Here is a 57,671-nt window from a genome sequence, read left to right as displayed (position 1 = left end):
AGAAATTGACTCACCTTTTAGAATTCAAAGTGGTATAAGATACGTAATAAATGAATTTTGTGCTAATGGACATACTTTTATGCCAAAGGATGAACTTATAAAGGAAGCAAGTAATGTATTAACTGTAAGTGGAGATATAATAGAAGAAAATATTAAAAATGCAGCTTTAGATAGAAAAATAAAGTTAGAGAAAGTTAATGATAAAGAAGGTGTTTTCACAATACCTAATTATTATTGTGAGCTTGGAATAACTAATAGGATTTTAACTTTAGCTATAAGCAATTTCCAAGATATAAGTGTAGATGTTGAGCACTTAATACTTCAATTTGAAAAGAAAAATAATATAACTTTTGCAGAATCCCAGAAAGATGCTATAATAAGTGCTTTTCAAAATGGAATAGAGATAATAACTGGGGGACCAGGAACAGGAAAGACCACTATAATAAAGTGTATAATTGAAATTTTTGAAACTTGTGGTTTGAAGGTTCTTTTGGGAGCACCTACTGGAAGAGCGGCTAAAAGAATGAGTGAATCTACAGGAAAAGAAGCTACTACAATACATAGAATGCTTGACATGGGAGTCTTTGAAAAAGAAGAAAGTGTTTTTGTAACCAATGCAGAGGAACATTCCTTAGAGGCTGATGTGGTTATAATAGATGAGGCATCAATGATTGATATAACTTTAATGAATGCTTTACTTAAATCTATTAAGGTAGGTACTAGGCTTATAATAGTAGGAGATGTTGATCAGCTTCCATCAGTAGGAGCTGGAAATGTATTAAATGATTTTATAGAGAGTGGATTTACAAAGGTTGTACGTCTAAAGGAAATATTTAGACAAGGAAAAGAGAGTATGATTGTAGTAAATGCACATAAAATAAATAAAGGTGAGATGCCTAAGTTAAATGAAAAAGGTACTGATTTCTTCTTCATAAGAAATGATATTCAAGAGGGAATATTAAATACTATTATAGATTTAATAAATACTAGGTTGCCTAAGTTTAACTCAAATTGGGATAAGTTAAAAAGTATACAGGTTTTAGTTCCTATGAAAAAGGGTGTATTAGGAGTTACAAATTTAAATGAAAGAATTCAAAATGTCTTAAACCCAAAGGCTCCATATAAAAAAGAAAAAGAATTTAGAAGTATGGTATTTAGAGAGGGAGATAAGGTTATGCAGATAAAGAATAACTACTCTCTAAAATGGACCAGAATAGCTGGAAAAGGTGAGCATGAAGGCTTGGGTGTATTTAATGGAGATATGGGATTTATAGAAAGTATAGATTTAGAAGGGAAAAAACTATCTATAATCTTTGATGATGAAAGAAGAGTTATTTATGATTTTATGTATTTAGATGAATTAGATTTAGCTTATGCAATCACAATACATAAAAGTCAAGGAAGTGAATTCCCTGTAGTAATAATACCTGCATATATGGGTGCACCATTACTTATGAATAGAAATTTATTATATACAGGAATAACTAGGGCAAAAGAAATGGTTGTAGTAGTTGGAATACCTAAAGCATTAAAATATATGGTTGATAATACAAGGAGTATGGAACGTTATTCCTCTTTAAATTGGAGAATAAAAGAAGTAATATCTAATGAGGTTTTTGAACAAGATTAAATTAGGGGGATTTAAAAGTGAGCTTATATGGCAATAATTTAAGGGTTGAGAATAGATATAGTCATATATTAAAGAAATGGTATGTAAAAAGCAATGATAGGTTTATAAATTTGATATGTGAGCCCTATCAAAAGTTGAACTTTATTGAAAGTTTAATTGGTGATTGTTTAATAAATAATGAAAAAGTTTTGTATGTAGGTAAGAGTAGAAAAGTTTGTAAGAATGAGCAATTAAATTCTATGAATTTTGATTTTATAAATTTTAATAATATTTTTAATATAAAAAAGAATTTTGATTTAATAATATATGATGATGTAAGCTTATATTCAAATAAGAGTAGTATTGAATGCAACGAGGATTTAATGTACTTAAAACGCCTATCTAAGAAAATAGTAATATGTTCAGTAGATAAGGTATTTAATAATATAAAGCACATAGAAATATTAAATAATCAAAGAAAAACACATTTCTTAGAGCCGAGACTAATAACAACTAGAGTTAATTTAGAAACTTCAATGCCTTATACCTTATATGATTATATTGAATGGTTTATAAGAGAAAAGAGAATCTTGGTTGTATATGTTCCAAATAAATTTAACTTAAATAAAATTTATGAATATTATACTGAGGATTTAAATTTAGAAAATAAGGTTAAAATAGTAAAAGAAGATAAAAAGAATTCCTTTTTAAATATAGTAAATGAAAGTAGATTTAAAAAAGAAGGGATTATTTTTATAACAGATTCATTACATGAATATTTTGATTCTATTCCAGAATGTGATATGGTGATCTATTCTTTTGAAAAAGATATTGTTGATTACAAAAAAATAATATTTGCCTGTGGAGCTTTATGCAAAGATAAATGCACTGGAAGAGAAGTAATATTATTAAGTAATGAAGAGGGAGATAACATAGAAACTGCTAGGAGGTTAGCAAGAGGCTTTAATAAAACTTTATGGAGAGAGTCAGAGATAAGGTAGATTATTTATTTCAATGTTTTTTAGAAGCTATTTATCCAACAGAAGAAAAGTGTTATGTATGCAATAAAGATGGAGAAAAAATAATTTGTGATAAATGCAAAGGTAAAATACAAAAGTTAAATGAAACTCTGATTATTGAAGAATGTGAAATGTTAATCTGTTCTTATTATTCTTTTATAGTTAAGGATTTAATATTAAGACTTAAATATAAAGGAGATTTTCATGCTGGTGAAATATTAGTTATGTTACTAGAAGAAAAAATAAAAGAATCAAATTTAGATGTTGATTTTATAACATATGTTCCCGTAGCTAAGGATTCCCTTAGAAAGAAGGAATTTAACCAATGTGAATATTTATCAAAAGAATTAGGAAAGCGACTAGGGATTAAATCCATAGAAACTTTAAAAAAGAAAAATAAAGTAAAAGAACAAAAGTCATTATCTAAAGAAGAAAGAGAAAAAAATGTGAAAAATGCTTTTTATCTTAAAAGATATAGGAATTTAGAAGGAAAAAGTATTATACTTTTAGATGATGTAATGACTACTGGTTCTACATTAAAGGCCTGTGTAAGAGAACTAAAAAAAATTAAAGATATTAAGATTTTTTTATTGACTATTGCTAAAAGTAATATATAATAGTAATGTAGCTAGGTTTGTGGTTGAAAGTCGATGCCAGTCGCAGGCGAAACGATCCACGTAAGTTAAACAAAGTTTTAATGAGCATGGTGCGGCTTAGAAGTAAGACCTACCAGCCAATAAAGGCTGAGAGGGTTAGTAGTGAGAGGTTAACTCCGGGTAGCGAAAGCTCCAGTAGGCGAGTGTGGGGTCAAAGACCAGGTCAACTAGCTATAAAAAGGGACTATGATTTTCATGGTCCTTTTTTATTTTTTGTCAAGTTACATCTGTTATAAATAAATTAAGTAAAGAGAAGATTTAATTAGACAATTAAGATCTATATTATAAAAAATTAAGTTAATTAAAATAATTAAAACTTGTATAAAATCCTTTAACAGAGTACAATTATAGTATAATATTTAAACCTTTACATTGTTTAAGGTTACTTGTTTTTTTGAAAGGGGCTGACGATATGAAAGTAACAGTACATGCTAAGAATATAGAGTTAACAAATGCTTTAAAGGATTGTGTAGAAAAGAAAATATCCAAGTTAAGCAAGTATTTTGAACCAGGAGTTGAAGCAAAGGCCACTTTAAGCGTAGAGAAAAATAAACAAATCATAGAAGTTATGATTCCTTTTAATGGAATATTATTAAGAGGTGAAGAATCTACAGACGATATGTATAAGTCAATAGACTTAGTTGAAGAAAAAATCGAAAGACAAATAAGAAAACAAAAAACTAGATTATCAAAGAAAAATAGATATGATTCATTAAGATTTGCTCATATAGATCCAATAGAGGATATGAAAGAAGAAAAAGAAGCAAAAATAGTAAAAACTAAAAGATTTGATGTTAAGCCAATGGGAGCTGAAGAAGCCGTTTTACAAATGGAGCTTATAGGACATGACTTCTTTGTATTCCAAGATCCAGAGACAAATCAACTAAATGTAGTTTATAAAAGAAAAGATGGTAATTATGGTTTAATTGAACCAGGATTAGGCGAAGAATAATAGAATAAATATAAAAAAAGATGTAGGTTTTTACCTACATCTTTTTATTTTTATGTAAAAGTTTTATCTAAATTATTACATTTATTGAAAATAGGTTACTATAAATGGTATAATCTAATGAGAATTATTTTAAATAATTTTTTTGGAAAATTTAGAATAATGTATATATGTGTTATAATGAGATAATTATTAGAATATTAAGCATATAAGAAAGTAGAATTGAGGGATATTATAATGGGATTATTTGATAAAATATTTGGAAGTTATAGCGATAGAGAAGTTAAAAGAATAACACCTATTGTAGACAAAATAGATTCGCTTGGGCCTGAAATGGAAAAACTATCTGATGAAGAATTAAAGCAAAAAACATTTGAATTTAAGGATAGATATGCTAAAGGAGAAAGCTTAGATGATATGCTTCCAGAAGCTTTTGCTGTTTGTAGAGAAGCGTCAACAAGAGTTTTAGGAATGAAACACTATAGAGAGCAATTAATTGGGGGTACAGTGTTACACCAAGGAAGAATAGCAGAAATGAAAACTGGTGAAGGTAAAACATTAGTTGCTACTTTACCTGTTTATTTAAATGCTATAGCTGGTAAAGGTGTTCATGTAATTACAGTTAATGATTATCTTGCAACAAGAGATAAAGAGTGGATGGGTCAATTATATGAATTCTTAGGATTAACTACTGGGGTTATAGTTCATGGATTAACTAATGATCAAAGAAGAGAAGCATATAATGCAGATATAACTTATGGAACAAATAATGAGTTTGGATTCGATTATTTAAGAGATAACATGGTTATTTACAAAGAAGAAAGAGTTCAAAGACCATTACACTACTGTATAGTGGATGAGGTTGACTCAATTCTTATAGATGAAGCAAGAACTCCTCTTATAATTTCAGGTGCAGGAAGTAAATCAACAGATCTTTATAAGATAGCTGATTTCTTCGTTAAGAAATTAAGAGAAGAAGAAGATTATACAATAGATGAAAAAGCACATGCTGCAATGCTTACTGATAAAGGGGTTGCAGAGGCAGAAAAGGCTTTTGGAATAGAAAACTACGCAGATGCTAATAACATGGAATTACAACATCATATTACTCAAGCCTTAAAAGCTAACTATGTAATGAAGAGAGATAAAGATTACATGGTTAAAGATGATGAAATAGCTATAGTCGATGAATTTACAGGAAGACTTATGGAAGGTAGAAGATACTCAGATGGTCTTCACCAAGCTATTGAAGCTAAGGAAGGTGTTAAAGTTCAAAGAGAATCTAAGACTTTAGCAACTATAACATTCCAAAACTATTTCAGAATGTACACTAAATTAGCAGGTATGACAGGTACTGCACTTACTGAGGAAACTGAGTTTAGAGAAATATATGGACTAGACGTTGTTGTTATTCCAACTCATAGACCAGTTCAAAGGGAAGACCATTCAGATTTAGTATTTAAAACTGCTAAAGGAAAATATGATGCCATAGTGGAAGAAATAATAGAAACTCATAAGACAGGTCAACCAGTCTTAGTTGGTACAACTAGTATAGAAAAATCAGAATATCTTTCATCTTTATTAAAGAAAAAAGGTGTTCCGCATAAGGTTTTAAATGCTAGATACCATGAGCAAGAAGCTGAAATTGTATCTCATGCAGGTGAGTTAGGTAACATAACAATTGCAACTAACATGGCTGGTAGAGGTACTGATATTAAACTTGGAGAAGGTGTTTTAGAAGTTGGTGGTTTAAAAATCATAGGTACTGAAAGACACGAATCAAGAAGAATAGATAACCAGCTTAGAGGACGTTCTGGTCGTCAAGGAGATAAAGGTCATTCAAGATTCTATATCTCTTTAGAGGATGATTTAATGAGAATATTTGGCTCAGAAAAACTTCAATCTGTTGTTGATAGATTAGGATTAGAAGAAACTGAGGCTATTGAAAGTAAAATGGTTACTAAATCAATAGAAAATGCTCAAAAGAAAGTAGAAGGTAACAACTTTGATATAAGAAAAACATTATTAGGATACGATGATGTTATGAATAAACAAAGAGAAGTTATCTATAAGCAAAGATCACAAGTTTTAGAGGGTGAAAACTTAGAAGACAGCGTTCAAGCTATGATTGAAGATGTTGTAACTAGTGCTGTTCAAGCTCACTTAGGAAATATTGATGAAGATGATTTTGAAAAAGAACTTGGAGATTTAATAAAATACTTAGAAGATATAATGTTACCACATGGTAAATTCACTGTAGAAGAATTAAAAACTTCTTCAAATGAAGAAATTACTAGAAAATTCATTGAATGTGCTAGGGAAATCTACAAGGAAAAAGAAGAGTTCGTTGGCTCAGAGCAAATGAGAGAAATTGAAAGAGTTATAATCTTAAGAGTTGTTGACACTAAGTGGATGGATCACATAGATGATATGGATCACTTAAAACAAGGTATTGGATTAAGAGCTTACAAACAACAAGATCCAACTCAAGCTTACCAAATGGAAGGTAGTGCTATGTTTGATGAAATGATAAATAACATCAAAATAGACACAGTAAGATACTTATTCCATGTAAAAGTTGAAGCTGAAAAACCACAAAGAGAGAGAGTTGCTAAGGAAACAGGAGCAAGTCATGGTGGAGACTCTCAAGAAGTAAAGAAAAAACCAGTTAAAAAAGAGCCTAAAGTAGGTAGAAATGATTTATGTCCATGTGGAAGTGGAAAAAAATATAAATCATGTTGTGGAAGAGAAGTAGTTTAATATAAAAAAAGCCTTTGCATTATTTGCAGAGGCTTTTTTATATAATTTTATTAATAAATAAAATGCTATGAATTGTACATATAATATTGGAATGACTTGAACTTCTACTGATATTCAATTTTTAAAAAAATATTTTTATGAACTTTAAGATTATATTTAGATTTTTACTAAATATGATTTTATTGTTTTAAATAGCTATAAAATGATATACTTTATAATATCAAAATAATTAAAGCTAGGGGTGAAGTTTTTATGATTATGGAACTTGAAAATCAATTATCAAAGTTACATGAACTAAAAAATAATTTAAAGGAAATGGGGGCTTCACTTTGACTTAGCATCTTTAGAGAAGAAAAGTGCAGAATTAGAGCTTAAGATGCAAGAGGCGGGATTTTGGGATGATGTCCAAAAGGCCCAAGAAGTAACCCAAGAAGCAAAAAGAGTAAAAGATAAAATTGATAAGTTTAAAAATTTAAATGAAAGAATAGATGATGTAGAAGTATTAAAAGAGCTTATGGAAGAAAATGACGAGGAAACAGCTAAGGAGATAATAAGCGAAGTTAAGGCTTTAAGTAAAGAGATAGATACATTAAAAATAGAGACAATTCTTTCTGGGGAATATGATAGAAATGATGCCATATTAACACTTCATACAGGTGTTGGTGGAAGCGATGCTAATGATTGGACAGAAATGCTTCTTAGAATGTACACAAGATGGTGTGAAAAGAAGGGATATTCCTTAGAAACTATTGATTATTTACCTGGAGATGAAGCAGGAGTAAAAAGTGTTACGTTAAAAGTTAAAGGTGAATTTGCTTATGGATATTTAAAGGCTGAAAAGGGTATTCACAGATTAGTTAGAATATCACCTTTTAATGCTAATGGTAAAAGGCAAACTTCCTTTGCTTCAGTAGAAGTTTTACCAGAGTTAACATCAGATCAAGATATAGAAATAAATCCTGTAGACTTAAGAATAGACACTTATAGAGCCGGTGGAGCTGGTGGTCAGCATGTAAATAAAACTGAGTCAGCAGTAAGAATTACTCATATTCCAACTGGAATAGTAGTTCAATGCCAAAATGAGAGAAGTCAGTTTTCTAATAGAGATACTGCTATGGGAATGTTAAAGTCTAAACTTATAGAACTTAAAGAGAGAGCTCATAAGGAAAAAATAGAGGATTTAACAGGTGAATTAAAAGATATGGGATGGGGAAGTCAGATAAGAAGTTATGTTTTCCATCCATATTCAATGGTTAAGGATCATAGAACTAATGTTGAGACATCTAATGTTAACGGAGTAATGGATGGAGATATAGATAATTTTATAATTGCCTATTTAAATTCATAAAAAGGTGACTATATAAAAAACTTATAAATAGATTATGAGAATTAATGAATTAAACTAAGAATTTTAAGTAATTACTTTGAAAACATCTTAAAAACTATTAAGCAGCTAGCCTAGTATTTAGTTTTTTAGATTAACTTTTCTATATAGGGGCTTAAATTCTAATTTTAATTTAAATATTCTTTTAATACTATTTATAAGTTATTTTTGTATAAGCACTTTTAAATTTTATCTTTTTTAATTATATAATTTAACTTTTTAACTTTAATATTAAACAAATTAAAGCTGATAATATTAGCAATATAAGAACTTTTGAGTCTAATAAGAATAATCCAGAGGATGAGTAAGCTGAGTCAAATATTTCGCTCCATACCACAGAGAAGCTTCTATCTATGGCTGTAGGACTTATATATTCAATTTTATCTTCTGGAGTGTGAATTCTTGTTACATCACCATCATTTATTGTTATTGCATCAAAACCTTCTTTAATAAAGCTTGCGTGGTCAGAGGAATCTTTATTTTCTATAATATTAGTTATGTTCTTTTCATTACAAATTTCACAAAGCCTATCTAGTAAATCACTGTGGAAACAAGTATCTTCTCCTGCCATAAATGTGAGTGGGATATCTTTATCACTTCCAATCATATCAAAGTTAATAACTGTAGCGTTTTTTAATAAGTCTTTATTTTCTTTAGCAAAATTTTTAGAACCTAGTAATCCGAATTCTTCAGCATTTAGAGAGACTATTATTATATCCCTTGATGGTTGAGGAAGAGAAGCTAGGAAAGAACTTAATTCTAATAAAAATGAAGCACCAGAAGCATTATCTAAAGCACCTCTATAAATTTCACCAGAAAGTCCTTTTCCCATATGATCAAAATGAGCTGTTAAGACTAAAGGGGGTAAAAATGGATTTTTACCTTTTATAATTCCAGTAACATTGTTAACAACTTTCTCTTTAACCTCATAAGGGATAAAACAGTCTATTTTGTAACCTTTATTTAAATATGTCTCTAGTTCTTTTATAAGATTTGGAGCTACTACCACATATAAGTCACAAGGTGTATCCTCAATAAAAGAGCTTCTAAAATTAAAAGAATCTACTGGAGATGAGAGAAATACAACACTGTTATTAGATGAAGAAGTTCCTTTCATTATTGTAGGAAGAACTTTAAATTCATTTGTATTATCAAAAGTTATATGATTTACCCTAAAGTTTATAAAGGCTTCTTTAAAATCTACTCCATATTTATATGAAGATACTAACTTATTATTTTTATCGTAAACTTTTAAATAAGGCTCTCCTTCAACTAAAATAGGGGCTTTTACATTGAAATCTTGAAGATAACTAGAATTAAGTTTTTTTATGTTTGATTTAATAAAAGAATTTTCAATGAATTCTTGAGCTAAGTAATTACCTTCATTTCCGCAAAGTCTTCCTTCTAATTCATCAGAGGTTAAGTATTCTATATTCTTTAAAACACCTTCTCTTTCAAAGGGATCAAGCCTATTTTTATAAACTAGAGAGAGTTGTATAAGCAAAATAAATGTACAAAGAAGTATATTTATTGTGGCTATATATAATTTTTTCATATTATCCTCCATAAATAATTAGGTTATAATTAAAAGTATGAGATTTAAATTATGTTTATTCAAAAAATTACTATTAATATTAAATTAATAGATAAAACATAGGAGGACATTATGGACAATATAAATCATATTTTATCAAAGGAACTTGGTATTTCATTAAAACAGGTAACAAGCGTTATAGAAATGTTAGATGAAGGAAATACAGTACCTTTCATAGCTAGATATAGAAAAGAAAGAACTGGTGGATTAACAGATGAGGTTCTAAGAAAATTTAATGAGAGATTAACATATTTAAGAAATTTAGAAAGTAGAAAAGAAGATGTTTTAAGAATAATAGAGGAGCAAGAAAAATTAACTCCAGAATTAAAACTAAAAATTGAGAAAGCTACTACCCTTACTGAGGTTGAAGATATATATAGACCTTTTAAAGCTAAAAAGAGAACAAGAGCTACTATGGCTGTTGAAAAAGGATTAAAGCCATTAGCAGAGCTTATTCTATCAGGAGAGTTTAATGGTGATATAGTAGAAGAGGCTAATAAATATATTAATGAAGAAAAAGGTGTTAAAAATGAAGAGGAAGCTCTTCAAGGGGCTATGGATATTATAAGTGAAATAATATCTGATAATGCTGATTATAGAAAATGGATTAGAAATTTTGTTCAAAAGGATGGAATAATTCAGGTAAAGGGAAGCAGTGAAGAACAAACACCTTATGAAATGTATTATGATTATAAGGAGCCTGTTAGAACAATTCCATCTCATAGAATATTAGCTATAAATAGAGGAGAAAAAGAAAAAATTCTTTCAGTTAAAGTAACTTGTAATGATGATATAATTATAGATTATTTAAATAAAAAAGTTTTAAAGGGAAATAAAATTACTGATAAGTATTTAGAAGAAAGTATAAAGGACTCCTTTAAAAGACTTATATATCCTTCAATAGAAAGGGAAATAAGAAGTGAATTAACCTCTAAGGGAGAAGAGGGAGCAATTGATATATTTAAGGCTAATTTAAAAGCTCTCTTAATGCAAGCTCCTATTAAGGGAAAAGTTGTAATGGGATTTGACCCTGGATTTAGAACTGGATGTAAGGTAGCAATCTTAGATGAAACAGGAAAATTTGTTGAGAATACAACAGTTTATCCAACAGCCCCTCAAAATAGAATTGATGAAACAATAAGTACACTTAAAAAACTTATTAAAAAACATGGAGTTCAAGTTATTTCTTTAGGAAATGGAACAGCTTCAAGAGAATCAGAAGAAGTAATTGCAAAGATGCTTAAGGAAATAAAAGAGGAAACAGGAAAAGAATTATTTTATGTTATAGTTTCTGAGGCAGGTGCTTCTGTTTATTCAGCATCAGAACTTGCAAATAAGGAATATCCAGACTTAGATGTAACTGTAAGAGGAGCAATTTCTATAGGAAGAAGACTTCAAGATCCATTAGCTGAGCTTGTTAAAATAGATCCTAAGGCTATAGGAGTAGGACAATATCAACATGATGTAACTCAGAAAAAACTTGATGAATCCTTAGCAGGGATAGTTGAGGATTGTGTTAATAATGTAGGAGTAGATTTAAATATAGCAACTCCATCATTATTAAGTTATATTTCAGGGATAAATGCTTCAATAGCTAAAAATATTGTTGATTATAGAGAAGAAAATGGTAAGTTTAAAAGTAGAAAAGAGCTTTTAAAAGTTAAAAGATTAGGACAAAAAGCTTATGAACAATGTGCAGGATTCTTAAGAGTTATGGAAAGCAAAGAAGCTTTAGATAATACTTCAGTTCATCCAGAGTCATATAAAGTAGCTAAGGAACTTATAAAAACTTTAGGATATACAGAAGAAGATTTAAAAAATGGCAAATTAGTAGATATAGATGAGAGAGTAAAAGCAAAAGGAATTTCTAACTTAGCAAAAGAATTAGAAGTTGGAGAACCAACACTTAATGATATTATAAAGGAAATTAAAAAGCCTGGAAGAGATCCAAGAGAGGAATTACCTAAACCAATATTTAAGTCTGGCGTAATAGAAATGAAAGATTTAAAACCAGGTATGATTTTAATGGGGACAGTTAGAAATGTATCTGATTTTGGTGCTTTTGTAGATATTGGAGTTCACCAAGATGGATTAGTTCATAAGAGCCAAATGGCAGATAGCTTTGTTAAACATCCACTTGATATAGTTAAGGTTGGAGATGTTGTAGAAGTTAGAATATTAGATGTTGATTTAAAAAGAAAGAGAATTTCATTATCAATGAAAAAAGAAGGTTAAGTTAGAAAATTAATTAAAATAAGTGAAAATTTTAGTAGATAAAAATATTTAATATATTGAAATTTATATAAAAAAGAGTTAAAATTATAACAAATGAAATAAAAAAAGTCTTCAGGGCGGGGTGTAAGTCCCCACCGGCGGTAAAGCCCGCGAGCTAGTTTTTAGCATGATTCGGTGAAATTCCGAGGCCGACAGTATAGTCTGGATGAAAGAAGATGAGTGTTTAATGATTTAAATTCTGAATTTATATGCCCTGATATAAGTATATGTATCAGGGCTTTTTATTTGAAAAAAATCATTAAAGACTTAATAGCCCCAGAGGAAGTAACTTTTGGGAGGGGACAAAATGAAAACAAAAACCTTAAACACAAACAGATTCATTAAATTATCACTTTTATCTGCGATTGCAGTAATACTTATGTATATTGACTTTCCAGTAATACCTATATTCCCATGGCTTAAGATTGATTTAAGCGATGTGCCTGCACTTATGGGAGCCTTTGCTTTTGGTCCATTAGCAGGGGTAATAATAGAACTTATGAAAAATTTATTAATATTAATAGTAAAGGGAACTGGAACAGGATTTGTAGGTGAGCTTGCTAACTTTTTAGTTGGAGTGGCTTTAGTATGGCCAGCAGCTTTAGTTTATAAGAAAAATAAAACTAAGAAAACTGCTATTTTAGGAATGGTACTAGGAGTTTTATGTATAGAAGTGGTAGGAATATTAGCTAATGTTTATTTATTACTTCCAGCATACGGTATGGCTATGTCAAAAGCAGAGTTAATGCAATATGTAACAGTTGGATTAATTCCATTTAACGGAATAAAATCTATATTGGTTTGTGGAATAACATATGCTTTATATAAAAAGGTTTCTGTATCAATATTTAAGGTTGAACCTATGCTAGATAAACCAAAACAAATGAAAGAAAATTTAGGATAATAGAAAGGGACTATATCAAAATGATATAGTCCCTATTATTTTATATTAGTGTTAAAGATTTAGATAAAAATAAATACTAATAAAAAATATATTCTAAATATCATGTCTCCACATTATTATGGCGTTTTCTTTTGGATTATTGTAGAAGTTTTTTCTTATCCCTTCTTCCTTAAATCCATGCTTTTTGTAAAGGGATTGAGCAGGAATATTAGACTCTCTAACTTCTAATGTAAGAGAATTTATATTATTTTCTTTACATAAAGTAATTAGATTATCTATTAAAAGATTTCCAATTCCTTGTTTTCTATATTCAGGATGAACTGCTACGTTAGTTATATCTCCCTCATGAAAAACAATCCACATTCCAACAAAGCCAATAACCTTGTCTCCATGTAAAGCAACAAGATATTTTGCTAGTTTATTAGAAAGTTCTTTTTCTATAGAATCTATATTCCAAGATTCTGCAAGACTAAGTTTACTTACTTCAAAAACGCCCTTAACATGGGAAGAATTCATAAGTTCTATTTTATATGAATTCATTATTTTAATCTCATTCTTTCTTCATATTCTCTTTCAGCTTGAGATTTTCTTAAGTATATAGGAGCATATGTATTTAAATCATGAGAAACTCCTGACTCTAATAATCTTAAGCCTAATTCTCCAACTGATGCTGCTCTTGGATAAGATGAATGACTAGGTGCAAAAGAGCCATTAGGAAGAGCTTCTTTTAAAGCTTCCTTGTGTTTGCTTATTCCATCTCCCACAAAGATAACATCCTCATTTTTTTCTTTTATTTTTTCAATTAAATCAGTTAAAGAAATGCATTCTTTTTCACTAAGAGATACTAGCTCATCTCCTTCTTTTTTATATAGAGAAGCATAGACATTTCCTCTAAGAGCATCTATAATAGGACAGATTATTCCATTAAATCCTGAAATATTATAAGCTAAAGCATCAAGGGAAGAAACGCAAACAGAAGGTTTTTTACTTCCAAAACTTAATCCTTTAACAGTTGCCATACCAATTCTAAGTCCAGTAAATGAACCAGGACCTTCACTAATAGCAAATCCATCTAAATCTTTAATTTTTAGATTATTATACTTAAGTAAATCATCTATTAAGTCCATTAATAAAACGGAATGTTGTTTTTTATCATTTAAGTTTATTTCTCCTAGAACTCCTTTTTCACTAACAAGTGCACAAGTAGCAGTGCTAGAAGATGAATCAATAGCTAATACTAACATTCTTCTATCTCCTTTATGTAGTTATATCTATCACCATAACCATTAATACTTATTTTTCTAAAATTTTCACCCATATCAGGTAATTTTTCTATTTTTATATGTATATACTCTTCAGGAATAAGTTCTTCTATGTAATTAGCCCATTCAATTAAGCTTACTCCATCACCAAAGATATATTCATCAAAGCCAATTGCTTCAATTTCATCTGGATCATTAACTCTATAAACATCAAAATGATAAAGAGTTAATCTTCCGCTATGATATTCATTAACTATATTAAAAGTTGGACTAGTTATATGCTCGTCAATTCCTAATCCTTCTGCAATTCCTTTACTTATATGAGTTTTGCCAGTTCCTAAGTCTCCAGTTAAACAAAGAATATCTCCTTTATTTACAAGAGAACCAAGTTGTCTTCCAATATGCATAGTTTTATCTACACTATCTACTATAAATTCCATAAAGAACTCCTTTCAAATTAACACTCTTTAATCATTCTATCCAAATTTAAAGAAAAAGAAAAGAGAGAGTAGATTTAATAAGGTATTTAAAGTTTTATTATGTTTCTTAAATAGTTAAAAATTCTCCTAATATTTAATAAAACATATACCTATAAAATTATTATAATATTAACAATAAAAGGAGAAAAGTATCTTTAATTAATACTTTGATAAATTTAATATAATTGGATAACTATGTAATAATATAATAGTATAATAATAGTATATAGTATGTAAATTTAGGAATTGGGGGGATTTGTATGTTAGTAAAAGCTATTATGACAAAGAAAGAAAATCTAGATTTAGTTGATTCTAATACTAAACTTAAAGATGCACTAAAAATCATGGAGGATAATAAGTTTTTATCAATTCCTGTAGTAGATGGAGATAAATTTAGAGGGGCAGTAGCTAAAAGCTCTATCTATAAATATTACTTTAAACATAATTTAAGCAAAGATGAAGTATTAAATAATATTACTGTAGGTGAAATATTAAAAACAGAAGTTCCTATAATAAATAAATCAGAACATATAGAAAAGGCAGTATCCATGCTAGAAAGAATGAGAATTTCTTTTGTGGCTGTAGTAGATGAATTTGATAATTTCAAAGGAATACTAACTCATAAGGCAGTTTTTAGAGAATTTAACAATGCTTTTGGACTTAATAAAGGGGAAAGAATAGTAATAAGATCTTATGATGTCCCAGGACAATTATCAAAAATAACTAAGACAATATCTGAAGAAGGTGGAGATATATTAAGCATAGTTATTGTAGATACAAAGAGTCTAACTGATGTTAAAGAGGTTATAGTTAGGGTTAAAAGTATAGATGTTGAAAATATTAAAAAGAAATTAAAAGAGTCAGGATTCAAATTAGCATAGTAAACCATTATAAACATATAAGTATAGAGCATATATAATATTGATTTTTTAAATTTATATTATATATGCTTTATTTTAATTGATGAAGATAATAGTGAAATGATGAAATAATTAATTTAAATTTAGCTAAATATATTTTTTTATTAGCCAATATTATATTGTTTTATTAGAGTATTAATGTGGATTTTTTATTAAAAATAAAAAATTACATAAAAAACTCTTGCGTTAAGTTTATTTTTAATATATAATAAGTTCTGTGTTCAGGGGTATGGCTCAATTGGTAGAGTAGTGGTCTCCAAAACCATTGGTTGTGGGTTCGAGTCCTACTGCCCCTGCCAATTAACACAATAAATAACATAATATTATAGGGGTATGGCTCAATTGGTAGAGTAGTGGTCTCCAAAACCATTGGTTGTGGGTTCAAGTCCTACTGCCCCTGCCAAAAAATCAGTGAATTAATTCACTGATTTTTTTTTGCTTAATTTTAAATGAAAGATTATATTCTGAAAACATGTAAATTATATATAAATATTGTAAACAATTTCAGAACAATGTATAATGTTAAGGGTAAAGTTTAAAATTTAGGGGGATGAAAAATAGTGAGAAAACTAATTAAACCATTAAGTGTAGCTACAATGATGTTCTTATCATTAAATTTATGTTTTTTTAATGGTAAGCTTGTTAAGGGGGAAGAGATTTCTAATGAAACTAAGGTTACCATCTTAGGAACCTCAGATATACATGGAAGATTTGTTCCTTGGGAATATTCATCAGATACTGAAAATAAATCAGGAAGTTTATCACAAATTTCAACAATTGTTAAAAAGGAGAGAAATGAAAATCCAAATTTAATTCTTGTAGATGCAGGTGATTCAATTCAAGATAACTTTGTTGAAACTTTTAATAAAGGACCTCAACAACCTATGGTTTTAGGTATGAATAAGATGAAATATGATGTTTGGGAAATGGGAAACCATGAATTTAATTTTGGATTAGATGTGCTTAAACATGTAACAAGTCAATTTGAAGGAAAGGTCTTAGCTGGTAATATCTATAATGATGATGGAACAAGATTTATGGATGGATATACCATTATAGAAAGAGATGGTATAAAGATAGGTATTATAGGTATGGATACTCCAATGATAAAAGAGTTTGAAAAACCATATAATATAAAAGGAATTGAATTTAGAGATCCAGTTAAAGAAACAAAAAAGATTATAAAAGAACTAGATGGAAAAGTGGATGCCATGATTGGAGTTATGCATATGGGATTAGATAATGAAAATGCTATTTCTAATACAGGTGTTACAGATATTGCTAATCAATGTCCAGAGCTTACAGCAATTGTAGGAGGACATATGCATAAGTTAGTTAAAAATGAGGTTGTAAATGGAGTTATTATAACTGAGCCAGGAAAGTATGGACAAGCTGTATCAAAAATAGATTTAACATTTAAAAAAGAAAATGGAAAAAATGTACTTAAAAATAAAAATGCAGATACTATCTCAGTAGCTAATGTAGAATCAGATAAAGAAATAGAAGATCTATTAAAACCTTTCCATGAGGAATTGCGTAAGGATGCTAACTCAGTTATTGGAAGACTTGAAGGGGTTAACATGGTAGATGAAGATTACATAAAAGGAATACCTACTATACATATAGAAGATACTCCATTAATTGATTTCTTTCATGAAGTAGGAAAGTATTATAGTAAAGCAGATGTAATAGCTTTATCTATAGATAATGATAAGGCTAAGTTAAATGTAGGAGATATAAAGAAGAAAGATATAGCTTATAACTATAGATATACTGGTGGAGAAATAAGCGTTTATGAAGTAACTGGAAAAGACTTAAAAAAATATATGGAATGGGCAGCTGGCTATTTTAATACATTAAATCCAGGAGATATTACTCCAAGTTTTAATCCTAAAAGAAGAGCGTCAAAGTATAGTACTAATGATATGTTTGGAGGAATAACTTACAAAATTGATTTACGAGAAAAAGAAGGTAATAGGATTAAAGATGTTAAGTATAAAGATGGAAGAGAACTTAAGGATACAGATGTTTTAAAACTAGGAATGAATTCATATAGACTTGGACAATTACAAGGAAAAGGAGGAATCTTTGAAGGAAAAGAATTTAAAAAACTTTGGGATTCTAAGACAGCTTATGGAGAAGAAGAAGGAACAATAAGAAATTTAGCTATAGATTATATTAAAAATGTTAAAAATGGCCTTATAAATGCAAAAAAACAAAATAATTGGTGTCTATTAGGAATAGATCCAAATTCAGAAAACTATAAAAAGGTTAGAGATTTAGTTAATTCAGGAGAATTAAAAATACCTACATCAGAAGACGGAAAATATACTAATATAGCATCAATAAATGAAAAAGATTTACCTTTAGATAATAATACATCTAAAGAAAATGAGGAAAATATAAACTTAGATTCTATTAATAATAAAAATAATAAGGATCAAGTAGTTAATGAAGAAAGTAAAAAAGACGTGCCTAAAGTAGAGGAAAACATAGAAAAACAAAAAAATAATAAAGAAAATAATTCAAATGAAGATAATACTTTAGTTAAAGAAGATAGTAAATCTAAAGAAGAGAATGAAAAAAATAATGAACAAAATAATATTGAGGAAGTTTCTAAAAAAGAAAATAAACTTCCTAACACAGGATCTCCTATAGGTGCAGAAGCTATGTCACAAATAGGTATTTTAGTATTAGGTGCAGGTGTAATATTAAAAAAGAAAAATAAAAAATAGATGTTTTCTGGAATAACATGGTTAATAATCCTTCTATTTCATAGGTTTATAATCTGAATTATGGTTAATATAATAGTGTAAGCAAGAGATAAACAAATTTCAAGCTTACAAATTACCAAAGCCAAAGGAGGAATTAGAAATGTCAAAATCATTAGTTCCAGAAGCAAAAAATGGATTAAGTAAATTCAAAAACGAGGTAGCTAGAGAATTAGGTGTACCATTCTCAGATTACAATGGAGACCTAAGTTCAAGACAATGTGGTTCCGTAGGCGGCGAAATGGTAAAAAGAATGGTAGAAGCTTACGAAAGTCAAATAAAATAACAAACCTTTCGCTAATACTGAATTAAAGAAAAAAGATTCATTAAAAAATAGGAATAATTATAATGATTATTAAATAACCATTATAAAAATCCTATATTATGACTCTAAAAATTTATAACAGGAGAAAGTGTTATGGAGGGTAAACCGCCAAAACATGATGCTTAAACTTCTACCGCAAAAAAGATTACATAGAGGATTTATATCCTCTATGTAGTCTTTTTTTTTGACAATCTCTATGATAAAATTAGAATAAATTGGAATAAGAGAGGTGTCATATTGGTGAAAAAGGTAAAAATATTGCATTGTAGTGATATTCATTTTGATACTCCTTTTAAAGAGTTACCAAAGGAAATTGGTACAATGAGGAGAGCTGAGTTAAGAGAAAGCTTTAGTAAAATAATAAATAGAGGAATTGATGAAAAAGTTGATTTAGTTCTTTTAGCGGGAGACCTTTTTGACAATGATACTATAGAAAAGAGTACTCTTACTTTTATAAAGGATCAAATTGATAAACTTAAAAAACATAATATAAGAGTATTTATTTCAGCAGGAAATCATGACCCATATAATAAAAAATCTTTTTATAATATGGTTAACTTAGGCGAAAATGTTCATATATTTAAGGATGAAATTGAAAGAATAGAAATACCTGAATTAAATACTGTTGTTTATGGAGCATCCTTTAAGGAAAAATATATAAAAGAGTCAAATCTTAAGGATTTTACTCCAAAAGAAGAGGATAAGGATTTAGTAAAAATAATGGTTCTACATGGTGATTTAGGGAATAATGAAACAGGAGAGTATAATCCCTTATTATTTAAGGAAATAGAAGAGAGTAAGATGGATTATATTGCTTTAGGACATATTCATAAATTTTCAGGAATAAAAAGAATCGGTAATACCTATTATGCATATTCAGGATGTCCAGAGGGAAGAGGATTTGATGAAGAAGGAGATAAAGGAATAATATTAGGAGAGGTATCCCTTGGAGTTGTAGACCTAGATTTTATAAAGACTAATAAAAGAGAGTATTTTCTTAAGGAAATTGATATATCAAATTGTAAAACTAAAGAAGAGGTTATAGATAAGATACTTAATACTATTTCAAAAGAATCAAGAGAAAAAAATCTATTTAAAATCATCTTAAAAGGGAATATAGAAGAGTCTTTTAAAATAGATAGTGATTTAATAGAAAACTTAATTAGAGATAAATTCTTTTACTGTAAGATTGTAAATTCTACTAGAATAAAAATAGATATTGATGAAATGAGCAATGAGTATTCAATTAAGGGGATTTTTTGTTCTTTAATAAAGGATGCTTTAGAATCTAATGAAGAGGATGAAGAGATACTAGATATAGCTTTTAGAATTGGTATGGAGAGTATTTTAGATGGAGAAGTGAATTTAAATGATAATTAAGAAAATAAATGTGAAGTCCTTTGGAAAATTAAAAAATAAAGAAATAGAATTAAAAGATGGATTAAACATAATATATGGGGAAAATGAAAGTGGAAAAAGTACATTACAATCTTTCATAAAGGTAATGTTATATGGTGTTTGTAATAAAAGAGGCAAAAAAACTTTATCAGATAGAGCAAAGTACACACCATTAGGGGAAGGAAGTTTTTCAGGAGAGTTACTTGTAGAGGATAATGGTGAAGAAATTTTAATAGATAGAAGTTTTGGTAAAACAAAAAAATATGATGAGGGAAATATATTAAATAATATAACTGGAGAAAAGATAAATAAATACTCATGGCAAGAACCTGGTAAGGATGTATTTAATCTTTCTAGCGATGGATTTAAGAATACTCTATTTATAAGTCAAATGGGGTGTACTGTAGAGAGTTCAAAGCAGGATGATGTATTAAATAAAATTATTAATATCTTAGAATGTGGAGCTGATGAGGTTTCTTATAAAAAAATAAAAAATAATTTAGAGGAAAATAAAAAGTCCTTAACTAATTCAAGAAAAACAGGAAAACTTGATTTATTAAGAATTAAAGAAAGTGAGCTTTTAGAAGAAAGATATAAAAGAGTAAAAATTCATGAGGAAAATATAGAAAATGAGCTTTACTTAAAGGGATTAAAAGAAAAAAGAACTGATTTAATTTTAAAAATAGAAGAATTAGAATTACATAAGAAAAATTTAAAAAAATCAGAATTAAAAAATGAGTATGAAAATATAAATGAGTATTTAAATAAAAAAGAAAAATTAGAAGAGGAATTAAAAGTTTTATTAGAAGAGTTAAAAGATGTACAAGCTATCTGTGATTTGAAAAAGTTAAATAACTTAAGAGATGAGTTTAAAAATTATGAGTTTCTAAAAGAATCACTAAAAGAAAAGGAAGATAAAATAGATAATCTAAAAGAATCTATTTATGAGTATAATGAAAAATTAAAGAGTTATGGAATTTTAAATGAAATATCAAATAATCTAGAAACTAAATTAATAGAGCTTAGGATTGAAGATGATAGATTAAGAGAAAATTACAAGGTTATTCAAAAGGTAAAAGAAGAGCTTTATCAGTTAAATGAAAAGAAAGATGATTTTTTAAGTCATTTAAATGCTTTAAAATTAAATGATAATTTGGTGTTACAAATAGAAAAGGATTTAGATAAATATAATAATGAAAAAATATATCCTTCAATAAATGCAAACTTAAAAGATGAGAAGAATATTATTGAAGAGGAAAGTAAAAGTTTTTCAAGAAAAATTTTTCTCTTTAGAGTTGGGGAAGTAATAAGTATTTTATTATGTGCTTTCTTATTTATATCCTATTTCAAGAGTGAAAATATAATCACCTTAGCACTTTCAATTTTAGGTATGTTATTATTTATATTTTTATTAGCTAAAAGTAGCTTAAATAAAAAAGAAAAAAATAATATAAGTAAAAGAATAAATGAAATAGATGAGCTTATAAATGAGAAAAAGGAAATAGAAGTATTAAAAAGTAAAATTGATGAATATAAACAATTCCTTAAGGTAAAAGATGAGTATTCTATTAAAGAAACTTTAGAGGATTATAGATTTATTAAAAAAGAGTTAGATATTCTCTATGTAGAAATTAAGGAAAAAGAGAAAAGTTTGATTTTATTAAAAGAAGATGAAACTAAGGAAAAAATATTAAGTAATGAAGCTTTTATAGATAAGTTATTAAGAGTTACAGGGGCAGGTTCTATAGATGAAATCTTAGAAATTTCAAGGGAAAAGAAAAGCCAGGAAGATTTATTAATAAGAAAAAAATCAGAGTTTAATGAGGCTAAGGAAGATTTAAATCAATTAAATAATAGAATATTGGAAATAGAAGGAAAAATAAAAGCTTATTTAGAAAATACATCACTACAAAGTATTCCTTTAGATGAAGTATATTCTAGATTAGAAGAAATAGAAGCTAAAATAGAATATAAGGAAGGCTTAAAAAATAAGTTAAATAGTGTAGAAGAAAATTGCAATCTATTACTTAAGGGAAGAGATATTTTAGAAGTTAAAAATGGACTTTCATATGAGGAATCAGAGATTAAAAATGAAGTTTATAACAGTGAAGAAGAAATCTTAAATGAAATAAAATTAAAAAATAATGACTTGTTAAATATTGAAAAAGAAATAAAGGATGTAGAATATTTAATTAGTAGCAAAGAGTTAACCTGTAGAAGTTTATTTTTAATAGATGAAGAGATAGCGGAAGTTAAGGAAAGGATTAAGTCCTTAGAGAAAAAACTTAAGGGGGTTGAGATTGCAACAAACTACATGGAAAAAGCCTTTAAGGAACTTCAAAAAAGTTTTGGACCTGTTATAAATAAAAAGGTAGAGGATATCTTTAAAGATGTAACTAAGGGTGCTTATAAAGATTTAAGAGTATCAGAAGATTATAACTTAGTTGTTAAGGATACAAAAAGCAATAAAATTATGGATGCTTCTTATTTAAGTAGTGGAACATATGACCAAATATATTTAGCATTGAGACTTGGCATAATCGACATAATATTTGAAGATAAAAAAGTTCCAATAATATTAGATGAAAGTTTTACTCAATATGATGATAATAGATTAAAAACTATGTTAGATATAATATATAAGAGAGTTTATAAAAATCAAATAATTTTATTTACATGCCAAAAAAGAGAAATAAATATTCTCAAAGATAAGGAAAAAGTAAATATAATAGAGCTTTAATTTAAAATGAAGGGCTTATATCAAAATAAATTTTATATAACTTACAAACAATTATTAGCTAGACCTAGTAATTCTAGGAATATGTTTATAAGTTTTATTTATAATATATTTTGATTAGTCCTTTTTTATTTTTATGATAGTTTTATTATAAATATTGACAATAATAGAAAAGTAATATAAAGTTTATATTATAATAATGCGAATCATTTGCAAACAGGAGGAAGTATGAGAAAGAAATTAGTATCGATTTTTTTAGGAGTAACAATGGCTGCTTTTTTTGTTGGGTGTCAAAGTACTAAAACAGCAGAAAATAAAAAGGATAACGGTAAGGTTGATGTCACTGTAAGTATTGAACCTTTAAGAGAGTTTACTGAAATAGTTGGTGGAGATAAGGTAAATGTTAAGACTATGGTTCCAAATGGAACAGAGCCACATGATTTTGAACCAAAAACTCAAGATTTATTAGAGTTAAATAAGGCTAAGGTTTTTGTTTATAATGGATTAGGTATGGAACACTGGAAAGAGCAAGTTCTTAATACAATAGAAAATAAAGATGTAAAAGTGGTTGAAGCTTCTAAAGGGGCTGAAGTATTAAAAGAAGGAGATAAGGTAGATCCTCATCTTTGGTTAAGCTTAGATGGAGCTAAAATAGAAGCTCAAAACATAAAAGATGCTTTAGTTGAGGTTGATTCAGATAATAAAAGTTATTACGAAGAAAACTTTAAAAAGTTTGCAGAGAAATTAGATTCTTTAGCAAATGAGTACAAAGAAAAGTTTAATGGATTAGCTAATAAGGATTTTGTTACTGGTCATGCTGCTTTTGGATACTTATGTAGAGAATTTGGATTAAAACAAGTTAGTGTAGAAAACTTATTTGGAGAAGGAGAAATAACTCCTCAAAAAATGCAAGAGATAGTTGAGTTCTGTAAGAAAAATGATATAAAAACAATTTTTATGCCTGAGTTAGCAAGTGAAAAAATTTCTCAAACTTTAGCTAATGAAGTTGGTGGAAAAATTGAAAAAATATATACTCTAGAAAGCAATGAAGATGGTATAAGTTATATAGATGCTATGAAAGAAAATCTTTCAAAAATATATAATGCCTTATCATCACAAAAATAAAAGAGAATACTTAGGATTGTTACTTAATTAGAAGGCAAGACTTAGATTTATTATTCTAATACCTATTAATAATAAAATAGGTGTTTTATAGGAATAATAAATTTAAGTCTTTATTTTTTGTGTATTTTAGGAATTATAAAGAAAGAAATCATTTAAAAGGAGAGATTAAGATGAAGAAAGCTTTTGGAGTTTTACAAAGAATAGGTAAAGCTTTGATGTTACCAGTTGCTTTATTACCAGCGGCAGGTTTATTACTTGGATTTGGATCAATGTTTCAAGATCCTCAGTTTTTAAGCTTAGTGCCAGCATTAAATGCAGGGTGGTTTCAATTAATAGCTACAATAATGTCTGATGCAGGTAATATAATATTTTCAAACTTAGCATTGTTATTCGCAGTTGGGGTAGCTGTAGGATTATCAGAAGGAGACGGTGTTGCAGGTCTTGCAGCAATAGTTGGTTTTTTAATACTTAATGTAACAATGGGAATTGGTGGAGGAATAACTGCCGACATTGTTGCTGGTACTAAAAATGGTATGTATGCCACAGTTCTTGGAATACCAACACTTCAAACTGGAGTATTTGGTGGAATTATTATGGGAGTTATAGCCGCAGCTTTATATAAAAGGTTCTATAAGATAGAATTACCTTCATACTTAGGATTCTTTGCAGGTAAAAGATTTGTTCCAATAGTGACTGCTGTTTCAGCTTTAGTGCTTGGAGGAATAATGGTATTTGTATGGCCTCCAATACAAGGTGCCTTATTGTACTTCTCACAAAATATGATAAGTGCTAATCAAACCCTATCAGCTTTATTATTTGGAATAATAGAAAGAGCATTAATTCCATTTGGATTACATCATATTTGGTATAATCCATTCTGGTTCCAATTTGGAGAATACACAAATAAAGCAGGTCAATTAATAATGGGAGATAATCAAATATTCTTTGCCCAATTAAGAGATGGAGTTCCATTTACAGCAGGTACCTTTATGACTGGTAAGTTCCCATTTATGATGTTTGGATTGCCAGCAGCAGCCTTAGCAATGTATCATGAAGCTAAACCAGGTAAAAAGAAAATAGCTTCAGGTATTTTATTCTCAGCTGCCTTAACTTCCTTCTTAACAGGAATTACTGAGCCTTTAGAGTTTGCATTCTTATTTGTTGCGCCAGTATTATTTGCAATCCACTGTGTATTAGCAGGCTTATCCTTTATGATAATGCAATTATTAAATGTTAAAATAGGTATGACTTTCTCAGGTGGACTTTTAGACTTTATACTATTAGGAGTAATTCCAAATAGAACTAGATGGTGGTTAGTAATACTTGTAGGATTAGGCTTTGCTGTAATTTACTATTTCTTATTTAGATTCTTTATTAGAAAGTTTGATCTTAAGACTCCAGGTAGAGAAGATGATGATATATTTGATGATATGGATAACCAAACTGTAAATGATGACTTAGCTGCTGAAATTTTAATAGCTTTAGGCGGTGCAGGCAATATAAATAAATTAGATGCTTGCATAACTAGATTAAGAGTTACAGTTAATGATTCAAGCAAAGTTAATAAAGAAAGATTAAAAGAGCTTGGAGCAGCTGGTGTAATGCAAGTTGGAGAAAATATTCAAGCTATATTTGGAGGAAAATCAGATATACTTAAAACTCAAATTAGAGAAATTATGAATGGCATGGGAGAAAAGTAGAAAAATCAAATTTAATAAAAAAATAAGTTAATTGTTTGAGATAAAATTTTAGAAATACAAAAATATAAGAAAAATAGGCCATATCAAAATTAATTTTATTATTAGGTTTTGATATGGCCTTTTTATTTTAATTTTAAAGCTTAATTTAAGTATATTTTTAATTTTTATATAGACTTTGTTTATTGTTATATAGACTTTATTTATAAGAGATTTAAATCATTTTTTCATATAAGTTTAGAAAGTGTCATAGTTTAAAGGATAGTCTTGCATTAAAATATGTTAACTATGGTATAATATTAAAAAAGTGTTTTGAGAGGATAAATATGGAGAATAGAAAAGATATTTATGAAAAAAGAATAGAAGAGTATTCAAGTGCTTTAAAGAGATTAAAGAGAGACTATAATATAATCAGCGCATTAAGATTAGTAGTTTCTTTAAGTATTTTATTTTTTATTTACTACGCTTATAGCATAGGCTCAATAAGCTTTGGGATCATATTATTTTTGCTAAATTCTATATTATTTTTATATTTAGCAAAGGTTCATGAAGGTATAGTGAATAAAATAAGTAAAAGAGAAGCTCTTATAGAGGTTAATAAAAAAGAGATTCTTAGGTTAGAGGGAAAGTGGAGAGAATTTAATGATTTAGGAGAAGAATATTTAGATAATAAGCATCCTTTTATAAATGACTTAGATATATTTGGGAAAAACTCTTTATTTCAATGGATAAATGAAACTGGTACTGTTTATGGAAGAGAGAAATTAAGCCATTTATTAAAGTTAGAAGAACTTCCAAATAAAGAAGAAATTTTATTAAGACAGGAAGCTTTAAAGGAGCTTTCTAAAAAAGTAGATTTTAGACATGAATTTATAGCTTCATTAAAAGATAAAAAAGGAAAAAAAGAGAAGTATTTAGGGGAATGGTTAAAAGAAGACAGTAAAGCCATATCGCCTTTATTAAATATTCTTAGAATAATAATGCCAGTAATAAATATTGGAATTACTATTTTAGTTGGTATGAATGTTATTTCATGGCAAATACTATTAATTTCTCTTGTTATAAGTTATGGTATTTTGAAGCTTGGCAATAAGGAAGTTATTAAAGGATTAAATATATTTGAAGATTTAAAATATAGAATAAAAACCTATGTAGAGGCTTTAGAGTTAATAGAAAAAGAGAATTTCCAGTCTAATATAATAAAAAGTATAAAAAGTAACTTAGATATGAATGGCAAAAGTGCTAGTAAGGAGCTTAAAAGCTTAGAAAAGATAACTAGCTGGCTTTATGATAGGGGAAATGCCTTTTATCTTTTATTAAACTGTTATTTGCTTTGGGATTATCAAATTCTATCAAAGCTTGAAAAGTGGAAGAGTTCTAATAAAGATGAGTTTTATAAATGGATGATTTCTTTAGGTGATTTTGAGGCTTTAGTTTCTTTAGCTGGATTTACTTACAATAATCATGGATGGGCTACACCAAAAATAAATGATGACTATACTTTAAAGGGAAAAAATCTTAGCCATCCTATGTTAGGAGAAAAAGGCGTTGGAAACAGTTTTGATATTAATAAGGATAAGAGAGTAATCTTAATAACAGGATCTAATATGTCAGGTAAGAGTACATTTTTAAGAACTGTTGGATTTAATTGTATATTAGCTTATCTAGGACTTCCTGTAAAAGGAGAAAGTTTTGAAGCTCCAATATTAAAAGTTTATACCTGTATGAGAACTGGAGATAATCTTGAAGAGAGTATATCTTCATTTTATGCAGAGATACTTAGAATAAAGATTATAGTTGAAGGAGTAAAAAGAGGAGAAAAGATTTTATTCTTGTTAGATGAAATATTTAAAGGAACAAACTCCTTAGATAGACATGAGGGAGCAGAGATATTAATAAATCAGCTTTTAGAAGGAAATACCTTAGGACTAGTTTCAACTCATGATTTTGAACTTTGCGATATGGAGAAAAAAGATTCTACTATACAAAATTATAATTTTAGAGAATATTATGAGGATAATAAATTAAAGTTTGATTATATTTTAAGAAAAGGTGTTTCACAAACAAGAAATGCTAGATATTTAATGAAGATGGCTGGAATAGATATTGAATAAAAGTATACTTCTATATATAAACAGCAAAATAACTTAATTTTAGACAAATTAAATTAATTTTGATATAATAAACAAATGATGTATTTAGTGAAAAAGCCTTAAATGGCTTTTTTTCATGAGTAGAGTTATTAGTAAAAGAGGACTTAGAATAAATAGCAAAAAATTAGGAGGCATGTATATTTTGTTTACAGAAAAGGTAAAAGCAAAAGAATATTACATAAAGGATTTATTAAGTAATAAGTTCTTATTTGAAATCCCAGATTATCAAAGAGCATATTCTTGGACTAAAGAAAATTTAAAGCAATTAGTTGAGGATATTTGGGAGTCAGTAGAACTAAATAAAGCAAGAGGAAATAAAGAGTTTGATCAATATGAGCCATATTTCTTAGGAAGCATTGTTTTATGTTCTAAGGAATATAAGGATGATGGCTGTGGAATATATGATGTAATAGATGGACAACAAAGACTTACATCTATAATCATGTTAATTGCTGCAATAAGAGATTTAATAGATAATGAAGAGTATAAAAAAGTATTATCTGATTTAATATATCAAAAACCAAATGTTCTTATGGGAATTAAAGAGAGCATAAGAGTTAAGGCTAGAGGAAAAGAAGAAGAGTTCTTTAAAAAGTACATATTAACTAATGGTGGAACAGAATTAGTTAAAGATTTAGACATGGAAGAACTTTCAGAAGCTAAACAAAATATGGTTAATGCAATAGAAGTATTTAGAGATAGTTTCTTTAATGAAAATGGAGAACTTTTAGAAGAAAAGTTAAATGAGTTTATAGTTTATTTACTTCAAAAAGTTGTACTAGTTGTAATAACAACAGAATCATTCACTTCAGCATTTAGATTATTCAATGTAATAAATGCAAGAGGATTACCTTTAACAGATTCAGATCTTTTAAAGAGTGAAAACTTAAGAGTTATGAACCCTGAAATTAGAAAAGAGTACACTGATATTTGGGAAAGTCATGAACAAGATTTAGGTAAGGAAAAACTAGATCAAATCATAGGTTTCATGAGAACAATGAAGCTTAAAAATAAAGTTGAAGAAAGCGTATATGAAGAGTTTAGCAAAAAGATATTTAGAAATGAACCAGAATATCTAGGAGTTAACTTTGTAAATCATTTAACTGCTGTAAAAGCTTTATATGACAAGTATATAATAGACGGTAATCTTGAAGGAGTATCAGAGGAAGAAAAATCTTATTATAAAAATTTAATAAACATAATGAGAGAATTCTTACCATATGATGATTGGATGGCATCAGTTATTAGATTTGCTGAGAAATTCAATGATGATAAGTTAGTTTTAGAATTTGTTAAAGTTTTAGAAAAAAGACTTGTTATTGATTGGGTAAACGGAAATTCATTTGCTGATAGATTAAATAGAGTTTATGGAATTTTAGAAGCTATAGAAGAAAAAGATTCTTTAGAAGAAATAAAAGAAGCACCAGTATTCTTATATGACTTAGAGAGAACAACTGCATACTTTGAAAATGCTTTAAATGATATAGATTTCTATAGTAAGGGTAGAATGATGATACCTAAGTATATCTTCGTAAGACTTGATATGGAAAAGAGAGCTAATGAAGTTTTAGATTATAGCGATAAGATTATGATAGAGCATGTTCTTCCTAGAAATGCTAAAGAAGCTTATTGGAAAGATAACTTCTCAGCTGATCAAAGAAGAAACTGGGCTAATAAGTTTGGTAACTTAGTTATAATAACAGGAGCTAAAAATACTAGAGCTAACAATAAACCATTTGCTGAAAAAGTTGAACAATACTTAAGTAAGAAAAGTGATTTCGCTATAACTAAAGAAGTTTTAGAATTATCTGATTGGAACATGGATTCATTAAAAGATAGACATGAAAGCTTAGTTAATAGAGCATTAGAACTTTGGACTAAGTTTTAGAAATTAAAAGGGCATGTATCAAAATAACTTTTATTGTTATATTTTGATACAGCCCCCTTTTTTATTTAAATAAAAGTTAAGTTTTGTCTATTGAAAATTAGGAATTAACTAAATAAAATAAAAGTTATTAGATAGGATAATTAAGATTTATTATTAGAAAAAGTAGTAAGTAAATAATAAATCAATTTTAATGAAAAAATCCAAAATTCATGGCATAATTATATATGGATATAGATAGTGAGAGGATGTAGAGAATGGGGTATGTAATAATAGACCTAGAATTTAATAATATGCAAAATATTACAAAATTTTATCCTAATATTTATAATGAGCAGAAAGATTTAAAGGAATTAGATTCCTATAATGAAATAATAGAGATTGGGGCTATAAAATTAAATAAGTTCATGCAAGAGGTTGATGAGTTTAAGACATATATTAAACCATCAGTATTTAAGGTTTTAAATCCAAAGATAATAGATATAACAGGAATAACTGAAGATCATTTAAAAGATGGAATTAAATTCGAAGATGCCATGGACAACCTTAAAGATTTTATTGGGGAAGATGATATACTTTGTTCTTGGGCTACTGATGACATTGTTCACATAGTTAATAATGCTAAGTATCATTCATATAAGAATATAAGTTGGATAAAAAAATATATTGATATACAAAAATATTGCACAAAGATATTAGCGCATAAAAAATCTTTAAGCTTAAAACATGCTTTAGAAGAGTTAAAGATAAAAATGGATAAAAGTAAACTACATGATGCACTAAATGATGCTGTTTATACGGCAGAGGTTTTTAAAAGATTATATAATGGTAAAAAGGTAAAAGAGTATATAGTAGAAGATGTCTACAATATGCCTTCTATAAGGGTTAAAGATTTAAAGAATTATAATTTAGAGTGTGAAGATGTAGAATTCAAATGCCCTAAATGTAATATTAAAGTTGAAATGGACCATCCTTTTAGATTATTTAGTTGGAGATTTGTATCAATAGGAAAATGTCCAAAATGCAATAGAAATGTTAGACAAGAGGTTGTACTAAAAAAGACCTTATCAGGTAATTTAGTTTATGAATCTACAAACTCTTTAATAAATGACACAGAATACATTGATCTTGACTATAAATTTAAAAAGTTAGCTAAATGACAATAGATTGTCACTTAAAAAAACATATATATGATAAAATAAAAGTATAACAATTACTATAAAAAATTAGGGGAACTGATATATTATGAATATTGCTTTTTTTCTAACACCAAAAAGTGAAGTAGCATATGAATATACTGATGCAACAATGAGACAAGTTATCGAAAGAATGGAGCATCATGGATATACAGCTATTCCACTTATAGATAAAACAGGAAAATATGTGGGTACATTAACAGAAGGGGACTTACTTTGGACTTTAAAAAGAAATCCAGAGCTTAATTTTAAAAATACTAACACAGTTAGTGTAAAGGAAATACCAAGAAGAGTTAAACACAAAAGTGTTTGTATTAATGAAAATATGGAAAGTTTAATATCATTAGCAATCTCTCAAAACTTTGTACCAGTTGTTGATGATAATGGGATATTTATAGGAATAATAAAAAGAAGTGATATAATAAATCACTGTTATAACAGTCTATATAAAAATAATTAAGGTCTTTTGGCCTTAATTTTTTTTATAAATATATTGATTGAATCTTCTGAAAGTATTATTATTAAGTATATTTAAATAATTCTATAATAATATGTTTAGGGTAGTTTTAAATAAAATTATTTTATTATATAATGTTTTTAATAAAATTAGAAAGAGGTGATACTTGTGATAGCTTTATTATCACCTGCAAAAACTTTAGATTTAACAAAACCAAATTTAGATATAGAAACAAGCAAACCTATTTTTATCAGTGAAGCTGAAGTAATCATGAATAATTTAAAGGAATTAGAAATTCAAGATTTATGCCCACTTATGAAAATAAGTGAAGATTTAGGAGTGCAAACATTCACCAAAATTCAAGATTGGAATACAATTTACTATGGTGATGAAAAACCCTTTGTATTATCTTTTAAAGGGGAAGCCTATAGAGGGCTAGATGCAGATGATTTTACTAAAGAAGATTTAGAATTTTGTAATGACTCTTTAAGAATATTATCAGGACTTTATGGGGCATTAAAGCCTTTAGATGGAACAAAGGCATATAGATTAGAAATGGGAACAAAAATTTCAATTGATGGCTCTAAAAATCTTTATGACTTTTGGGGAAATAAAATAATGGAAGCTGTTTTAAAAGATTTAGAAAATCACAAGGAAAAAGTTATTATAAATTTAGCTTCTAATGAGTATTATAAGTCTATAAAGAAAATTGAGAAAAAAGTTAGAGTTATAACCCCTGTATTTAAAGAAAGAAAAGGTATTGAATATAAGGTTGTTACGGTGTATGCTAAGAAGGCAAGAGGACAAATGGTTAGATACATAACGAAGAATAGGATTACTAAATCAGAAGACATAAAAAACTTTGATTTAGATGGATATGAATTTAATGAGAGGCTTTCTGAAGGAGATACATGGGTATTTACTAGAGATTAGCTAAAAATCATAGATATTAAAAACTTAAGGGTTAATATTTATGAATTATTATATAAAATTAAAATAAATAATATAAATTAAAATTTTAAGGAGAGATTTTTTTTATGAGCAAACTTATTTTAGAGATTGATGGAATGTCATGTTCAAATTGTGTTAGACACGTTGAAGCAGCTTTATTAGACGTTGATGGAGTAGATGTTTTAGAAGTAGAAGTTGGCAGAGCTGTTGTTGATACTGAAGTTGATGAAGATACTTTAAGAGATGCTTTAGAAGAAGTTGGTTATGAATTAGTTTCAATTGAAGATTAAATTGTTTAATTACCTAATGGCAATATGTTATTAGGTAATTTTTTATTTATATAAAACTACAATAAGCTATATGCCTACTTGTTTTATAACATATAGTTATGTAAAATATTTTATAAAGTAAGCCTTAAATAAAGGAGATGTAAATATGAGTGAAAATCTTACAATGTCAGAATTAATGGATAGCTTTGAGTTAAAGCATTTTCATAAAGGTGAAATAGTTAAAGGGAAAGTTATAAGCGTAAAGAATGATGAAATAATAGTTAACATTGGTCATTTTGCAGATGGTGTGGTACCAAGAAATGAAATTTCAAATGATAAGAATTTTGATATAAATTCAATAAATGTAGATGATGATATATTTGTAATGGTATTAAGTGGAGATGATGGAGAAGGAAATGTTCTTCTATCAAAGAAAAGAGCAGATGCAATAAAGGTTTGGGATGATTTAAAAGAAGCATTTGAAGAAGAAAAATCAATAAAAGTTTCTTTAAAAGAAGTTGTTAAAGGTGGAATAGTAGGAGATTTTAATGGTCTTAGAGTATTTATGCCAGCTTCTCAATGTGCAGGAAGAAGAATAGAGAATTTAGAAGAATTAGTAGGAAAAACTTTAGAAGTTAGAGTTATAGAATTTAATAAAGAGAATAGAAAAGTTGTTGTTTCAAGAAGAGTAATAGATGAAGAAATAAGAAATAATGAAAAGAAAGCTCTTTGGTCTTCAATTAAAGAAGGAGAAAAAAGAAAAGGAAAAGTAACTAGATTAGCTAAGTTTGGTGCTTTTGTTGATATTGGTGGAGTAGAAGGATTAGTTCACTTAAGTGATATGTCATGGTCAAGAGTTCATAAGCCAGAAGAGGTTGTATCAGTTGGAGATGAAGTAGAAGTATTTGTATCAGAAGTGGATATGGATAGAGAGAGAATAGCACTTTCATTAAAAGATGTTATTAAAAATCCATGGGAAACATTAGAAGGATTAAAAGTTGGTGATGTTGTTTCAGGAAAAGTAACTAATTTTATAAAGGTTGGAGCTTTTGTTGAAGTATTACCAGGAATAGAAGGATTAGTTCATATTTCAGAAATTACTGATGAAAATATAGCTAAGCCATCAGATATTTTAGAATTAGGTCAAGAAGTTAAGGTTAAAATCTTAAATATAGATGATGAAAACAAGAAAATGAGCTTAAGTATAAAAGATGCTGTAGAAACTTCAAATGAATATATGCAGTATAATGATGAAGAGGAAGGTTATTCATTAGCTGACTTGTTCAAAGGATTAAATCTATAGTTCTAAAAATAAAAACTTACAAACATATTCTGAGAATTACTAGATTTCGCTAAGAATTTATAATCATTACTTCGAAAATATCACTAAAGCTTCGAAACTTGCTACGCTTCGAACAGTCTTAGCTTTTTAACGTGATATTTTCTACGTAATAATTTAAATTCTAAAGCTCATCTAGATATTCTCTTCATACTGTTTGTAAGTTTTATTATTATATTTTGATATGGCCCTTTTTTATATTAAATTATATTTTTTCAATTTTTAGCATGTTTGTTCCACCAGTTATTGATGTTGGGAACCCAGCAGCTACCATTATATTATCTCCAGTTTCAGCTATTTGGAATTCTTTAGCTACTTTTCTAGCTTCCTCTATGATCTCATCTGTGCTATTAAAATAAGCGCATTTCTTAGAAATTATTCCAAAGTTTAAAGCTAGGCTTCTTCTAACTTTTTCATATGGAGTAATAGCTATTATTGGACAGCTAGGTTTATATTTTGATAATATCTTAGCTGTTGAACCAGTCTGAGTGGCTGCTACTATAGCTTTTGTAGGGAATTTGCTAGCTGTTTTTGATGCTGAATAACTTATGGCATCTGCAAAGGCATCTGGATTTGGATTTGGATCCTTTAATCTTCTTAAAAGATAATTATAGTCTAAGTTAGCTTCTGCTTTTTTTGCTATTCTAGACATTGTCATTGCTGCCTCTATAGGGAAGCTACCAGAAGCACTTTCTCCACTAAGCATTATGGCATCTGTACCATCAAATATGGCATTACATACGTCAGAAGCTTCAGCTCTAGTAGGTCTTGGATTTCTTATCATAGAATCTAACATTTGAGTTGCCGTTATAACTATTTTCCCTGCTTGATTACATTTCTTAATTATATTTTTTTGAATTATAGGTACATTTTCTATAGGAATTTCTACTCCCATATCACCTCTAGCAACCATTACACCATCAGTAACCTTAATTATTTCTTTTATGTTATCTACACCTTCTTGGCTTTCTATTTTTGATATTATTTTTATATCTTTTCCACCATGAGAGTCTAGAATTTCTCTAACTTCAAGTACATCCTCAGGTTTTCTTATGAAAGAAGCTGCTACAAAGTCTACTTCCATTTCGCAACCAAATATTAAGTCAGATCTATCCTTTTCAGTTACTGCAGGGAGTTTGATTGGTACATTAGGTACATTTACACCTTTATGGTCTTTTATAGTACCTCCTTCAATAACTTCACATATTATATCAGTTCCACGGACTTCCTTTACTTTAAATTCTAAAAGTCCATCATCAACAAGTATTGATCCACCAGGTTTTATGTCTTCATATAGTTCTTTATAAGAGATTGAACATTTAGTGTTATCACCTAATATTTCATCTCCGCAAGAGAATGTGAATTCATCACCATTTTTTAATTCAGCTTCGCCATTTTTAAAATTATGTGTTCTTATTTTAGGACCCTTAATGTCTAATAAGATAGCTGTAGCTGATTTTTCTTCTTTTCTAAGTCTCTTAATAAGTTCTATCTTTTCTTTATGACTTGCATGGTCTCCATGTGAGAAGTTTAATCTAGCTGCATTCATACCAATTCTTATGAACTCTCTTAGAATTTCTTCTGAATCACTTGCAGGACCAATTGTAAATATCATTTTTGTTTTTTGCATAAAAACCACCTCATTTTGTTTAAACTAAAATAGTTTAGTGATTGCTTTAAAAGTTTGATATATTTGATATAATAGAATAAATTATTAAATTAATTATATTTTACCACAATAATAGGAAGGGATGGGTAAAAAATGAATGTATTAAAAGGTTTAGAACCACAAAGTGTTTTAAAATATTTTGAAGAAATATCACAAATTCCAAGAGGATCAGGTAATGAAAAGGGAATAAGTGATTTCCTAGTTAACTTTGGAAAAAGTTTAGGACTTGAAACAATACAAGATGAATCATTAAATGTAATAATAAGAAAACCTGCAACTCCAGGATATGAAAATGCACCAGGAGTAATAATACAAGGTCATATGGATATGGTATGTGAAAAAAATAAAGATACTATACATGATTTTGAAAAAGATCCTATTGAACTTAGAGTAGATGGAGATTATATATATGCTACAGGAACTACATTAGGAGCAGATAATGGTATAGCAGTAGCTTATGGAATGGCTGTTTTAGCTTCAAATGATATAGCGCACCCTGCTATAGAGCTTTTAGTTACAACTGATGAAGAAGTTGGAATGGGTGGAGCAATTGCCTTAGATGGAACTTTATTAAAAGGTAAATATCTTTTAAACATAGATTCAGAGGAAGAAGGAAAACTTTTAGTAAGCTGTGCAGGTGGAGCTAGAAGTGAAGTTACTTTACCAATAAACTTTGAAGAAATGGAAAAAGATTTTGAAGTTTATGAAATCATGCTAAGAGGACTAAAGGGTGGTCACTCTGGAATGGAAATAGATAAACAAAGAGGAAACTCTAATAAGTTAATGGGAAGAGTATTAAATGATATTAATGCTAACTGTGATATTAGATTAATATCAATTAATGGTGGATCTAAGGTAAATGCTATTCCAAGAGAATGTGATACTTTACTAGCTGTTAAAAAAGAAGATGTTAAAAAATTAGAAGAATTAATTCAAAAATGGGATTCAATATTAAAGGATGAATACCATACTAATGATAGTGGAGTTAATGTAACTTTAGTTAAAAAAGAAGAAAATCATAAAGTATTCTCTAAAGACACTACATTTAAGGCTATAAAAATAATGAACTTAATTCCTGATGGAGTTGATACTTATAGTATAGAAATGAAAGGATTAGTTCAAAGTTCAACAAACCTAGGTGTTGTTACTACAGAAGGAGATAAAATTGTCTTTGCTAGTTCAACAAGAAGTTCAGTTGAAACTTTAAAAACTAAACTTTTAGATGAAATAGCTGATGTTGCAGAAGTATTAGGTGGAGAATTTGAAATACAAGCACCATACCCAGCTTGGCAATATAATCCTGATTCAAAAATAAGAGAACTTTGCAGCAATGTATATAAAAATATGACAGGAAAAGATCCTGAAATAATAGCTATACATGCTGGATTAGAATGTGGATTATTAGGAGAAAAAATAGAAGGATTAGATATGATTTCATTTGGTCCTAATATGTATGATGTTCATACTCCAAATGAACATGTTAGCATATCTTCAGTAAAAAATGTTTGGGATTTCTTAGTTGAAATATTAAAAGCTATAAAATAATTAAGAATTAATTTAAGGTTGTATCTAAATTACCTAAAAAACTTATAAATATATTTTAGAATTATTGGATTTTTATAAGGATTTATTGAAGGTTTCTAATAAATCCTTATAAAGCTTTGAACTTAGCTTAAGCCTATAATTTCTATGGCGAGAATTAAATTCTAAATTTTATCTATAATATTACTTATAAGTTTTACAATTAAGGTTAGATACAGCCTTATTATTTTATAGAGAGATATAAATAAATATATAAAAAGAATAAATAAATAAAATAGTAAATAATAAACATATTAGACTATGGGAGGATATAGACATGAATTTAGTAAGAACTGATTTACATATGCATACTAGAGCTTCTGATGGAACACTTACACCAAAGGAGTTATTAAAGGAAATAGTAGAAAAAGACATAAAACTATTTTCAGTTACAGATCATGACTCTATAGGAAGCTTAGAGGAAATGCAAGATTTAACTGAAGAAATGGATATTAAATTCATTCCAGGGGTAGAGGTTTCAAGCATAATAAATGGAGAACAGTTTCACATATTAGCTTATAATTTTGATAAAAACAATAAAGAGTTAATGAGTTTAATAGAAAATAATGATAGATTGCTTCAAGAGAAAGACGATAATTCAATAAAGCAATTAATTGATGCTGGATATGATATAGATTTTGAAGATTATTTAGCTTATGAACATGATCCTTCAAAGGGGGGATGGAAAACTCTTAACTTTTTAATTGATAGAGGAATATGCAAAAATATTGATGAGTTTTTTAATAAAATATTTGTTGGTGAAAGAGCTTTGAAATATCCAGATTTTCCTCATCCTAAAGAAGTTATAGAAACTATAAAAAAAGCTAATGGAATCGTTGTTTTAGCTCATCCTAAGTATGGAAAGTCTCAATTTAAATTAGATGAAATGTTAGAATTATTTAAAAACTGGGGTGTAGATGGAATAGAGTGTTATCATCCGCATCATGATGAGGATACAATAAAATACTTAGTAGATTATTGTACAAAAAATAATCTAATAATAACAGGTGGATCAGATTATCACGGAGGACTTATATCTAAGAGAAGTTTAGGAACACCAGAGTTTTATGCAAAATATCATTTGTTAGATAAATAAATTGTTATTAAAATAATATATTAGTTTAGTTTTTAAGCTTTATTGAAAATAATGCTTTATGGAATTTATTGATTTGAATTCTAAAAGCAAATTTCAATAAAGCTTTTTATTTATTATTAAAATGTAAAATTTAAGAAAAATAAAATTAAAAGAAGGAATTTTACAAATTATGTAAAATGAATATATAAAGAGGGGCTTTACATAATTTGTAAAAAGAAAAATGCTTAGTAAAGTTAAATTAAAAGAAAGGTTGGGGGAAGGGTGAAGTACACTAGAATTGATGTAAAGAATAAAAAAAGGAGTAATGGACATAACAACAATAATAACAATGATGGTAAAAGCTTTATATTACTTTTTATTGGGGTAATTGTTGTGGCACTTGTAATATCAACTGCAATGTCTAAGTTTATATGGCCTGAAGGAAAGAAAACAGCAGAAAAGGAAAGAATAGAAGCAACTTCTGGAGAAAATAAAGAGACAAATGAGAAAGATAAGGAAAATAACAAAGCATCAAAAGAAGATGAAAAGCCGAAAGATAATAAAGTAATGGCTGAAAGTGTAGGTGGACAAGAGTATGTAATGATTCAATGTGGTTTCTACTCAAATAAAGAGAATGCAAATAATGTAAAGGCTCAATTAGAAGATGATTATATTGCAGTATCCTTAAGTGAAGCGGAAAATTATAGGGTAATAGTTCACATTGGAAATGAAGAAGAAGCTACTAAACTTTCTAATGAATTAAATGAAAAAGGTGTTAGTAATACAAAGGGAAGATTTATGATTCCAAAAACTGATGTGTGTAGTAATGAGATTATAGAGATAGTAAATGGTTATGTAAATATAATAAATAAATTAAAAGAGGATTCTGTTAAGGGTGTTAAGACAACAGAGTTTAAAGAATGGGTTAATAGCTTAGAGGAACACAGTGATTCTGAGTATTTTAAAGTGTTTAAAGAATTAAAAGATGGTATAAATAAAATTCCAGATGAAATAACTAAAAAAAATATAGAAGAAAGTTACCAAATAGTGTTTAATACTTTAAATAATTTTAAAGTAAACAAATAATTGTAATTTATTTTTAATTTATAGTAACATATTTTTAAATTATAATGAAAATGAAAGAGTTAAATTCTCTTTCATTTTTTTCTTTATAATTTACTATACACGTACATTTATACTTGTTTATAAAAATAATAAATGATAAACTATATAGGATAAAGAATACAAGACCTTATTTAAGGAAAAATAAGATTATTCAAAAGTTTTTTAGATATAAGGTAAGGTGGAAAAATGAAGGTTATTTTAGCATCAAAATCTCCAAGAAGAGTTGAGATTCTTGAAAAAATAGTTAAAGAATTTGAAGTAGTTCAGTCAAACTTTGATGAAAATACTATAGACTTTAAGGGAGATATTGAAAAGTATGTTAAAGATTTGTCTAGAAATAAAGCTATAGAGGTTTCAAAAAGACTTAATGAGCCATCTATAGTTATTGCTGCGGATACAGTTGTTTTTCAAAATGGAAAAGTTTTGGAAAAGCCTAAAAATGAAGAGGATGCTTTTAGTATGTTATCTTCATTAAGTGGTAATACTCATAAGGTATATTCAGGTATTTGTTTAATAAATACTTATGATGATACTGTAGTGACTGATTGCGACTGTACAGAAGTAAGATTTTCAGAATTAAATCCTAGACAGATAAGAAATTACATAAATTCTGGTGAGCCTATGGATAAAGCAGGAGCTTATGGAATTCAAGGCTTAGGTGGTGCTTTTGTAGAGGGAATAAAGGGATGTTATTACAATGTCATGGGATTGCCCTTGAATAAACTATATAAAGCATTAGAAAACTATGACATAACAATACTTTAAAATTACTTTCAATGGGCATGTTAATTTCTAAATAAGGAGTTGTAATATGTCTAAAAATATAAGAATTAATGAAATTCCATCTGGTGAGAGGCCAAGAGAAAAACTACTTTTTTATGGAGCTCAGTTTTTATCTAATGAGGAACTTTTAGCTATAATTCTTAGAACTGGAAATAAGGATTCAAATGTAGTTGAATTGTCTTATAGAATAATACATAGTGTTGGTGGATTGAATGGACTTTTTAAAGCTTCAGCAAAGGAGCTTATGGAGGTAAAAGGTGTTAAGGAAGCTAAGGCAACTCAAATTTTAGCCATGTGTGAATTATATAAGAGATTTAAGGTTTCTGAGTTAGCGCAGGTTAAAATTTCAAAGCCATCAGATGTAGCAAAATTGGTTTTAGATGAACTTAGAATGCTACGTCAGGAAGTGTTGATTCTAATAAACCTTGATACTAAAAATAAAGTAATATCTAAAAAAGAAATTTTTAAAGGTGGGCTAAATTCTTCTTTAGTACACCCAAGAGAGATATTTAGAGAGGCTGTTAAAGATAGCGCAGCATCTATAATTATATGTCACAATCATCCTTCAGGAGACCCAACACCTAGTAGAGATGATATAAACATAACAACAAGACTAAAAGAGTGTGGAAAAATGATGGGTATTGAGCTTTTAGATCATTTAATAATAGGAGATAACAGATTCATAAGTCTTAAAGAAAAAGACATATTGTGATTAGGAAAGGGGATTAAAAATGGGTTTATTTAATTTTGGAATGACAAAAGACATGGGTATAGATTTAGGAACTGCAAATACTCTAGTGTTCGTTAAAGGAAAGGGGATCGTATTAAGAGAACCTTCAGTTGTTGCTATAAACAACTTAACAAAAAAATCATTAGCTGTTGGTACTGAAGCTAAGCAAATGATAGGTAGAACACCAGGAAACATAGTGGCTATAAGACCATTAAAAGATGGAGTTATTGCTGATTTCGATGTTACTCAAACAATGCTTAAGAGATTCATAGAAAAGATAACAAACAAAAGTGCATTCACAAGCCCAAGAATAATAGTATGCTTCCCTTCAGGAGTAACTGAAGTTGAAAGAAGAGCAATAGAAGAAGCTACTAAGCAAGCAGGAGCAAGAGACGTAATATTAATGGAAGAGCCAATGGCTGCTGCAATCGGAGCAGGACTTCCAGTTGATGAGCCTACAGGAAGTATGATAGTTGATATCGGTGGAGGTACTACTGAGGTTGCTATCATATCACTAGGTGGAATAGTTACTAGTAAATCATTAAGAGTTGCTGGAGACGAGTTAGACCAATCAATCATAAACTACATTAAGAGAGAATTTAACTTAATGATAGGTGAGAGAACAGCAGAGCAAATAAAAATGGAAATTGGATCAGCTTACAAAGTTGATGAGAATGAAGAAGAACAAACAATGGATATAAAAGGAAGAGATTTAATATCAGGACTTCCTAAGGTTGTTGTGGTTGATGCAGGACAAATAAGAAACGCTTTAAAAGAGCCAGTTTCATCAATAATAGAATCAATCAAAACTACTCTAGAAAAAACACCACCAGAATTAGCAGCTGATATCATGGATAAAGGAATAATGCTTGCTGGAGGAGGAGCATTCCTAAAAGGACTAGATGAACTTATATATAAAGAAACAGGAATGCCTGTTCATATAGCAGAATCACCTCTTGACTGTGTTGCACTAGGTACAGGAAAAGCTTTAGATAAGTTTGATTTAATAGTTAAACAACAAAGAGGATAGAATATGAAATTCTTCAAGAATAAACTGGCAGTAACTGTTATAGTACTGTCAGTTGCCTTTTTAGGAATAATTATATTTACTGTTAAGAGTGATTCTAAAAATCCAATTTCAGGTGGAGTTGGTACTGTTTTAAACCCTGTGCAGAAGGTTGTATACACAATAAGTGATAAAGTTCATGATGTCTTTGATTTCTTCTATAACTTTTCAGATGTTAAGAATGAAAATAATGATTTAAAAAAGAAAAATTTAGAATTAGAAAATCAATTAGTTGAATACAATGAGTTAAAGCGTCAAAATGATGTTTTAAGAGGAATAGTTGATTTTTCTAAGGAAAATAATCAATATAAATATATCGGTACAAACATAATAGGAAAAAGCGGAAATAGCTTTGTAGAAGGTTACACTATTGATAAAGGATCAAGTGAAGGGATTAAAAAAGATTACATAGTGATTTCTCCAGAAGGATTAGTGGGAGTTGTAACAGAAGTTCACTCAAACTGGTCAAAAATACAGACTTTATTAAATGAAAACGTAGCTGTTGCAGCAACTATTGAAGGAGATAGCAATTCAGGAGACGGAATAGTTAAAGGATATAGAAATGGTAGTGAGATGCAAGCAGAGATAACTAACTTACCTATGAATTCTACAATAAAAGAAGGTGAGACAGTAGTTACTTCAGGCCTTGGAGGATATTATCCTAAAGGAATAAGAATTGGTGAAGTAACATCAGTACAATCAGATGATGTTAAAGTTATGAAAACCGCTATATTAAAAACATATGTTGATTTTAATAATTTACAAGAATTATTTGTAGTTGTACCACCATCAGAGAGAGATGGTATAGTTAAGTATTAGAAAAGAGGGAGTAAAGTGAAAAGATTAATACTAATATTAATATGTCTTTTACTATTTATAGTAGATAATACTCTGGTACCTTTTTTCTCTATAAAAGGTGTTTATCCTAGTTTATTATTCACCTTTGCTGTACTATATGCTCTTATGAGTGGGTATTGGGAAGCGGTATTTATAGGAGTTTTATCAGGTTTCCTTCAAGATGTTTATTTTGTAAATGTCTTTGGGGTAAATATGTTAGTAAATATGTTAGTGTGCTTAATAGCTGCGTATATTGGGGAAAGTGTATTTAAGCATAAAAAAACAATTCCGGTACTATCAGTAGGTTTACTTACCATAATAAAGTTTTTTATAGTGGCATTTATATTAAATTTAATTAATATAAGAATAAACTTATTAAGCTTTTGGATTATGGTACTTTATAACGTAGTTATAGGATTCTTTATGTATAATTGGGTTTATAAATTATGCAACAGAGATCTTATGAAAAGAGAATGGAAAATAAGTGAAAAATAGGTGGTTACATGAGAAGTTCAATAAATGGAAAAACGCCTATAGATAGATATAAAATTCTCATAGGAATAATGATAATAGTATTTGTATCTATAGTAGCAAGATTAGTTTATCTTCAAGTATTTAATTATGAAGAATTTAAACAAAGAGCTGATACTAGATCTATGAGATTTCTATCAGAACAGGCTCCAAGAGGTAAAATTTATGATTCAAATGGGGACATTTTAGCTACTAATAGACAAACATACACATTAACATTTACTGAAACAGATGAATCTAAGAAAAACTTTTATACTACTATAGATAAAGTTTATTCTATTTTAAAAGAAAATAATCAAAGTATATTAGATAATTTTAAGATTAGAATTAATGAAAATGGAGAACTTTATTTTGATGTTTCAGGTGATACTGAAAAACTAAGACTTTTAAAAGATATTGGAATGGGTGATAAGGTTAAAAATGTTCTTTTTAAGAATAAAGAAGGAGATTTAACTGCTGAGGAAGAAGATCAAATAGATAAAGAGCTTCTAAAGATTACTCCAGATGAGGCTTTTAATTTCTTAGTAAAGGAATATCAATTATATGACGTTTTAAATCCTACAGAGGAAGAGGCTAAGTCATATAAAAATATGGAACCAAAAGAGATAACAGATATATTGTTAAAGAAATATTCTCTTCAAGATATAAGAGGATATATGCTTGTTAAAAATGCTATGAAAATGCAAAGTTTCTCAGGATATAAACCAGTTACAATAGCTAAGGACATAAACAAAGAAACTGCATTTATATTCTATCAAAGGCTTAATGATTTACCAGGGATAGATGTAAGTATAGAGCCAATGAGATACTATCCATACAATGAATTAGGTTCTTCATTCTTAGGATATGTAGCTTCTATAAATGGAGATCAAAAAGCTAAGTATGAAGCAAGAGGATATGATGCTTCTACTGATTTAATAGGAAAAGCTGGTATAGAAGCAGCTTTTGAAAGTGAACTAAAAGGTGTTAAGGGAGGAACTACAGTTAAGGTAAACTCTTCTGGTAGAAAAAAAGAGGAGCTTTATGACTTAGAATCTTACCCAGGAAATAATGTACATTTAACTATAGATAAGGATATTCAATATTCAGCAGAAACTTCAATGAAATATCTTTTAGATTTTCTTCAAACAAGGAATACAAGGGATTCCGATGTAAATACTAAGAACGCAACAAGAGGAGCGGCAGTAGCTATAGAAGTAGATACAGGAAAGGTTTTAGCTTTAGTTAGTTATCCAGGATTTAATCCAAATGAGTTTGCTAAGGGAGAGTTAGATCCAGTTGTGGCAAAGGAATACTTCCAACCAGATTACGAAGCCTTTGCACAGCAATTTATAGCTAGAAATGCTTTAAATAAAACAGTAGATGATCTTTTCCCTAAAAATTCAAAAACTGGATTAAGGGAAGATTTATATGATCTTTATCCAAAAAGATTCTATAATTATGCTACTTTAGGGATGATTCCACCAGGATCTACTTTTAAACCTGTTACCAGTGTGGCTGCCTTAGAGGATAAGGTTATAACTCCAAGTTCAACAGTTTATGCTAATGGGCAAAACTTTGGAGGAACATATCCAGAGATATTTGGTAAAAATCCTGCAAACTGGCCAAGAGATAAAAACTATACAGGATATGCAGATTTATATACTGCATTAGAACATTCATCAAACTCATATTATTTTGACTCTGCCGTAAAGATGTATTATAAAAATGGTGGAGATCCATATGGAGATGGAAGATATAAGAAGAGTAGTACGGAAGCTTTAGATTCTATTGCAAAATATGCATGGCAGTTTGGATTAGGTGTTGATCCAAATTCAGATAAAAAGGCTTCAACAGGAATTGAAATATCTGAAAATTTTGGTCAGGTTTATAATTTTGAATCTTTTAAAAATCAAACAATAGCTCTTATGAGATTTACTTTAGTTGATTCTCTTGAAAAGGGAACCTTTGTTAATTCTCCTTCTCCTGATTTTCCACAGGTGAATATAGGGGTTAATGATAGGGATTCTAAAGAGTTAGCAGCGGCTAAGGAATCTATAAAAAAAGATATAGAGAATTCTCTAAATAAGCTTGGAGATGGAAATACTATTGATGAAAAAGCTTTAAGTGAGTCTTTAAAAAAGGATTTTAAAACTTTATATAATTTAGATTCTGCCTATCAAGAAAGTATTAAAAACTTTAATGGAATAAAAGGTAAGGATGAAGATGAAAAAGTTGATAAGGCAATAAACTTAACAGTTCAAAGAATAGTTGCATGGGTTGTGGGAGATATTGCTTACCAAATAGTTTCACCAAGAAACCTTACTGACTCTGCTATAGGACAGAGTATAAGTAACTTTACTCCTGTACAGTTAGCAAGTTATGTGGCAACCTTAGCAAATGGAGGAACAAGATATAAGACGCATTTAGTTGATAAAATAACTGATGCTCAAGGAAACTTAGTAGAAGAATTTAAACCAGAAGTTTTAAATAAGGTTGATATGTCAAAAGCTACTTTAGATGCTGTTAAAGAAGGTATGAGAAGGGTTAATGCTAATGGGTCAGCAAGTTCTATAATGTCTGGATTCCCTATTGTAACAGGAGGTAAAACTGGTACTGCTACTTTCAGAAATGATCAATCAGATTATGGAAGAACAGACTACGGGGTTTATATTTCCTTTGCTCCACTAGATAATCCTAAGATTGCTGTGGCAACAGTTCTTTATGATGGTGGTCATGGATATTATGGATCATTTATAGCAAGAACTATTTATGAAACTTACTTTAGAGATCAATTAAAGAAGGATTATCCTGATTATAAGCCTAAAAATCTAGATTTCAATGCTTATGATTATTCATTGAATCCACCTTTAGAAGCTATCAAGGATTCAAATATAAATAGTAAGGTAGAAAATGCAGAATTAGATTCTTCGGGAAAACCAGTTGAAGGATCACAAGATAATAGTTCTGAAAATAAAAAAGAGGATGATAAATCTCAAAATAATAATCAAGATAACAATAATCAAAATGATAAAACTAAAGTAGATGAAAATAAAGCTCATTAATATAAAACCTACAGAATTAATTTCTGTGGGTTTTTAAATTATTATTACTATTTTAATGAAATAATTAAACAAATTATAAATAGGTTTTTAAAATACGATTGATTTTTTCAAAATTTTACTACTTTATTTCATAAAGTCCTTTTATAAATTAAAAATACTTTATATAATATAAAGTGAGAATTAATTTATTGTATAATTTACCTTAAGAATAAAAGGGGTTGGATACTTGGAGGATAGTAATTTACTATGCGTGATGATAGAATTTTTATAAAAGGAAATAAACTAGGAATAAATGCCATAATAAATATGGACAAGTTTGGTAATTTTGATGAAATGCTTGATTCTTTAGTAGAGAAGTTAAGTAGAGGAAAAAAGTTTTATAAAGGGGCTACTTTAACTGTAACTACTGATTTAAAATATATAAATGAAAGACAAATATCAAAGTTAAAAGATGTACTTTTTGATGAGATACTTATAAAGGATTGTATATTTGAAGAACGATTAGAAAAGCAAAGTAGTGTTTTTTCGGGAGTTTATGAGGGAAGAACAAAATTTGTAAGAAAAACTGTTAGAAGTGGTCAATGTTTAAATTACGCAGGTAATTTGATAATAATTGGTGATGTTAATAATGGGGGAGAAGTTAGAGCACATGGAAATGTAATTGTGCTAGGTGACTTAAAAGGAAAGGTTTTTGCAGGAGATAATGGAAATGAAAATGCCATAATAGCGGCCTATTCTTTAGAACCAGAATTAATTTCTATATCAGGTAAAATAACAATATCACCGGATGATTTTGAGAAAACAGGATATCCGGAGGTGGCTAGATTGAATGAAAATAATATAATTGTAGAGCCTTATTTACCGGATAAATATTCTTATTAATATTACATAATTTAATGGAGGGAAAGTAATGGGAGTATCGATAGTAATAACATCAGGAAAAGGTGGAGTTGGAAAAACAACTACTACAGCTAACATTGGAACAGCTTTAGCGGCACAAGGGAAAAAGGTAGTCGTTGTTGATGGAGATACAGGTCTAAGAAACTTAGATGTGTTAATGGGATTAGAAAATAGAATTGTTTATACAGTAATTGATGTAATTGAAAATAGATGTAGAACTAAACAAGCTTTAATAAGAGATAAGAGATTTAATAATTTATACTTATTACCTACTGCTCAAACAAAGGATAAAAATGATATAAGTCCTGAGCAAATGTTAAGATTAGTAAATGAATTAAAAGAAGAGTTTGATTATGTAATTTTAGATTGCCCAGCTGGTATAGAGCAAGGATTTGAAAATGCCATAGTTGGGGCAGATAGAGCTATCGTAGTAGTTAATCCAGAAATAACTTCTGTAAGAGATGCTGATAGAGTTATTGGAAAACTTGATGCTAAAGGATTAGAAAATCATGAGGTTATAGTAAATAGATTAAATTATGAAATGACTAAAAAAGGTGATATGCTAGACATTTCAGATATTATAGAAACTCTTTCTGTAAAACTTTTAGGAGTTGTTCCAGATGATAGAAATATAACAGTTTCTACTAATAAAGGAGAGCCTATAGTACTAGATGAAAAAGCAAGTGCAGGACAAGCATTTAGAAATATAGGTAGAAGAATAATAGGAGAAGATGTTCCAATAATGGATTTAAACACAGAACATCAAGGAATATTTAGTTCTATATTAAAGTTGTTTAGAAGAGGGTAGGTGAGAGAAAATGAGTTTTTTAAATGTTTTTTCTAGTAGACCTACGCCGAAACAAGTTGCTAAGGATAGATTAAAGGTTATTTTAATCCATGATAGAGGGGAACTATCAGATGAAGTTTTAGATAAAATAAGACTTGAAATATTAGATGTGCTTTCTAAATATGTAGAGATTGAAAATGAGGATGTTGACATAACTGTTACAAAATCAAATCCAATAGAAGGGGAATCACCATCTTTAGTAGCAAATATACCAATAAAAAATATAAAAGGTAAAGCTAGATAATTTAAAAATATAAGCTATTTCAAATTTTTTGAGATAGCTTTTTATTAGTCTTTTAAAAAGTTCAGAATTTTGTAATTGAAAATAGGTAAAAATAAAGTATTATATAAATAGTTATGTTAAATAAATAAAATTTATGGAGGTACTATAATGCTTAGTAGACTAAAACTAGATAGTAAACTAAGAAGAGAAATTGATTATAAGCTTTTAGTATCTATGATATTAATAGTACTGTTTGGAATATTAAACATATACTTAGGTACAAAGTCTCAAAGAGGATTTTTTTTCGCTAAGAAACAGTTAATATGGTTTATAATATCAATGGCTGCATTGTACATAATATTACTTTGGAATTATAACATAATTTATAATTATGTTGAGATATTCTATTGGGGATCCATAGTTCTACTTATAATAACCAGATTTGCAGGAAGTGTAATAAATGGTGCTAGAGGATGGATTGTATTAGGTCCTGTAAGTATTCAGCCCTCGGAACTGGCCAAAACGGCCATGATACTTATGCTGGCCAAGAAGATGGAACAAGTTGATTTAAGAATAAATGACTTTAGAAATTTTATTAAGGTTGCCATGTATGCAATAATACCAATGATATTTATAGTTGTACAACCTGACATGGGTATGACTATGGTTTCATTTTTCATAGCACTTGGTATATTCTTTGCAGCAGGATTAGATATGAAAGTAATAGGTGCAGGGCTTTTATCAATAATAGTGGCAATAGCCTTAGTTTGGAATTCAGGGCTTATAAAAGACTATCAAAAGGATAGACTTGTTGGATTCTTAAACCCTGATGGAGATGAATTAGGTATAAATCTTCAATTAACTCAATCAAAAATAGGGATTGGATCTGGAGGATTCTTTGGAACTGGGTTAGATTTAAATGGAGAAGTTGGTGGTTATTCCTCAGAATTCGTACCAGAAAGGCAAACAGACTTTATATTCGCTGTAATAGGTGAACATTGGGGAACAGTAGGAGGAATGGTACTATTATTATTATACGCAATAATGATATATAGAATAATAATGACGGCCAAAACCTCTAAGGATATATTTGGCTCCATAATATGTGTTGGATTTGCCTCTTATTTTATATTTGCTATATTACAAAATATAGGAATGACAATAGGTATAATGCCTATAACAGGAATAACATTACCATTAGTAAGCTATGGAGGAAGTTCATTGCTTACAACTATAGTGAGTATAGCCTTGGTTTTAAACATATCTATGAGAAAGAAAAAGTTAAAATTCTAATAAGAATAAAAGTATTAAGATCAATAATGATTTTAATACTTTTATTTTTTTTTATATCTATTATATTTCACTTTGTAATAAAAGTTCTATAAGGTGCATAAAAAAAATATATATTAAGTATAATTAAAGATTTCTAGAAAGGAGAAGAAAAAATGGGTAGCTATAACAAAGAATATGAGAAGTATTATAGAAAAATAAATAAGACAAGAAAAACTTCTCCTAATCATGAGGTGAATTTCAAAACTAAAGGTTCTTATAAGAGAAGAGAGAAAGATAGTTTGGGAAAATACGTAATTAAGGAAGTTGTTTTCTCATCGATTTTAGGCTTTTTTATTTTTTCTAGCTTTTTTTTAATGGGACAAGTAGAAAATGAATTTTTAGTAGGATTAAGTAGAAAATTTAAAGAGGTAATATCAACTGATGGATACTATAAAAACTTAGATTTAAATGAAAGTAAAATAGTAGCTACTATTAGTAGTGGAATAAAGGATGGTTTTAATTTAGAGAATTCTAATTTAAAAAAAGAACCTAAACAAGCTAGTGAAGAAAAGGTATCTGAAAATAGTGGAGAAGTAAGTGCTTTTAATAATTTTCAGGTTATTGAGAAGGAATCTATAGACTTTTTAAAGGAAAGTAAGGTAATTCCTTTTAATGGAGAAGTCAAAACTTTGGAAAATAATAATTTAAAGGAAAAAAATCTTTATTTAAGTGGTTCAAAGGGAGAGGTAAAAAGTCTTTTAAAAGGAACCATAAGTGAAGTGAAAAATGAAAATGGAACATATACTGTGAAGATGAATTATTATGATGACTTAGAAGTTTTATATCACAATTTAGAAGAAGTGATAAAAAAAGAAGGGGACAGTATAGAAGAGGGAGATAAAATAGGTATTTCATCTGAGAATGAAAAAGTAAAAGGTGTAATAATTCAGGTATTATTTAAAAATGAGTATGTTAATCCAGAAGAAAGCATGAGGTTTTTAGGAGATAAGCAGTGAAAATCGATAAAAAGATAATTATACAGCTTGTTACATTTTTTATTTTAGGATTTAAATTTAACTTAGCTTTAGCTTTTTTTTGGATTATAATACATGAATTAGCTCATTATTTTGTTTTATTAAAATTAAATATAGAGTCAGAGAAATTTAAACTTCATATTCTAGGCGCTAGATTAGAGATAAAAGATTATGAAGATTTAAGTTCAAGAGAGAAATTAATAGTATGCTTTGCAGGTCCTATTTTAAATGGAATTGTTGCCATGATTTTTTTCTGCATTTATAAATTAATTTTTAAAAGTGAATATATTTATTCTACCTATGAAATAAATTTAGTCCTATTTATTTTTAATTTGCTTCCTACCTATCCCTTAGATGGAGGGAAAATATTAGGAGCGATATTAGAGGAGAAGATGATTTTTAAGGATGTCAATAATATATTGATTAAGATAAGCTATTCATTTGGAATAGCATTTATTTTGTTGTCTATATTAGGAATTGTAATTTTAGGTGAAATAAATATAACTAGTATATTAGCAGGAATATTTATAATCTATTTAAGTTATAATGAGAGAAGAAAGGTAATGTATATAATTATGGGTGATATAACTAAAAAGAGGGAACGATTAATTAATAAGAAATACATAGACAGTAGAGTAACTTCTGTATATTGTGAACAAGATATGGTTAATCTTCTTAGAATTATTGATAAAAATAGATTTAATATATTTTATGTTTTAGATGAAGAAATGAATTTGCTTTATGTCTTAAGAGAAAATGAAATAATAGAGACTCTAAAGACAATTGGAAACATTAATTTAAGAGAATATTACATTAAGTATAGAAAAGAATAAATATATTGGTTATAATTATTCTTTGTGATAGAATAGAAATTGTTAATATGAGAGAAGTATAAAGAGGTATACTTCTCTTTTTATTATAGATATTAGCTTTAATATTTTATAAAAATGTAGGAGGAAACTAAATGGTAAGAATAACTGATGATATTTTATATAGAGTTGAGAAGCCATCTAGATATGTAGGTGGAGAACTTAATGAAGTGATAAAAGACCCAAAAGAAGTTGATATAAGATTTGGATTTTGCTTCCCAGATGTTTATGAAGTAGGGATGTCTCACTTAGGATCAAGAATTTTATATCATGTTTTAAATCAAAGAAAAGATACATATTGTGAAAGAGTATATGCTCCATGGCCAGACATGGAAAAGCTTATGAGAGAAAATAATATTCCTTTATACGCTTTAGAAACTAAAGATCCTATAAATGAATTCAACTTTTTAGCATTTACTCTTCAATACGAAATGAGTTATACAAATATATTAAATATGCTAAACATGGGTGGAATTCCACTTAGAGCATCAGAAAGAACAGAGAAGGATCCTTTAGTAATAGCTGGTGGACCTTGTGCATATAATCCAGAGCCTTTATATGATATAGTTGACATATTCCAATTAGGTGAAGGTGAAGAAGGATTAAATGATCTTTTAGATCTTTATCAAAAACATAAAGATAACTTTAACAAGGAAGCTTATTTAAGAGAAGCTAGTCATATTCCAAGTGTTTATATTCCATCATTATATGATGTTACATACAACGAAGACGGAACAATAAAAGAATTTATACCTAAGTACGATGATGTACCTAAAAAGGTTAAAAAGAGAATCATAAATAACTTTGACCAAGTTGATTTCCCAGAAAGTTTAATAGTACCTTATAGTGAAATAGTTCATGACAGAGTTGTTTTAGAATTATTTAGAGGATGTACTAATGGATGTAGATTCTGTCAAGCTGGAATGATATACAGACCAGTTAGAGAAAAGAGCAGAAAAACTTTATTAGATCAAGCTAGAAAAATGCTTAAAGCTACAGGATATGATGAGGTTTCATTAGTTTCACTAAGTACTTGTGATTATTCTGATATTCAAGGCTTGGTAAAAGATCTTATAGAAGAGCACGGAAAAAATAATGTAAGTGTTGCCTTACCATCAATAAGAGTAGATGCTTTCTCAGTTGATCTATTAAAAGAAATTCAAAAGGTTAGAAAAACTGGTTTAACTTTTGCGCCAGAGGCTGGTTCTCAAAGAATGAGAGATGTTATAAATAAAGGATTATCAGAGGAAAGAATATTAGAAGCAGCTAAAAATGCTTTTGAATCAGGGTGGAGTACAATAAAATTATACTTTATACTTGGAGTTCCTTATGAAACAGTTGAGGATGCTGCAGAAATAGGATTATTAGCAGAAAAAATAGCTGATCAATACTTTGCTGTACCTAAACATATAAGAAATAAAGGACTTAGAATTACTGTAAGTACTTCTATTCTTGTACCAAAACCATTTACACCATTCCAATGGGCACCAATGGAAAAAATGGACATTGTAACTGAGAAAATCAATGCTGTTAAAGGTGCTATAAAATCAAGAAGCATAGTTTATAACTATCATGAGCAAAAAACATCATATATGGAAGCTGTTTTAGCTAGAGGAGATAGAAGACTTTGTGATGTATTAATAAAAGCTTACGAAAAAGGTGCTAAATTCGACGGATGGTCAGAATACTTTGACTTTGAATTATGGCAAGAAGCTTTAGCTGAGTGTAATGTAGATGGAGATTTCTATGTTTACAGACAAAGAAGCTACGATGAAATTTTACCATGGGATTTCATAGATATTGGAGTAACAAGAAAATATCTTGAAAGAGAAAATGAAAAAGCTAAAACTGGTGAACCTACTCAAAACTGTAGAAAAGGATGTACAGGTTGTGGAGTAAATGTAAACTTTAAAGATGGGGAGTGTTTTGAAGGTGCGATACTTAATTAAATTTACTAAAGATGCAGATATAAAATTTGTTTCTCACTTAGATTTAATGAGAACAATTCAAAGAATAGTAAGAAGAGCTGAGCTTCCAGTTGAATATTCAAAAGGATTTAACCCTCATATGGCCTTAGCAATAGCACAACCTTTATCAGTTGGTGTATATTCTGAGGGAGATTATCTAGACTTAAATTTAACTGAAGATATGAATGAAGAGGCAGTAAAAGAAAAGTTAAATGAATTCTCAGCAAATGGTATTAGATTTTTAGAAGTTTCAAAGAGTCCAGTTATACACAATGTTAAGAGATTACCAGCAGCTATGGCTCTTTTAGATGCTGCAAATTATACAATAAAAATAAGATATAATGATATTTCTAAGGCTGAAGAAGAAGTTAATGCTTTAATGGCTCAAAAAGAAATAATAACAATAAAAAGAACTAAAAAAGGTGAAAAAGAAGCGGATATAAAACCATTTATAAAAGATTTTAAATGTTGGACTAAGGACAATTATTTAATTGTAAATACAACTATAAGCTGTGGAAGTAGAGAAAATCTTTCAGCAGATCTTTTAGCAAATGTTATAAAAGAAAATACATCAAATGTTAATGAAGAAGCTTTCGTAGAAATAAAAAGAGTTGAGATGTATGCATACAAAGGGGATACATTAGTTCCTCTATATAAATACATCTAAATTAGGAAGTGAATTCATGAGAGATATATACGTAGAAAGAAGAGAAAATTTATTAAGGGTTGCCATAAAGAAAAATAATCTTTTAAGTGAGTGCTATATAGAAGAAGAAAGTCTAGAACCTGTTCAAGGAGAGATATATAAAGGCATAGTTAAAAGAGTAGTTCCAGGAATAAAGAGTGCCTTTATAGATATTGGGTATAGTAAACAGGCCTATATGATACTTGGAGAAGAGGAAAAAGATCTAAAACAAGGAGATGGAATAATTGTTGAAGTATTAAAAGAGCAATTTGGAAGTAAAGGGGCAAAAGTTACTTCAAAAATATCTTTAGCAGGAAGATATTGTGTTTTAGAAACTTCAAGAAATGATATTTCAATTTCAAGAAAAATAGAAGATCTAGAGTTTAAAAAAGAACTTGAAAATTCATTGATAAAACCAAGTGAATTAGGGGTTACTGTTAGGACAAAAGCCCAATCAGCTAGTATTTTTGAGATTCAAGAAGAAATAGAAGAACTATATAGAAACTATAAAGAGGTTATTAGAGAAGGTAAATTCTCCTTAAATCCAAAAAGATTATTGGGTAAAGGAGACCTTATTAATAAGATAATTAGAGATGACATTGATGCTTATACTTCTTCAATAATTGTTGATTCTATAGAAGATTACGAAAGAATAAAAGATAGTATTTCTAATTCTGAATATTTAAAAGTAATTCTTTATGATGATGCTAGAAGTCTTTTTGATTATTATGGTATTGAAAAAGAAATTCTTAGCCTTAGAAATAATAGAGTTAATTTAAATTGTGGTGGAGACATAGTTATAGAAAAAACAGAGGCTATGTATGTTATAGATGTCAATTCAGGTAAGAATACAAATCATAAAAATAAAGAAAAAACTGCCTATGAAACTAATAAAAATGCGGCAATAGAAATTGCTAGACAAATTAAAATTAGAAATTTAGGTGGAATAATATTAGTTGATTTTATAGATATGTATTCACAGGAAAACAAGAAAAAAATATTAGAAATATTAAAAGATGAATTTAAAAGTGATAGCCAAAGAGCTAAAATTTTTCCTTTTACAGAACTTGGATTGGTACAAATAACAAGATATAGAAAAGGAAAAAGTATTTATGAATATATAGAAGAAAATTGCTTAGCATGTAATGGTCATGGAAAGAGATTAAAGTTATCTTATATAAATCTTCTTTTAAGAAATGAGATTTTGAAGAAAAATGGAGAAGGAAAGATAAAAGATTTCCATATAGAAATAAACTCTATTTATGAAAAAGATATTAGAGGAAATATTTTTGAGTTTTTAAAAGAAATTGGAGCATTAGATTTAAATATTTACTTGAATTTTCAAGAATCTAAAGACTTTTATAAAGTAGAACCATTGATCTTTAAAAATCAAATAGAAAGCGTAAAAGAGTATTTGGTGAAGAATATCGAAAAATATTAAATTTAGCTTTACAAAAGGCTTTAGCTATGATAGAATGGCTTTTGTAAACCGCTCACGAATAGGTTTTAAAAATAACTTTAATTAGTTTACCTTAAGTGGCGAGACCGTTATGAGGAGGTGTTTTAATGTACGCAGTATTAACTACAGGAGGAAAACAATACAGAGTTCAAGAAGGAGACGTATTATTCGTTGAAAAACTTAACGCTGAAGTTGACTCAACAGTTGAATTAACAGAAGTTCTTGCAGTCGCTAAAGACGGAGAAATCAAAGTTGGTGCACCAGTAGTTGAGGGTGCTAAGGTTGTAGCAAAAGTATTAGCTCAAGGAAAAGCTAAGAAAGTTGTTGTATTCAAATACAAAAGAAAGAAAGACTACAGAAGAAAAAATGGTCACAGACAACCTTACACTAAGATCGTTATCGAAAAGATCGAAGCTTAATTTTCTGATATGATTAGAGTTAAATTTCAATCAAAAGAAGATAACATAATTTCCTTCACTATTAAAGGACACGCAATGGAATGCAGAGATGCTATTCTAGCTGGAGAGGCGTACGATATGATATGTAATTCCGTATCAGTATTATCTCAAAGTGCAATCATTGGTTTAGATGAGGTTTTAAAACTTAATGTAAACTATGAAATGAGTGATGGATATTTAAAACTAGATCTAAATGGGTTTAATCATGAAGAGATAGTTGAAGCTCAAGTTTTACTTAAAACTTTTGAAATGAGCTTAGCGAGTCTAGTCCTAGGGCTGGATAGCAGTTTAGGAAAGAAAACGCGTTGTAAATATATAGAGATAATAAAAGAGGAGGTGTAGACTATGTTAAAAATGAACCTTCAATTATTTGCACATAAAAAAGGGGTTGGTAGCTCAAAGAACGGTAGAGATTCTGAAGCTAAAAGACTTGGTGTTAAATGTGCAGATGGACAATTCGTTCTTGCTGGAAACATCTTAGTAAGACAAAGAGGAACAAAGATTCATCCAGGTGCTAACGTAGGTAAAGGTGGAGACGATACTTTATTCGCTAAGATCGATGGTGTTGTTAAATACGAAAGACTTGGAAGAGACAAGAAAAAAGCTTCTGTTTACCCAGTAAACGTAGAAGAAGTTATAGCTGAATAATATATTTAGTTTTATAAAAGCACCCTTACTTAGGGTGCTTTTTGATTAATAATAAAAAAATTAACCATATGAGAACATAGCATTAAAAAAGCTGTGTTTTTATATTAAAGTAAGGTTATAATATACTAAAAAGGAACATTTTATAGAGAAAGCAAGGTGAGAAAACATGTTTATAGATACGGCCAAGATATTTGTGAAATCTGGAGATGGTGGTCATGGTTCTGTTTCTTTTAGAAGAGAAAAATACGTTCCACTTGGTGGACCAGATGGTGGAGATGGTGGAAAAGGTGGAGATGTTACTTTTGTAGTAGATCCAGGAATGACAACTCTTTTAGATTTCAAATATAAGAGAAAATTCGTAGCAGGCAGAGGACAGGACGGTCAAGGTTCTAAATGTTACGGAAGAGATGGTGAAAATTTAACAATAAAGGTTCCAATGGGAACTATAATAAGAGATGTTGAAACTAATAAGGTAATGGCAGACCTTTCTCATAGAGATGATACATATACAATCTGTAGAGGTGGAAAAGGTGGTAAGGGAAATTGTAAGTTCTGTACACCTACAAGACAGGCGCCAACTTTTGCTGAGCCAGGAATGCCAGGGGAAGAAAGATGGGTTGCTTTAGAATTAAAACTATTAGCAGACGTAGGACTTTTAGGATTCCCTAACGTTGGAAAATCAACATTACTTTCAGTGGTAACTAAGGCTAAACCAAAGATAGCTAACTATCACTTCACAACTTTAAAACCTAATT

General features: G+C 28.6%; 49 protein-coding genes, 2 tRNA genes and 1 riboswitch (2 of these 52 cut by a window edge). Of the genes, 46 read left to right on the top strand and 5 right to left on the bottom strand.

Annotated elements, in window-relative coordinates; all coding sequences use genetic code 11:
* From CPF_RS11860 to prfB, 6 genes are all read left to right on the top strand, one after another.
* Positions 1-1,630, top strand: partial view of an SF1B family DNA helicase RecD2 gene (locus tag CPF_RS11860; protein ID WP_003457380.1) — the 3' portion only. 605 nt of this gene lie to the left of the window's left edge; only the last 1,630 of its 2,235 coding nucleotides appear in the window; the start codon falls outside the window, past its left edge; its stop codon occupies positions 1,628-1,630.
* Positions 1,631-1,647: 17 nt separating this feature from the next.
* Entirely contained in the window at positions 1,648-2,610 is a 963-nt protein-coding gene (locus CPF_RS11855; protein ID WP_003457387.1) for a hypothetical protein, read from the top strand.
* Positions 2,586-3,245: a ComF family protein gene (locus CPF_RS11850; RefSeq protein WP_003457335.1), complete on the top strand. Its 660-nt coding sequence runs from the start codon at positions 2,586-2,588 to the stop codon at positions 3,243-3,245. Before CPF_RS11855 ends, CPF_RS11850 begins: the two co-directional genes overlap by 25 nt.
* Positions 3,246-3,696: 451 nt before the next feature.
* Entirely contained in the window at positions 3,697-4,236 is a 540-nt protein-coding gene (hpf, locus tag CPF_RS11845) for a ribosome hibernation-promoting factor, HPF/YfiA family (protein ID WP_003452413.1), read from the top strand.
* A gap of 234 nt (positions 4,237-4,470) precedes the next feature.
* Positions 4,471-6,993: a preprotein translocase subunit SecA gene (gene secA, locus CPF_RS11840; protein WP_003457334.1), complete on the top strand. Its 2,523-nt coding sequence runs from the start codon at positions 4,471-4,473 to the stop codon at positions 6,991-6,993.
* A gap of 252 nt (positions 6,994-7,245) precedes the next feature.
* A protein-coding gene (gene prfB / locus CPF_RS11835) for a peptide chain release factor 2 (RefSeq protein ID WP_096516759.1) occupies positions 7,246-8,341 on the top strand; the annotation gives its coding sequence in 2 pieces (ribosomal slippage) (positions 7,246-7,323 and positions 7,325-8,341; 1,095 coding nt in all).
* A 247-nt stretch (positions 8,342-8,588) separates the two neighbouring features.
* Here prfB and CPF_RS11830 read toward each other — a convergent pair.
* Positions 8,589-9,932: a M28 family metallopeptidase gene (locus CPF_RS11830; protein WP_011591064.1), complete on the bottom strand. Its 1,344-nt coding sequence runs from the start codon at positions 9,930-9,932 to the stop codon at positions 8,589-8,591.
* A gap of 111 nt (positions 9,933-10,043) precedes the next feature.
* On the opposite strand from CPF_RS11830, the gene tex reads away from it, so the two are divergent.
* The gene (gene tex, locus CPF_RS11825) at positions 10,044-12,206 is read left to right on the top strand and encodes an RNA-binding transcriptional accessory protein Tex (protein ID WP_011591063.1); all 2,163 of its coding nucleotides are present in this window, start codon (positions 10,044-10,046) and stop codon (positions 12,204-12,206) included.
* Positions 12,207-12,309: 103 nt separating this feature from the next.
* Positions 12,310-12,427: riboswitch (FMN riboswitch) on the top strand.
* A gap of 125 nt (positions 12,428-12,552) precedes the next feature.
* Entirely contained in the window at positions 12,553-13,149 is a 597-nt protein-coding gene (locus CPF_RS11820) for an ECF transporter S component (protein ID WP_003468145.1), read from the top strand.
* A gap of 93 nt (positions 13,150-13,242) precedes the next feature.
* Here the strand turns inward: CPF_RS11820 and rimI are convergent, their stop codons facing one another.
* From rimI to tsaE, 3 genes are read right to left on the bottom strand one after another with little or no spacing between them, the layout of a single operon-like run.
* Positions 13,243-13,689, bottom strand: coding sequence for a ribosomal protein S18-alanine N-acetyltransferase (gene rimI, locus CPF_RS11815; protein ID WP_003457406.1), 447 nt, complete (start codon positions 13,687-13,689; stop codon positions 13,243-13,245).
* Positions 13,689-14,393 (bottom strand): tRNA (adenosine(37)-N6)-threonylcarbamoyltransferase complex dimerization subunit type 1 TsaB, encoded by a 705-nt coding sequence (tsaB, locus tag CPF_RS11810; RefSeq protein ID WP_003457395.1) that lies wholly within the window; start codon positions 14,391-14,393, stop codon positions 13,689-13,691. Before tsaB ends, rimI begins: the two co-directional genes overlap by 1 nt.
* A complete protein-coding gene (tsaE, locus tag CPF_RS11805; protein ID WP_003457392.1) occupies positions 14,387-14,851 on the bottom strand; it encodes a tRNA (adenosine(37)-N6)-threonylcarbamoyltransferase complex ATPase subunit type 1 TsaE in 465 nt (154 codons plus the stop codon). The genes tsaB and tsaE overlap by 7 nt, the downstream gene beginning before the upstream one ends.
* 299 nt (positions 14,852-15,150) lie before the next feature.
* On the opposite strand from tsaE, the gene CPF_RS11800 reads away from it, so the two are divergent.
* The 16 genes from CPF_RS11800 to rpsA all read left to right on the top strand — a co-directional run bounded on the left by CPF_RS11800 (position 15,151) and on the right by rpsA (position 34,077).
* Positions 15,151-15,771 carry a CBS domain-containing protein gene (locus CPF_RS11800; protein WP_003457372.1) on the top strand — a complete coding sequence of 207 codons (621 nt, stop codon included), beginning with the start codon at positions 15,151-15,153 and terminating at the stop codon, positions 15,769-15,771.
* Positions 15,772-16,033: 262 nt separating this feature from the next.
* Positions 16,034-16,109, top strand: a tRNA-Trp gene (locus tag CPF_RS11795).
* Between the two features lie 28 nt (positions 16,110-16,137).
* Positions 16,138-16,213: transfer RNA gene (locus tag CPF_RS11790), tRNA-Trp, on the top strand.
* A 157-nt stretch (positions 16,214-16,370) separates the two neighbouring features.
* Positions 16,371-18,545, top strand: a complete 2,175-nt coding sequence (locus tag CPF_RS11785; protein ID WP_003457402.1) for a bifunctional metallophosphatase/5'-nucleotidase — start codon at positions 16,371-16,373, stop codon at positions 18,543-18,545.
* A gap of 139 nt (positions 18,546-18,684) precedes the next feature.
* Positions 18,685-18,867: an alpha/beta-type small acid-soluble spore protein gene (locus CPF_RS11780; RefSeq protein ID WP_003452440.1), complete on the top strand. Its 183-nt coding sequence runs from the start codon at positions 18,685-18,687 to the stop codon at positions 18,865-18,867.
* Between the two features lie 279 nt (positions 18,868-19,146).
* The gene (locus tag CPF_RS11775) at positions 19,147-20,286 is read left to right on the top strand and encodes a metallophosphoesterase family protein (protein WP_003457331.1); all 1,140 of its coding nucleotides are present in this window, start codon (positions 19,147-19,149) and stop codon (positions 20,284-20,286) included.
* Entirely contained in the window at positions 20,276-23,044 is a 2,769-nt protein-coding gene (locus CPF_RS11770) for an AAA family ATPase (RefSeq protein ID WP_011591062.1), read from the top strand. The genes CPF_RS11775 and CPF_RS11770 overlap by 11 nt, the downstream gene beginning before the upstream one ends.
* 225 nt (positions 23,045-23,269) lie before the next feature.
* On the top strand, positions 23,270-24,166 hold the full coding sequence (locus CPF_RS11765; protein ID WP_003454919.1) for a metal ABC transporter substrate-binding protein: 897 nt from the start codon (positions 23,270-23,272) through the stop codon (positions 24,164-24,166).
* Between the two features lie 170 nt (positions 24,167-24,336).
* Positions 24,337-25,866, top strand: a complete 1,530-nt coding sequence (gene ptsG / locus CPF_RS11760) for a glucose-specific PTS transporter subunit IIBC (RefSeq protein WP_003454995.1) — start codon at positions 24,337-24,339, stop codon at positions 25,864-25,866.
* Between the two features lie 323 nt (positions 25,867-26,189).
* Complete coding sequence (locus CPF_RS11755; protein WP_003454750.1) at positions 26,190-27,977, top strand: MutS family DNA mismatch repair protein; 1,788 nt, start codon at positions 26,190-26,192, stop codon at positions 27,975-27,977.
* A gap of 181 nt (positions 27,978-28,158) precedes the next feature.
* Positions 28,159-29,904: a DUF262 domain-containing protein gene (locus CPF_RS11750; RefSeq protein WP_003454902.1), complete on the top strand. Its 1,746-nt coding sequence runs from the start codon at positions 28,159-28,161 to the stop codon at positions 29,902-29,904.
* Between the two features lie 254 nt (positions 29,905-30,158).
* Positions 30,159-31,061, top strand: coding sequence for a 3'-5' exonuclease (locus tag CPF_RS11745; protein WP_003452466.1), 903 nt, complete (start codon positions 30,159-30,161; stop codon positions 31,059-31,061).
* An 85-nt stretch (positions 31,062-31,146) separates the two neighbouring features.
* On the top strand, positions 31,147-31,557 hold the full coding sequence (locus CPF_RS11740; RefSeq protein ID WP_003452437.1) for a CBS domain-containing protein: 411 nt from the start codon (positions 31,147-31,149) through the stop codon (positions 31,555-31,557).
* A 165-nt stretch (positions 31,558-31,722) separates the two neighbouring features.
* Complete coding sequence (yaaA, locus tag CPF_RS11735; RefSeq protein ID WP_003455051.1) at positions 31,723-32,487, top strand: peroxide stress protein YaaA; 765 nt, start codon at positions 31,723-31,725, stop codon at positions 32,485-32,487.
* 104 nt (positions 32,488-32,591) lie between these two features.
* Positions 32,592-32,795, top strand: a complete 204-nt coding sequence (locus CPF_RS11730; protein ID WP_003452305.1) for a heavy-metal-associated domain-containing protein — start codon at positions 32,592-32,594, stop codon at positions 32,793-32,795.
* Positions 32,796-32,940: 145 nt separating this feature from the next.
* A complete protein-coding gene (rpsA, locus tag CPF_RS11725; protein ID WP_003454971.1) occupies positions 32,941-34,077 on the top strand; it encodes a 30S ribosomal protein S1 in 1,137 nt (378 codons plus the stop codon).
* Between the two features lie 241 nt (positions 34,078-34,318).
* Here rpsA and pyk read toward each other — a convergent pair whose 3' ends face one another.
* Positions 34,319-35,743, bottom strand: a complete 1,425-nt coding sequence (pyk, locus tag CPF_RS11720; RefSeq protein WP_003452279.1) for a pyruvate kinase — start codon at positions 35,741-35,743, stop codon at positions 34,319-34,321.
* 132 nt (positions 35,744-35,875) lie between these two features.
* Here pyk and CPF_RS11715 point away from each other — a divergent pair, with 132 nt between their 5' ends.
* The 22 genes from CPF_RS11715 to obgE all read left to right on the top strand — a co-directional run.
* Positions 35,876-37,327, top strand: a complete 1,452-nt coding sequence (locus CPF_RS11715; protein ID WP_011591059.1) for an aminoacyl-histidine dipeptidase — start codon at positions 35,876-35,878, stop codon at positions 37,325-37,327.
* Positions 37,328-37,640: 313 nt separating this feature from the next.
* Positions 37,641-38,459 carry a PHP domain-containing protein gene (locus CPF_RS11710; RefSeq protein ID WP_003454845.1) on the top strand — a complete coding sequence of 273 codons (819 nt, stop codon included), beginning with the start codon at positions 37,641-37,643 and terminating at the stop codon, positions 38,457-38,459.
* Between the two features lie 261 nt (positions 38,460-38,720).
* The gene (locus CPF_RS11705) at positions 38,721-39,524 is read left to right on the top strand and encodes an SPOR domain-containing protein (RefSeq protein ID WP_003454754.1); all 804 of its coding nucleotides are present in this window, start codon (positions 38,721-38,723) and stop codon (positions 39,522-39,524) included.
* 225 nt (positions 39,525-39,749) lie between these two features.
* A complete protein-coding gene (locus tag CPF_RS11700) occupies positions 39,750-40,328 on the top strand; it encodes a Maf-like protein (protein ID WP_003455083.1) in 579 nt (192 codons plus the stop codon).
* A gap of 46 nt (positions 40,329-40,374) precedes the next feature.
* A complete protein-coding gene (gene radC, locus CPF_RS11695; protein ID WP_003455187.1) occupies positions 40,375-41,058 on the top strand; it encodes a RadC family protein in 684 nt (227 codons plus the stop codon).
* Between the two features lie 19 nt (positions 41,059-41,077).
* A complete protein-coding gene (locus tag CPF_RS11690; protein WP_003452282.1) occupies positions 41,078-42,106 on the top strand; it encodes a rod shape-determining protein in 1,029 nt (342 codons plus the stop codon).
* Between the two features lie 3 nt (positions 42,107-42,109).
* Positions 42,110-42,961: a rod shape-determining protein MreC gene (gene mreC, locus CPF_RS11685; RefSeq protein WP_003452517.1), complete on the top strand. Its 852-nt coding sequence runs from the start codon at positions 42,110-42,112 to the stop codon at positions 42,959-42,961.
* Positions 42,962-42,976: 15 nt separating this feature from the next.
* Positions 42,977-43,474, top strand: coding sequence for a rod shape-determining protein MreD (gene mreD / locus CPF_RS11680; protein ID WP_003455077.1), 498 nt, complete (start codon positions 42,977-42,979; stop codon positions 43,472-43,474).
* Between the two features lie 8 nt (positions 43,475-43,482).
* Entirely contained in the window at positions 43,483-46,554 is a 3,072-nt protein-coding gene (locus CPF_RS11675) for a penicillin-binding transpeptidase domain-containing protein (RefSeq protein ID WP_003455183.1), read from the top strand.
* Positions 46,555-46,800: 246 nt separating this feature from the next.
* Entirely contained in the window at positions 46,801-47,436 is a 636-nt protein-coding gene (gene minC / locus CPF_RS11670; protein WP_003452463.1) for a septum site-determining protein MinC, read from the top strand.
* Positions 47,437-47,464: 28 nt separating this feature from the next.
* Complete coding sequence (gene minD, locus CPF_RS11665; protein WP_003452408.1) at positions 47,465-48,262, top strand: septum site-determining protein MinD; 798 nt, start codon at positions 47,465-47,467, stop codon at positions 48,260-48,262.
* A 10-nt stretch (positions 48,263-48,272) separates the two neighbouring features.
* Positions 48,273-48,545 (top strand): cell division topological specificity factor MinE, encoded by a 273-nt coding sequence (minE, locus tag CPF_RS11660; protein WP_003452508.1) that lies wholly within the window; start codon positions 48,273-48,275, stop codon positions 48,543-48,545.
* Positions 48,546-48,692: 147 nt separating this feature from the next.
* Positions 48,693-49,817 (top strand): rod shape-determining protein RodA, encoded by a 1,125-nt coding sequence (rodA, locus tag CPF_RS11655; RefSeq protein WP_003454998.1) that lies wholly within the window; start codon positions 48,693-48,695, stop codon positions 49,815-49,817.
* A 152-nt stretch (positions 49,818-49,969) separates the two neighbouring features.
* Entirely contained in the window at positions 49,970-50,812 is an 843-nt protein-coding gene (locus tag CPF_RS11650; protein ID WP_003454782.1) for a peptidoglycan DD-metalloendopeptidase family protein, read from the top strand.
* Positions 50,809-51,663: a site-2 protease family protein gene (locus CPF_RS11645; RefSeq protein WP_003455164.1), complete on the top strand. Its 855-nt coding sequence runs from the start codon at positions 50,809-50,811 to the stop codon at positions 51,661-51,663. Before CPF_RS11650 ends, CPF_RS11645 begins: the two co-directional genes overlap by 4 nt.
* Before the next feature lie 131 nt (positions 51,664-51,794).
* Positions 51,795-53,648: a TIGR03960 family B12-binding radical SAM protein gene (locus tag CPF_RS11640; RefSeq protein WP_004457875.1), complete on the top strand. Its 1,854-nt coding sequence runs from the start codon at positions 51,795-51,797 to the stop codon at positions 53,646-53,648.
* Positions 53,632-54,333, top strand: a complete 702-nt coding sequence (locus CPF_RS11635; protein ID WP_003455013.1) for a TIGR03936 family radical SAM-associated protein — start codon at positions 53,632-53,634, stop codon at positions 54,331-54,333. The genes CPF_RS11640 and CPF_RS11635 overlap by 17 nt, the downstream gene beginning before the upstream one ends.
* A 16-nt stretch (positions 54,334-54,349) precedes the next feature.
* Positions 54,350-55,792 carry an Rne/Rng family ribonuclease gene (locus CPF_RS11630; RefSeq protein ID WP_003455169.1) on the top strand — a complete coding sequence of 481 codons (1,443 nt, stop codon included), beginning with the start codon at positions 54,350-54,352 and terminating at the stop codon, positions 55,790-55,792.
* 125 nt (positions 55,793-55,917) lie between these two features.
* Positions 55,918-56,229 (top strand): 50S ribosomal protein L21, encoded by a 312-nt coding sequence (gene rplU / locus CPF_RS11625; protein ID WP_003452389.1) that lies wholly within the window; start codon positions 55,918-55,920, stop codon positions 56,227-56,229.
* Positions 56,230-56,238: 9 nt separating this feature from the next.
* Positions 56,239-56,610 carry a ribosomal-processing cysteine protease Prp gene (locus tag CPF_RS11620; RefSeq protein ID WP_003478582.1) on the top strand — a complete coding sequence of 124 codons (372 nt, stop codon included), beginning with the start codon at positions 56,239-56,241 and terminating at the stop codon, positions 56,608-56,610.
* A gap of 3 nt (positions 56,611-56,613) precedes the next feature.
* A complete protein-coding gene (rpmA, locus tag CPF_RS11615; RefSeq protein ID WP_003454907.1) occupies positions 56,614-56,916 on the top strand; it encodes a 50S ribosomal protein L27 in 303 nt (100 codons plus the stop codon).
* 166 nt (positions 56,917-57,082) lie between these two features.
* On the top strand, positions 57,083-57,671 hold the start of the coding sequence (obgE, locus tag CPF_RS11610; RefSeq protein ID WP_003454769.1) for a GTPase ObgE. 698 nt of this gene lie beyond the right edge of the window; 589 of the gene's 1,287 nt are visible here — the first part of the coding sequence; the start codon lies at positions 57,083-57,085; its stop codon lies beyond the right edge, outside the window.

The organism is Clostridium perfringens ATCC 13124, from assembly GCF_000013285.1.
Taxonomy (GTDB): Bacteria; Bacillota; Clostridia; order Clostridiales; family Clostridiaceae; genus Sarcina; species Sarcina perfringens.
This window is presented reverse-complemented; position numbering and strand designations above follow the sequence as displayed.

Bases quoted from the DNA above. Each gene is read 5' to 3' on its own strand.
- CPF_RS11850 (WP_003457335.1), top strand. From the start codon at position 2,586: ATGGAGAGAGTCAGAGATAAGGTAGATTATTTATTTCAATGTTTTTTA.
- hpf (WP_003452413.1), top strand. From the start codon at position 3,697: ATGAAAGTAACAGTACATGCTAAGAATATAGAGTTAACAAATGCTTTA.
- secA (WP_003457334.1), top strand. From the start codon at position 4,471: ATGGGATTATTTGATAAAATATTTGGAAGTTATAGCGATAGAGAAGTT.
- CPF_RS11830 (WP_011591064.1), bottom strand. From the start codon at position 9,932: ATGAAAAAATTATATATAGCCACAATAAATATACTTCTTTGTACATTT.
- tex (WP_011591063.1), top strand. From the start codon at position 10,044: ATGGACAATATAAATCATATTTTATCAAAGGAACTTGGTATTTCATTA.
- CPF_RS11820 (WP_003468145.1), top strand. From the start codon at position 12,553: ATGAAAACAAAAACCTTAAACACAAACAGATTCATTAAATTATCACTT.
- rimI (WP_003457406.1), bottom strand. From the start codon at position 13,689: ATGAATTCATATAAAATAGAACTTATGAATTCTTCCCATGTTAAGGGC.
- tsaB (WP_003457395.1), bottom strand. From the start codon at position 14,393: ATGTTAGTATTAGCTATTGATTCATCTTCTAGCACTGCTACTTGTGCA.
- tsaE (WP_003457392.1), bottom strand. From the start codon at position 14,851: ATGGAATTTATAGTAGATAGTGTAGATAAAACTATGCATATTGGAAGA.
- CPF_RS11800 (WP_003457372.1), top strand. From the start codon at position 15,151: ATGTTAGTAAAAGCTATTATGACAAAGAAAGAAAATCTAGATTTAGTT.
- CPF_RS11780 (WP_003452440.1), top strand. From the start codon at position 18,685: ATGTCAAAATCATTAGTTCCAGAAGCAAAAAATGGATTAAGTAAATTC.
- CPF_RS11770 (WP_011591062.1), top strand. From the start codon at position 20,276: ATGATAATTAAGAAAATAAATGTGAAGTCCTTTGGAAAATTAAAAAAT.
- CPF_RS11765 (WP_003454919.1), top strand. From the start codon at position 23,270: ATGAGAAAGAAATTAGTATCGATTTTTTTAGGAGTAACAATGGCTGCT.
- ptsG (WP_003454995.1), top strand. From the start codon at position 24,337: ATGAAGAAAGCTTTTGGAGTTTTACAAAGAATAGGTAAAGCTTTGATG.
- CPF_RS11755 (WP_003454750.1), top strand. From the start codon at position 26,190: ATGGAGAATAGAAAAGATATTTATGAAAAAAGAATAGAAGAGTATTCA.
- CPF_RS11745 (WP_003452466.1), top strand. From the start codon at position 30,159: ATGGGGTATGTAATAATAGACCTAGAATTTAATAATATGCAAAATATT.
- CPF_RS11740 (WP_003452437.1), top strand. From the start codon at position 31,147: ATGAATATTGCTTTTTTTCTAACACCAAAAAGTGAAGTAGCATATGAA.
- CPF_RS11730 (WP_003452305.1), top strand. From the start codon at position 32,592: ATGAGCAAACTTATTTTAGAGATTGATGGAATGTCATGTTCAAATTGT.
- rpsA (WP_003454971.1), top strand. From the start codon at position 32,941: ATGAGTGAAAATCTTACAATGTCAGAATTAATGGATAGCTTTGAGTTA.
- pyk (WP_003452279.1), bottom strand. From the start codon at position 35,743: ATGCAAAAAACAAAAATGATATTTACAATTGGTCCTGCAAGTGATTCA.
- CPF_RS11715 (WP_011591059.1), top strand. From the start codon at position 35,876: ATGAATGTATTAAAAGGTTTAGAACCACAAAGTGTTTTAAAATATTTT.
- CPF_RS11710 (WP_003454845.1), top strand. From the start codon at position 37,641: ATGAATTTAGTAAGAACTGATTTACATATGCATACTAGAGCTTCTGAT.
- CPF_RS11700 (WP_003455083.1), top strand. From the start codon at position 39,750: ATGAAGGTTATTTTAGCATCAAAATCTCCAAGAAGAGTTGAGATTCTT.
- radC (WP_003455187.1), top strand. From the start codon at position 40,375: ATGTCTAAAAATATAAGAATTAATGAAATTCCATCTGGTGAGAGGCCA.
- CPF_RS11690 (WP_003452282.1), top strand. From the start codon at position 41,078: ATGGGTTTATTTAATTTTGGAATGACAAAAGACATGGGTATAGATTTA.
- mreC (WP_003452517.1), top strand. From the start codon at position 42,110: ATGAAATTCTTCAAGAATAAACTGGCAGTAACTGTTATAGTACTGTCA.
- CPF_RS11675 (WP_003455183.1), top strand. From the start codon at position 43,483: ATGAGAAGTTCAATAAATGGAAAAACGCCTATAGATAGATATAAAATT.
- minC (WP_003452463.1), top strand. From the start codon at position 46,801: ATGCGTGATGATAGAATTTTTATAAAAGGAAATAAACTAGGAATAAAT.
- minD (WP_003452408.1), top strand. From the start codon at position 47,465: ATGGGAGTATCGATAGTAATAACATCAGGAAAAGGTGGAGTTGGAAAA.
- minE (WP_003452508.1), top strand. From the start codon at position 48,273: ATGAGTTTTTTAAATGTTTTTTCTAGTAGACCTACGCCGAAACAAGTT.
- rodA (WP_003454998.1), top strand. From the start codon at position 48,693: ATGCTTAGTAGACTAAAACTAGATAGTAAACTAAGAAGAGAAATTGAT.
- CPF_RS11650 (WP_003454782.1), top strand. From the start codon at position 49,970: ATGGGTAGCTATAACAAAGAATATGAGAAGTATTATAGAAAAATAAAT.
- CPF_RS11640 (WP_004457875.1), top strand. From the start codon at position 51,795: ATGGTAAGAATAACTGATGATATTTTATATAGAGTTGAGAAGCCATCT.
- CPF_RS11630 (WP_003455169.1), top strand. From the start codon at position 54,350: ATGAGAGATATATACGTAGAAAGAAGAGAAAATTTATTAAGGGTTGCC.
- rplU (WP_003452389.1), top strand. From the start codon at position 55,918: ATGTACGCAGTATTAACTACAGGAGGAAAACAATACAGAGTTCAAGAA.
- CPF_RS11620 (WP_003478582.1), top strand. From the start codon at position 56,239: ATGATTAGAGTTAAATTTCAATCAAAAGAAGATAACATAATTTCCTTC.
- rpmA (WP_003454907.1), top strand. From the start codon at position 56,614: ATGTTAAAAATGAACCTTCAATTATTTGCACATAAAAAAGGGGTTGGT.